Origin of the sequence: Kribbella sp. NPDC050281 (genome assembly GCF_040655855.1) — a bacterium.
Classification (GTDB): Bacteria; Actinomycetota; Actinomycetes; order Propionibacteriales; family Kribbellaceae; genus Kribbella.
Map to the genome: position 1 here is coordinate 1 of NZ_JBFAKS010000014.1, position 55,480 is coordinate 55,480.

The 55,480-nt window shown below is 68.3% G+C and carries 58 protein-coding genes (1 of these 58 cut by a window edge); 26 read left to right on the plus strand and 32 right to left on the minus strand.

Annotation, left to right across the window (positions count from 1 at the left end):
- Positions 1–92: 92 nt before the first annotated feature.
- Complete coding sequence (gene ppk2, locus AB0I34_RS16910; RefSeq protein WP_360445904.1) at positions 93–1,001, minus strand: polyphosphate kinase 2; 909 nt, start codon at positions 999–1,001, stop codon at positions 93–95.
- Positions 1,002–1,143: 142 nt separating this feature from the next.
- Between ppk2 and AB0I34_RS16915 the strand changes: the two genes are divergently transcribed.
- The gene (locus AB0I34_RS16915) at positions 1,144–1,962 is read left to right on the plus strand and encodes a phosphotransferase (RefSeq protein WP_360445906.1); all 819 of its coding nucleotides are present in this window, start codon (positions 1,144–1,146) and stop codon (positions 1,960–1,962) included.
- Positions 1,963–1,977: 15 nt separating this feature from the next.
- On the opposite strand, the gene AB0I34_RS16920 is transcribed toward AB0I34_RS16915, so the two are convergent.
- Positions 1,978–3,480: an MFS transporter gene (locus AB0I34_RS16920; RefSeq protein WP_360445908.1), complete on the minus strand. Its 1,503-nt coding sequence runs from the start codon at positions 3,478–3,480 to the stop codon at positions 1,978–1,980.
- A gap of 134 nt (positions 3,481–3,614) precedes the next feature.
- Between AB0I34_RS16920 and AB0I34_RS16925 the strand changes: the two genes are divergently transcribed.
- Positions 3,615–4,346, plus strand: a complete 732-nt coding sequence (locus AB0I34_RS16925; RefSeq protein WP_360445910.1) for a TetR/AcrR family transcriptional regulator C-terminal domain-containing protein — start codon at positions 3,615–3,617, stop codon at positions 4,344–4,346.
- Between the two features lie 12 nt (positions 4,347–4,358).
- On the opposite strand, the gene AB0I34_RS16930 is transcribed toward AB0I34_RS16925, so the two are convergent.
- The 10 genes from AB0I34_RS16930 to AB0I34_RS16975 all read right to left on the minus strand — a co-directional run bounded on the left by AB0I34_RS16930 (position 4,359) and on the right by AB0I34_RS16975 (position 13,823).
- Positions 4,359–5,414 (minus strand): Gfo/Idh/MocA family oxidoreductase, encoded by a 1,056-nt coding sequence (locus tag AB0I34_RS16930; protein WP_360445912.1) that lies wholly within the window; start codon positions 5,412–5,414, stop codon positions 4,359–4,361.
- Between the two features lies 1 nt (position 5,415).
- Positions 5,416–6,258: a TIM barrel protein gene (locus AB0I34_RS16935; protein WP_360445914.1), complete on the minus strand. Its 843-nt coding sequence runs from the start codon at positions 6,256–6,258 to the stop codon at positions 5,416–5,418.
- The gene (locus tag AB0I34_RS16940) at positions 6,255–7,415 is read right to left on the minus strand and encodes an ROK family transcriptional regulator (protein ID WP_360445916.1); all 1,161 of its coding nucleotides are present in this window, start codon (positions 7,413–7,415) and stop codon (positions 6,255–6,257) included. The genes AB0I34_RS16935 and AB0I34_RS16940 overlap by 4 nt, the downstream gene beginning before the upstream one ends.
- Positions 7,416–7,504: 89 nt before the next feature.
- Positions 7,505–8,182, minus strand: a complete 678-nt coding sequence (gene yidC, locus AB0I34_RS16945) for a membrane protein insertase YidC (protein WP_360445918.1) — start codon at positions 8,180–8,182, stop codon at positions 7,505–7,507.
- Between the two features lie 46 nt (positions 8,183–8,228).
- The gene (locus AB0I34_RS16950) at positions 8,229–8,489 is read right to left on the minus strand and encodes a DUF6412 domain-containing protein (RefSeq protein ID WP_360445920.1); all 261 of its coding nucleotides are present in this window, start codon (positions 8,487–8,489) and stop codon (positions 8,229–8,231) included.
- A 5-nt stretch (positions 8,490–8,494) separates the two neighbouring features.
- Entirely contained in the window at positions 8,495–9,766 is a 1,272-nt protein-coding gene (locus AB0I34_RS16955) for an RNA polymerase sigma factor (RefSeq protein ID WP_360446268.1), read from the minus strand.
- Between the two features lie 321 nt (positions 9,767–10,087).
- The gene (locus AB0I34_RS16960) at positions 10,088–10,708 is read right to left on the minus strand and encodes an HhH-GPD-type base excision DNA repair protein (protein ID WP_360445922.1); all 621 of its coding nucleotides are present in this window, start codon (positions 10,706–10,708) and stop codon (positions 10,088–10,090) included.
- Position 10,709: 1 nt separating this feature from the next.
- Complete coding sequence (locus tag AB0I34_RS16965) at positions 10,710–11,123, minus strand: universal stress protein (protein WP_131515653.1); 414 nt, start codon at positions 11,121–11,123, stop codon at positions 10,710–10,712.
- A gap of 379 nt (positions 11,124–11,502) precedes the next feature.
- Positions 11,503–12,981, minus strand: a complete 1,479-nt coding sequence (locus tag AB0I34_RS16970) for a glutamate--cysteine ligase (protein ID WP_360445924.1) — start codon at positions 12,979–12,981, stop codon at positions 11,503–11,505.
- Between the two features lie 80 nt (positions 12,982–13,061).
- Positions 13,062–13,823 carry an MBL fold metallo-hydrolase gene (locus tag AB0I34_RS16975; RefSeq protein ID WP_360445926.1) on the minus strand — a complete coding sequence of 254 codons (762 nt, stop codon included), beginning with the start codon at positions 13,821–13,823 and terminating at the stop codon, positions 13,062–13,064.
- A 36-nt stretch (positions 13,824–13,859) separates the two neighbouring features.
- Between AB0I34_RS16975 and AB0I34_RS16980 the strand changes: the two genes are divergently transcribed.
- Positions 13,860–15,215: a DNA polymerase IV gene (locus AB0I34_RS16980; protein ID WP_360445928.1), complete on the plus strand. Its 1,356-nt coding sequence runs from the start codon at positions 13,860–13,862 to the stop codon at positions 15,213–15,215.
- A gap of 19 nt (positions 15,216–15,234) precedes the next feature.
- On the opposite strand, the gene ddaH is transcribed toward AB0I34_RS16980, so the two are convergent.
- Positions 15,235–15,996, minus strand: a complete 762-nt coding sequence (ddaH, locus tag AB0I34_RS16985) for a dimethylargininase (protein WP_360445930.1) — start codon at positions 15,994–15,996, stop codon at positions 15,235–15,237.
- A 69-nt stretch (positions 15,997–16,065) separates the two neighbouring features.
- Here ddaH and AB0I34_RS16990 point away from each other — a divergent pair, with 69 nt between their 5' ends.
- Complete coding sequence (locus AB0I34_RS16990) at positions 16,066–16,575, plus strand: hemerythrin domain-containing protein (RefSeq protein ID WP_360445932.1); 510 nt, start codon at positions 16,066–16,068, stop codon at positions 16,573–16,575.
- Positions 16,576–16,578: 3 nt separating this feature from the next.
- Here AB0I34_RS16990 and AB0I34_RS16995 read toward each other — a convergent pair whose 3' ends face one another.
- From AB0I34_RS16995 to AB0I34_RS17010, 4 genes are all read right to left on the minus strand, one after another.
- Positions 16,579–17,241 carry an MBL fold metallo-hydrolase gene (locus AB0I34_RS16995; RefSeq protein ID WP_360445934.1) on the minus strand — a complete coding sequence of 221 codons (663 nt, stop codon included), beginning with the start codon at positions 17,239–17,241 and terminating at the stop codon, positions 16,579–16,581.
- 65 nt (positions 17,242–17,306) lie between these two features.
- The gene (locus AB0I34_RS17000; RefSeq protein WP_360445936.1) at positions 17,307–17,699 is read right to left on the minus strand and encodes a YccF domain-containing protein; all 393 of its coding nucleotides are present in this window, start codon (positions 17,697–17,699) and stop codon (positions 17,307–17,309) included.
- A gap of 93 nt (positions 17,700–17,792) precedes the next feature.
- Positions 17,793–18,929 carry a saccharopine dehydrogenase NADP-binding domain-containing protein gene (locus AB0I34_RS17005; RefSeq protein WP_360445938.1) on the minus strand — a complete coding sequence of 379 codons (1,137 nt, stop codon included), beginning with the start codon at positions 18,927–18,929 and terminating at the stop codon, positions 17,793–17,795.
- Complete coding sequence (locus AB0I34_RS17010; protein ID WP_360445940.1) at positions 18,926–19,810, minus strand: SDR family oxidoreductase; 885 nt, start codon at positions 19,808–19,810, stop codon at positions 18,926–18,928. The genes AB0I34_RS17005 and AB0I34_RS17010 overlap by 4 nt, the downstream gene beginning before the upstream one ends.
- Before the next feature lie 73 nt (positions 19,811–19,883).
- On the opposite strand from AB0I34_RS17010, the gene AB0I34_RS17015 reads away from it, so the two are divergent.
- The 4 genes from AB0I34_RS17015 (at position 19,884) to AB0I34_RS17030 (ending at position 24,789) form a co-directional block, all read left to right on the plus strand.
- On the plus strand, positions 19,884–20,474 hold the full coding sequence (locus tag AB0I34_RS17015) for a TetR/AcrR family transcriptional regulator (protein WP_360445942.1): 591 nt from the start codon (positions 19,884–19,886) through the stop codon (positions 20,472–20,474).
- Between the two features lie 9 nt (positions 20,475–20,483).
- Positions 20,484–21,287, plus strand: coding sequence for an exodeoxyribonuclease III (xth, locus tag AB0I34_RS17020; RefSeq protein WP_360445944.1), 804 nt, complete (start codon positions 20,484–20,486; stop codon positions 21,285–21,287).
- A gap of 57 nt (positions 21,288–21,344) precedes the next feature.
- Entirely contained in the window at positions 21,345–23,438 is a 2,094-nt protein-coding gene (locus AB0I34_RS17025) for a S9 family peptidase (RefSeq protein ID WP_360445946.1), read from the plus strand.
- 391 nt (positions 23,439–23,829) lie between these two features.
- A complete protein-coding gene (locus AB0I34_RS17030) occupies positions 23,830–24,789 on the plus strand; it encodes a sigma-70 family RNA polymerase sigma factor (RefSeq protein ID WP_360445948.1) in 960 nt (319 codons plus the stop codon).
- A 168-nt stretch (positions 24,790–24,957) separates the two neighbouring features.
- On the opposite strand, the gene AB0I34_RS17035 is transcribed toward AB0I34_RS17030, so the two are convergent.
- On the minus strand, positions 24,958–25,674 hold the full coding sequence (locus AB0I34_RS17035; RefSeq protein WP_360445950.1) for an HAD family hydrolase: 717 nt from the start codon (positions 25,672–25,674) through the stop codon (positions 24,958–24,960).
- Between the two features lie 45 nt (positions 25,675–25,719).
- Positions 25,720–26,964 (minus strand): CPBP family glutamic-type intramembrane protease, encoded by a 1,245-nt coding sequence (locus AB0I34_RS17040; protein ID WP_360445952.1) that lies wholly within the window; start codon positions 26,962–26,964, stop codon positions 25,720–25,722.
- 48 nt (positions 26,965–27,012) lie between these two features.
- Here AB0I34_RS17040 and AB0I34_RS17045 point away from each other — a divergent pair, with 48 nt between their 5' ends.
- The 3 genes from AB0I34_RS17045 to AB0I34_RS17055 are packed head-to-tail and all read left to right on the plus strand — an operon-like array spanning position 27,013 to position 30,270.
- Entirely contained in the window at positions 27,013–27,978 is a 966-nt protein-coding gene (locus AB0I34_RS17045; protein WP_360445954.1) for a Dyp-type peroxidase, read from the plus strand.
- Positions 27,979–28,013: 35 nt separating this feature from the next.
- On the plus strand, positions 28,014–29,594 hold the full coding sequence (locus AB0I34_RS17050; protein WP_360445956.1) for an ATP-dependent DNA ligase: 1,581 nt from the start codon (positions 28,014–28,016) through the stop codon (positions 29,592–29,594).
- Entirely contained in the window at positions 29,587–30,270 is a 684-nt protein-coding gene (locus AB0I34_RS17055) for a class I SAM-dependent methyltransferase (protein WP_360445958.1), read from the plus strand. The genes AB0I34_RS17050 and AB0I34_RS17055 overlap by 8 nt, the downstream gene beginning before the upstream one ends.
- On the opposite strand, the gene AB0I34_RS17060 is transcribed toward AB0I34_RS17055, so the two are convergent.
- Positions 30,161–31,450, minus strand: coding sequence for an MFS transporter (locus tag AB0I34_RS17060; RefSeq protein ID WP_360445960.1), 1,290 nt, complete (start codon positions 31,448–31,450; stop codon positions 30,161–30,163). The genes AB0I34_RS17055 and AB0I34_RS17060 overlap by 110 nt on opposite strands.
- A gap of 43 nt (positions 31,451–31,493) precedes the next feature.
- Between AB0I34_RS17060 and AB0I34_RS17065 the strand changes: the two genes are divergently transcribed.
- The 4 genes from AB0I34_RS17065 (at position 31,494) to AB0I34_RS17080 (ending at position 34,448) form a co-directional block, all read left to right on the plus strand.
- The gene (locus AB0I34_RS17065; protein ID WP_360445962.1) at positions 31,494–32,066 is read left to right on the plus strand and encodes a helix-turn-helix domain-containing protein; all 573 of its coding nucleotides are present in this window, start codon (positions 31,494–31,496) and stop codon (positions 32,064–32,066) included.
- Positions 32,067–32,939, plus strand: a complete 873-nt coding sequence (locus tag AB0I34_RS17070) for a phosphotransferase (RefSeq protein WP_360445964.1) — start codon at positions 32,067–32,069, stop codon at positions 32,937–32,939.
- 83 nt (positions 32,940–33,022) lie between these two features.
- Positions 33,023–33,511 carry a GNAT family N-acetyltransferase gene (locus AB0I34_RS17075; protein ID WP_360445966.1) on the plus strand — a complete coding sequence of 163 codons (489 nt, stop codon included), beginning with the start codon at positions 33,023–33,025 and terminating at the stop codon, positions 33,509–33,511.
- Positions 33,512–33,575: 64 nt separating this feature from the next.
- A complete protein-coding gene (locus tag AB0I34_RS17080) occupies positions 33,576–34,448 on the plus strand; it encodes a helix-turn-helix transcriptional regulator (RefSeq protein WP_360445968.1) in 873 nt (290 codons plus the stop codon).
- Here AB0I34_RS17080 and ctaD read toward each other — a convergent pair whose 3' ends face one another.
- The 3 genes from ctaD to AB0I34_RS17095 all read right to left on the minus strand — a co-directional run bounded on the left by ctaD (position 34,449) and on the right by AB0I34_RS17095 (position 37,915).
- A complete protein-coding gene (gene ctaD, locus AB0I34_RS17085) occupies positions 34,449–36,203 on the minus strand; it encodes a cytochrome c oxidase subunit I (RefSeq protein WP_360445970.1) in 1,755 nt (584 codons plus the stop codon).
- A gap of 87 nt (positions 36,204–36,290) precedes the next feature.
- The gene (locus tag AB0I34_RS17090) at positions 36,291–37,085 is read right to left on the minus strand and encodes an LLM class flavin-dependent oxidoreductase (protein ID WP_360445972.1); all 795 of its coding nucleotides are present in this window, start codon (positions 37,083–37,085) and stop codon (positions 36,291–36,293) included.
- Positions 37,085–37,915, minus strand: a complete 831-nt coding sequence (locus AB0I34_RS17095) for an alpha/beta hydrolase (protein WP_360445974.1) — start codon at positions 37,913–37,915, stop codon at positions 37,085–37,087. The genes AB0I34_RS17090 and AB0I34_RS17095 overlap by 1 nt, the downstream gene beginning before the upstream one ends.
- A 186-nt stretch (positions 37,916–38,101) precedes the next feature.
- Between AB0I34_RS17095 and AB0I34_RS17100 the strand changes: the two genes are divergently transcribed.
- Together AB0I34_RS17100 and AB0I34_RS17105 are read left to right on the plus strand one after the other, a co-directional pair.
- Positions 38,102–38,671, plus strand: a complete 570-nt coding sequence (locus tag AB0I34_RS17100) for a TetR/AcrR family transcriptional regulator (protein WP_360445976.1) — start codon at positions 38,102–38,104, stop codon at positions 38,669–38,671.
- 66 nt (positions 38,672–38,737) lie between these two features.
- A complete protein-coding gene (locus tag AB0I34_RS17105) occupies positions 38,738–39,931 on the plus strand; it encodes a Cmx/CmrA family chloramphenicol efflux MFS transporter (protein ID WP_360445978.1) in 1,194 nt (397 codons plus the stop codon).
- Here the strand turns inward: AB0I34_RS17105 and AB0I34_RS17110 are convergent.
- Positions 39,902–41,110, minus strand: a complete 1,209-nt coding sequence (locus AB0I34_RS17110) for an MFS transporter (RefSeq protein WP_360445979.1) — start codon at positions 41,108–41,110, stop codon at positions 39,902–39,904. The two genes, AB0I34_RS17105 and AB0I34_RS17110, sit on opposite strands and share 30 nt — an antisense overlap.
- Before the next feature lie 128 nt (positions 41,111–41,238).
- Here AB0I34_RS17110 and lexA point away from each other — a divergent pair, with 128 nt between their 5' ends.
- A complete protein-coding gene (gene lexA, locus AB0I34_RS17115) occupies positions 41,239–41,892 on the plus strand; it encodes a transcriptional repressor LexA (protein ID WP_360445981.1) in 654 nt (217 codons plus the stop codon).
- A gap of 4 nt (positions 41,893–41,896) precedes the next feature.
- Here lexA and AB0I34_RS17120 read toward each other — a convergent pair whose 3' ends face one another.
- The 4 genes from AB0I34_RS17120 to AB0I34_RS17135 all read right to left on the minus strand — a co-directional run bounded on the left by AB0I34_RS17120 (position 41,897) and on the right by AB0I34_RS17135 (position 45,203).
- Positions 41,897–42,757 carry an alkylmercury lyase family protein gene (locus AB0I34_RS17120; RefSeq protein ID WP_360445982.1) on the minus strand — a complete coding sequence of 287 codons (861 nt, stop codon included), beginning with the start codon at positions 42,755–42,757 and terminating at the stop codon, positions 41,897–41,899.
- Positions 42,754–43,155, minus strand: coding sequence for a MerR family transcriptional regulator (locus AB0I34_RS17125; protein ID WP_360445984.1), 402 nt, complete (start codon positions 43,153–43,155; stop codon positions 42,754–42,756). The genes AB0I34_RS17120 and AB0I34_RS17125 overlap by 4 nt, the downstream gene beginning before the upstream one ends.
- Before the next feature lie 34 nt (positions 43,156–43,189).
- On the minus strand, positions 43,190–44,362 hold the full coding sequence (locus AB0I34_RS17130; protein WP_360445986.1) for an acyltransferase family protein: 1,173 nt from the start codon (positions 44,360–44,362) through the stop codon (positions 43,190–43,192).
- Between the two features lie 184 nt (positions 44,363–44,546).
- Entirely contained in the window at positions 44,547–45,203 is a 657-nt protein-coding gene (locus tag AB0I34_RS17135; protein ID WP_360445988.1) for a response regulator transcription factor, read from the minus strand.
- Between the two features lie 68 nt (positions 45,204–45,271).
- Between AB0I34_RS17135 and AB0I34_RS17140 the strand changes: the two genes are divergently transcribed.
- The 3 genes from AB0I34_RS17140 to AB0I34_RS17150 all read left to right on the plus strand — a co-directional run bounded on the left by AB0I34_RS17140 (position 45,272) and on the right by AB0I34_RS17150 (position 48,486).
- Positions 45,272–45,670 (plus strand): pyridoxamine 5'-phosphate oxidase family protein, encoded by a 399-nt coding sequence (locus AB0I34_RS17140; protein WP_360445990.1) that lies wholly within the window; start codon positions 45,272–45,274, stop codon positions 45,668–45,670.
- 29 nt (positions 45,671–45,699) lie between these two features.
- Positions 45,700–47,130, plus strand: a complete 1,431-nt coding sequence (locus tag AB0I34_RS17145) for a histidine kinase (RefSeq protein ID WP_360445992.1) — start codon at positions 45,700–45,702, stop codon at positions 47,128–47,130.
- 453 nt (positions 47,131–47,583) lie between these two features.
- Complete coding sequence (locus tag AB0I34_RS17150; protein ID WP_360445994.1) at positions 47,584–48,486, plus strand: carbamate kinase; 903 nt, start codon at positions 47,584–47,586, stop codon at positions 48,484–48,486.
- Positions 48,487–48,491: 5 nt separating this feature from the next.
- Here AB0I34_RS17150 and wrbA read toward each other — a convergent pair whose 3' ends face one another.
- Positions 48,492–49,100 carry an NAD(P)H:quinone oxidoreductase gene (gene wrbA / locus AB0I34_RS17155; RefSeq protein ID WP_360445996.1) on the minus strand — a complete coding sequence of 203 codons (609 nt, stop codon included), beginning with the start codon at positions 49,098–49,100 and terminating at the stop codon, positions 48,492–48,494.
- Positions 49,101–49,131: 31 nt separating this feature from the next.
- Positions 49,132–49,572 carry a nuclear transport factor 2 family protein gene (locus AB0I34_RS17160; RefSeq protein WP_360445998.1) on the minus strand — a complete coding sequence of 147 codons (441 nt, stop codon included), beginning with the start codon at positions 49,570–49,572 and terminating at the stop codon, positions 49,132–49,134.
- A 110-nt stretch (positions 49,573–49,682) separates the two neighbouring features.
- Between AB0I34_RS17160 and sigJ the strand changes: the two genes are divergently transcribed.
- Positions 49,683–50,582, plus strand: a complete 900-nt coding sequence (sigJ, locus tag AB0I34_RS17165; RefSeq protein WP_360446000.1) for an RNA polymerase sigma factor SigJ — start codon at positions 49,683–49,685, stop codon at positions 50,580–50,582.
- Positions 50,583–50,596: 14 nt separating this feature from the next.
- Here sigJ and AB0I34_RS17170 read toward each other — a convergent pair whose 3' ends face one another.
- Positions 50,597–51,733, minus strand: coding sequence for a cation transporter (locus tag AB0I34_RS17170; RefSeq protein ID WP_360446002.1), 1,137 nt, complete (start codon positions 51,731–51,733; stop codon positions 50,597–50,599).
- A 280-nt stretch (positions 51,734–52,013) separates the two neighbouring features.
- On the opposite strand from AB0I34_RS17170, the gene AB0I34_RS17175 reads away from it, so the two are divergent.
- From AB0I34_RS17175 to AB0I34_RS17190, 4 genes are all read left to right on the plus strand, one after another.
- Positions 52,014–52,760: a class I SAM-dependent methyltransferase gene (locus AB0I34_RS17175; RefSeq protein ID WP_360446003.1), complete on the plus strand. Its 747-nt coding sequence runs from the start codon at positions 52,014–52,016 to the stop codon at positions 52,758–52,760.
- Positions 52,761–52,837: 77 nt separating this feature from the next.
- Entirely contained in the window at positions 52,838–53,236 is a 399-nt protein-coding gene (locus AB0I34_RS17180) for a VOC family protein (RefSeq protein ID WP_360446005.1), read from the plus strand.
- A gap of 37 nt (positions 53,237–53,273) precedes the next feature.
- Entirely contained in the window at positions 53,274–53,618 is a 345-nt protein-coding gene (locus AB0I34_RS17185; RefSeq protein ID WP_360446007.1) for a YciI family protein, read from the plus strand.
- A 118-nt stretch (positions 53,619–53,736) separates the two neighbouring features.
- Positions 53,737–54,936: a sigma-70 family RNA polymerase sigma factor gene (locus AB0I34_RS17190; protein ID WP_360446009.1), complete on the plus strand. Its 1,200-nt coding sequence runs from the start codon at positions 53,737–53,739 to the stop codon at positions 54,934–54,936.
- 10 nt (positions 54,937–54,946) lie between these two features.
- On the opposite strand, the gene AB0I34_RS17195 is transcribed toward AB0I34_RS17190, so the two are convergent.
- Positions 54,947–55,480, minus strand: the 3' portion of a protein-coding gene (locus tag AB0I34_RS17195; RefSeq protein WP_360446011.1) for a hypothetical protein. The gene runs 174 nt beyond the window's last position; only the last 534 of its 708 coding nucleotides appear in the window; its start codon lies beyond the right edge, outside the window — the gene reads right to left on this strand; the stop codon is at positions 54,947–54,949.

Consider the following 55,480-nt stretch of genomic DNA (forward strand, 5'->3'; position numbering starts at 1 on the left):
CCCGCCTGAAGGGTTGACCCACCGGCGGGAGGGTTGGCGAGCGGTGTGCGCGTGGCCGACCCACCGTCTGGTGGGTCAACCCACCAGACGGGCTAGAGCACGGGGAAGGCGCGGGTGGCGGATTCGCCGTGTTCGAGGACCTCGGCGGCTGGGCCGAGGATCTTCGGGTCCGGGCGGCCGACGAGTTCGACGTCCTTGTCGGCGTAGTCGTACAGGCTCAGCACGTGCCGCATGGCCTCGAGCCGGGCGCGCTTCTTGTCGTTGCTCTTGACTACGGTCCACGGCGCGTGGTCGGTGTCGGTGTAGTGGAACATCGCTTCCTTGGCCTCGGTGTAGGCGCCCCACTTGTCCAGCGACGCGAGGTCGGTCGGCGAGAGCTTCCACTGCCGGACCGGGTCGATCTGGCGGATCGTGAACCGGGTCTGCTGTTCGGCCTGCGACACCGAGAACCACAGCTTCACCAGCAGGATGCCCGAGCGGACCAGCATCCGCTCGAACTCCGGCGCCTGCCGCATGAACTCCTCGTACTCGTCCTGCGCGCAGAACCCCATCAGCCGCTCGACGCAGGCGCGGTTGTACCAGGACCGGTCGAACAGCACCATCTCGCCGGCCGACGGGAGATGCTCGACGTACCGCTGGAAGTACCACTGGGTCTTCTCGCGCTCGGTCGGCTTCTCCAGGGCCACGATCCGTGCGCCGCGCGGTTTCAGGTGCTCCATGAACCGCTTGATCGTGCCGCCCTTGCCGGCCGCGTCGCGTCCCTCGAACACGATCACCAGCTTCTGGTGCGACCGCTTCACCCAGTACTGCAGCTTGAGCAGCTCGATCTGCAGCAGCCGCTTGTCCCGGTCGTAGACCTCCCGCGCGAGCCGTTCGCCGTACGGGTAGCCCTCGCGCCAGGTGTCGACCGGCGTACCGTCCGCGCGCAACAGCACGGGGTCGTCGTCCTCCTCGTCGAGGACACGGAAGCCGAGCTCGTTGACCAGGTTCAGGGTGCTCATGAACACCAAGGTTCGGGTCTTCTGATGACATCCAGGTGAACGGCGTCAGCGAAAGTCCGGTGAACGCCAGGCCGAGGATCGGGTAGCGTGTCCGGCTGGCTCCGGGTGGAGCCTTCACAGGGGACTACGAACTGGGGGCGCCATGCAGACGTGGACGGACGACGGCGAAGAGATCCCACTGACCGGTGGTGATGTGACCGAGGGGCTCGTCCGCGTCGGCGACACCGTACGGCGTCCGCCCGGTGAGCGGCCCGAAATGGTCCGGGACCTGCTGCGGCACCTGGAGTCGGTCGGGTTCGACGGCGCCCCGCGCTTCCTTGGGATCGATTCCGCCGGCCGCGAGGTGCTCAGCTACATCGACGGTGAGGTCGCCGGCCGTCCGCAGCCCGGCTGGATGGCCGACGAGGAGCGCATGACCTCGGTCGCTCGACTGGTCCGCGCGTACCACGACGCGGTCGAGGGATTCGGGATCCCTACCGACCTGCCGGCGCCGATCGAGCCGCCCGGCCTGCCCGCGCTGGATGATCCGCTGGAGCTGGTCGGTCATCAGGACATCACTCCGGACAACGTCGTGTTCCGCGACGGCCGCGCGTACGCACTGATCGACTTCGACTTCGCCCGCCCGGTCAGCCGGGCCCGTGAGCTGGTCAACCTCATGTTGTGGTGGGCACCGTTCGGCGACGATGCTGACCTCGACCCGGCCCAGCGAGGGCTCGATCGCCCGCGCCGGTGCCGGCTGATCGCCGACGCGTACGGGCTGTCGTTGCCGGACCGCCACCGCCTGATGGATCTCTCGTCCGCACTCAACGAGCGGGGCTGGCACAACATGAAGTACCGCGCGGAGACGCTGGGCGGCGGCTGGCAGCGGATGTGGAGCGAAGGCGTCGGCGACTCGATCAAGCGCCGCCAGGTCTGGCTGGACGACAACGCCGACTCCATCACTGCGGCCCTGCTCAGTTAAAGCAGAGCCGCAGGATCAGTGCACAACCGCCGAGGTCTCCTCGGCGGCGCCGGCCTCGGGGTCGGCGTCGGCCTTCTTGTCGCGGAGGAGGGCGAAGGCGAGCACCGCGGACCCGAGAACGGCGATCGCGCTGACGACGAAGGTCCCGGACATCGCGTGGGCGAACGTCGTCTTGGCGACTCGAGCAAGGGCGTTGTCCCCTGTGCTCGCGGCGACGGCCAGCGCCTCACCGATAGAGCCACGCGCCTTGGCCGGCGTGGACTCCGGCATCTTCGCGGTGAAGTTGTGGGCCAGCGCGCTGCCCAGGATCGCGATCCCGAGCGCCGCGCCCGCCTGCTGAACGGTGTCGTTCAGCGCCGAGCCGACACCGGCGTGCTCGTGCGGCACCGCACCCATCAGCGCGGCAGTCGCAGCCGGCTGCGCCAATCCGGCACCGACGCCGAACACCACCAGCGCGACCGTCACCATGCCGAAGCCGTCATCGGCCGAGAGCGTCGACATGACCCAGAAGCCGACGGCCAGTCCGACCAGTCCGGCCACCGTCATCGGCCGGTTGCCGATCTTCTGGCCGAGCGTGGCCCCGGCACCGTTGACGACGATCACGCCTACCGCCATCGGGATCATCGCCAGGCCGGCCTTGGTCGGCGAGAAGCCGAGCACGAACTGCATGTACTGCGTCAGCGCCAGGATCAACCCGCCGTTCGCGACCTGGAGCAGCACCAGCGACAGGCTGCCCCCGCTGAAGTTGCGGCTCCGGAACAGCTCGAGCGGAACCATCGGCACCGGCGTACGCAGCTCCCAGGCGACGAAGGCGGTCAGGCTGACGACGGCGATCGCGAGCATCGGCCAGGACACACCGTGCTCTGGCAGCTCGATGATGACCCAGACCAGTGAGACCAGACCCACCATGGACAGCAGCGCCCCGAGCGGGTCGGGCCTGCGCCACGGGCTCTTCGACTCCGGCATCAGGATGACCGCGGCCGCGATCGCCAGTACGACGACGGGCACGTTGATCAGGAAGACCGAACCCCACCAGAACTTGGCGATCAGCGCACCGCCCAGCACCGGGCCACCGATCAGGCCGACCATCAGCACCGAACTCCAGATCGACATCGCCTTGCGGCGTTCGTCGTCGTCGAAGACCGTGATCAGCACCGAGAGCGTGCTCGGCATCACGATCGCACCGCCGATCCCCATCAGCACCCGACCGGTGATCAGCGTCTCCGGACTTCCGGCGTACGTCGCGACCAGTGAGGCGGCACCGAAGATCGCGAGGCCGGTGATCATCACCTTCTTCCGGCCGTACCGGTCGGACAGGCTGCCGGCGGTGAGCAGCAGGCCCGCGAAGACCAGGATGTAGCTGGCCACGATCCACTGGATCTCCTGGGCGGTCGCCCCCAGGTCCTCGGTCAGCACCGGGATGGCCACGTTGAGCACACCGTTGTCCAGCACCAGGACGAGTGTGCTCAGGCAGAGCACGATCAGAATCAGCCACCGACGCGGATGACGAGCGGTCATCACGCACCTCCTCAGATCCTCAATTGAACAGCGTGCAATTGGCCTGAACAGTGTGCAATCTGAATTGAACACTGGTCAAGTCCTGCACATCGTTCAGTCCCCGGCTACAGTGGAGGCCGACGAGGAGGATGAGGATGGCGACCGAGGAGTACACGTCCGTCTGGACCCGGCCGAAGCGCGGCCGGCGGCGGGAGCAGCCCGCGCTCACCCAGGACCAGATCGTCGCGGAGGCGATCAAGCTCCTGGACGCCGACGGCCTGGAGGCGCTCACCATGCGCAAGCTCGGCGCCGCCCTCGGCGCTGTCGCCACCGCCGTCTATTGGCACGTCGCCAACAAGGAGGAGCTGCTCGAGCTCGTCGTCGACGAGGTGCACGGCGAGATCGAGGTCCACGAGGTGGCCGACGCATCGCGGTGGCGCGCGGCGGCAGAGGCGTCCGCGCGCAGCCTGCGGTCGATGATCGTGCGCCACCCATGGGTCGCGCCGACCCTGGCCGACGTCGGTATGAACTACCTGGGTCCGAACCTGATGCGCGTCTCCGACGAGATGCTCGGCATCTACCTGACCGCCGGATTCGGACTGCTCGAGGCGGACCAGGCCTCCAAGACCGTGCTCGGCTACGTCATCGGGATCGCCTCGGTCGAGGCGGCGACGATCAGCAAACTGCACCGCAGCGGCAAGGACATGGCCGAATGGCAGGCGGCAGTCTGGCCGGCGGCGGTGCGAGCAGCCGAGCCGTACTCGCGGATGCGCGCCCTGTACGCCGCCTACGGCGGTGCCGACCTCCAGGCGGGCGCCGAAGACGGCTTCAGCTACGGCCTCAACCGGATCCTCGACGGTCTCGAGGCCCGGTTGGGTCGTAGCTGAAGCCGGTCCCGCTCAGCGGGTGATGGCTACCTCGGACCCGTTCCGCGCGGACTCGTAGATCGCGGTCAGGATGCGGGCCATCTCGAGACCCTGCTCCGCCGTGGCGTCGGCCGGAATCTCCCGGCGGCAGATCTGCAGGAAATGGTCGATCTGGTTGGCGAACCCGACCGTGAAGTCGAACCCGAGCGAATCGATCTGCGGCTGGATGTGCAACAGGGTGTCGTGCCGCTCGGTGATCATCAGCAGCTCGGGCTCGATCTCCGCGCCGCCCTTGTCGCCGTGGATCTTCACACTCGTCGAGTTCCGCGCGTGCAGCGAGTACGACGTGTCCACGTCGAGAACCGCCCCGTTCTCGAACCGGACCTGCGCGGTCGCGTAGTCCTCGACGTTGTTCACCCGGGTCTCCGACGCGGCCCGGTACCGGGTCAGATGCTTGATGTTGTCCCGGGCACCCAGCGGCGAGAAGGTCGCACCCGAAACCGACACCGGAGCGGGCATCCCCATCAGGTACCAGCACAGGTCGATGATGTGGACACCCAGGTCGATCAGCGGGCCACCGCCCGAGACCGTCGCGTCACCGAACCAGCCGCCGGGGTTGCCGGCGGCACGAATGATCGTCGCCCGCGCGGCGTAGATGTCGCCGAACTCGCCCTCGTCCAGGAACCGCTTGGTGACCAGGGCGTTCGGAGCGAAGCGGCGTACGTAGCCGATCTGCAGCGCCTGACCGGTCTCCTTGGTCGCCTGGACCAGGGCCTCGGCCTCGGCGACGTTCACGGACATCGGCTTCTCGACCAGCACGTCCTTGCCGGCCCGCAGCGCCGCCTCGGCGAACTTGGCGTGCAGGAAGTTCGGCACGCAGATGCTCACCGCGTCGACCTCGGGATCGGACAGGATCTCGTCGACGACATCCGTCGCCTTCGGTACGCCGAACTTGTCGGCCTGTGCCTTGGCGCGGGTCCGGTCGATGTCGCACACGGCGACCAGCTCGGCCTGCGGATTCTTCTGGTACGAGATCAGGTGCTGGGTGGCGATGGAGCCCACCCCGATCACAGCAATGCGAGTCGTCATGTCAGGCAGCTCCAGCCAGTCCGAGGATGTTGTTGAGCGAGCGCTCGATGGCGTTGGGAGTCGACTCCAGGCCCTCGAACTCGAGGCTCACATGCAGTTCGGGCCTGGTCCCGACCAGCGCGAGCAGGCCCGCCAGGTCCAGGTCGCCGTGCCCCGCGATCGTGCCGAGCAGGTAGTCGCCGGCCAGCGTCTTCAGCCAGCCATCGCCCGCCGATCGGCGGATGTGGAAGTCCTTCACGCCCACGATGGCCGCGATGTCGATCAGTCCGGCGGCGGTCTTGCCGGGCACCTCACCGACGCAGAGTCCGTTGCCGAGGTCCAGCGTGACCCGGAAGTTCGGGCGATCCACGGCGTGCACCAGCCGGGCCAGCCGGTCGCTGCCGTTCATGAAGAAGCCGTGGTTCTCGATCGTCGACACGATGCCCAGCTCGGCGGCGTGGTCGGCGACCGCACGGCAGCCTTCGACGACCCTCTCGAACGTCGACTCGAACTCCCCCGGGTCCTGCTCACGCCACGACCACGGGGCGACGTCGTGACGGAAGATGCGAGCTCCGAACCGGTGCGCGACATCCAGCTGCCGGCGAAGGCGGTCGATCTCCTTGTCCTCCGCCGTCCGCAGGTCGCCGCTGACCAGGTAGTTCACGATCGGTACGCCGATGTCGCCGGCGTGCGCGGCCGCGTCACGGACCACACCGTCGTTCTCCAGGTAGTACTCGCCGTCCATGGCGGCGATCTCCAGATGCCCTGCGGGTGACGACGCGACCCAATCCAGGACTGCGATCAGGTCCATCTCGCCGCTGGCCATGAGGCTGCGAAAGCAGTACGAGCTGACTCCTAGCTTCACTTGCTGGTCCTCTCCAGGTCGTGAGTGATCCGGCGCCACGGACTCGGGTAGTCGTGAACGCCGTAGATGCGTGTACTGAACTGGTCGAACGCTGTGCCGACCGCCCCGAGCACCACGGCCTCGCGGCCGAGGGCCGAGGCGACGAACGGTGGGCGCTCGGGGAAGAGCAACTCCCTCTCGACCGCGGCCTCGAGCGAACGAAGCAGCACGGCACTGTCCTGCGCGGGTCCACCCCGCACGACCACGATCTCGGGATCGACGACCAGCAAGACCGTGGCGATGCGTCCGGCGATCTGCGCACAGAAGTCGTCGATCTCGGCCTGGGCGTCCGCGTCGCCGGCAGCCGCCGCGCTCAGCACGGCCTCACCGGTCGGATGTGACGTCCAGATCAGCTGTCCTCGGTCCGCGTTGCGCGTCCAGCGCATGCCTCGCTGCGCTCCGAGCTCGCCGGCCAGGCGGTGGCGCCCTTGCCGAATGACGCCGTTCAGGACGATCGACACGGACAGCCGATGGCCGATCTGGAGGTAGACGACATCGGAGTACCCGCGTCCCGCGCCACCGCGCTGCTCGGCGAGTGCGGCCAGCTTGATGTCGTTGTCGATGGCAACCGGACGGCCGAGGTGTTGCGACACGGTCTCCGCGATCGGCAGGCCGACCAGTTCGGGGAGCGCGAGACTGGCGCGCAGGTGACCGTTCGCCTCGACCACACCGGGGAGAGCGAGTCCGACCGCACGAAGGCGTCCGAGATCGAGCGCGCTCTCGTCGGCCGCGGCGTGAATCGCGCTCTGAATCGACGAGATCTCAGCGGGCCGGTCCCGCTTCAGCTCGGTGTAGCCCAGTCGGCGGCCGGACAGGTCGCAGATGATGGCTCGCACCCCGCGCGGGCCGAGGTCCACTCCGGCAACGAGACCCGCCTCCCGGGCGAACCGGAAGGCACGCGCGGGCCGCCCCGGCCCCACGATCGACGGATCGGTGGGCACGACCAGACCAGCCTCGACGAGATCGTCGAGCACGGCGTGCACCGTGGGTCGCGACAGTCCGGTCTCCGCGCTGATGACGCCGACGGTTTGCGCGTCGTCGGCGTCGGCCAGCGCGCGCAGACAGGCGACCTGATTGGCCGATCGCTCCGCCTGAGCGGCTCCTCGTGCAGTGTCCATCGACCCCAACTTATTATGCAACCGGCTTTATTAAAGACGGTATCAGAATCAGCCGACCGGTGGCAACCAGTTGTTGCTCACGGCAACAGTCAACGCTGCAGGATCGTGCGCTCGACGACGGTCCAGGTCGTCGTGGTGAGCAGGTAGAGCCACGCGGCGAGCGGGAGGAAGGCGGCACTCAGCAGCGTGCCGAAGGGCAGGATCCGGGCGAGCCGGCGGGACAGGGGCGTCGCGGTCTCGTCGAGTTGGCGAAGCTGCAAGCGGGCCGAGAACCAGCCGACGACTCCCAGCAGTACGGCGAGCACGACGAAGGCCGGCGTGCCGGTGAGGACCGGCCAGTGCAGGCCGAGTGGTGCGCCGAGGAGGCTGCCGCTGATCAGTTGGTTCGACTCCCCCGCCACCATCGCCCGGGAGAACAGCGTGTACATCAGCCAGAAGAAGGGCAGCTGCGCGAGCGTCGGCAGCAGACCGGCGAAGACCGACGTACCGGACTCTGCTTGCAGCTTAGCGAGCTCGCGTTGGAGACGCTCGGGATCACCGCGGTGACGATCGCTGAGCTTCTTCAGCTGAGGCATTAGTTCGGCGCGAGCACGCAACCCGCGATGCGCCCGCACGCTGAGTGGAACCAGACACAGCCGTACGACGAGGGTGCAGACGACGATCGCGATCACAGCGGCAGAGCTGCCGGCGAGCGGTTCGATAGCGGTGACGAGGGACGTGAGCAAGTGATAGGCACCGGCGACCGGTGCCTCCAGGAAGGAAGGCACAGCACAACTCCACGAGTGAGAAGGAAACGGGTAGCGAGGAAGAGCGCTACCGTCCCGGTGCTCGTGGACGTGGCCGACCGGTCGCGTCGGGATCGCGGAGAGACAGATAAGCAGTACGCCGGGCGTTGGCCCGGGTGGCGCTGACGCGCGCCGGCAGCGGCGAGGCAACCGCGCCCCGCGCCGACGAGCGCGCCACCAGGAGCAGAGTGAACAGCAAGGCCGCCGCCGTGAAGACGGCGGCGGCCAGAGTTGCCGTGTCGAGGACAGGCATCACCAGCGCGAGTACGCCGGCGAGTGCCTGACCCATCGTCATCAGTCCAGGTAGTCCCGCAGGACCTGCGAGCGGGACGGGTGGCGCAGCTTCGACATCGTCTTGGACTCGATCTGCCGGATCCGCTCGCGGGTGACGCCGTACACCTTGCCGATCTCGTCCAGCGTCTTCGGCTGGCCGTCGGTCAGGCCGAAGCGCATCGAGACCACACCGGCCTCGCGCTCGGACAGGGTGTCCAGCACCGCGTGCAGCTGCTCCTGGAGCAAGGTGAACGAGACGGCCTCGGCCGGCACGATCGCCTCGGAGTCCTCGATCAGGTCGCCGAACTCGGAGTCGCCGTCCTCACCCAGTGGCGTGTGCAGCGAGATCGGCTCACGGCCGTACTTCTGCACCTCGATGACCTTCTCCGGGGTCATGTCGAGCTCCTTGGCGAGCTCTTCCGGAGTGGGTTCGCGACCGAGGTCCTGCAGCATCTGCCGCTGCACTCGGGCCAGCTTGTTGATCACCTCGACCATGTGCACCGGGATACGGATCGTCCGCGCCTGGTCGGCCATCGCGCGGGTGATCGCCTGCCGGATCCACCAGGTGGCGTAGGTAGAGAACTTGTAGCCCTTGGTGTAGTCGAACTTCTCGACCGCGCGGATCAGACCGAGGTTGCCCTCCTGGATCAGGTCCAGGAAGAGCATGCCGCGGCCGGTGTAGCGCTTGGCCAGCGACACCACCAGGCGCAGGTTGGCCTCGAGCAGGTGGTTCTTGGCCCGGCGGCCGTCCTCGGAGATCCAGTCGTACTCGTCGCGGACCTTCTCCTTCAGCTTGGCGGCCTCGTCGCCCAGCTGCTCCTCGGCGAACAGGCCAGCCTCGATCCGCTTGGCGAGCTCGACCTCCTGCTCGGCGTTCAGCAGCGGGACCTTGCCGATCTGCTTCAGGTAGTCCTTGACCGGGTCGGCGGTCGCCCCGGCCACCATCACCTGCTGCTCGGGCTCGTCGGTCTCGTCGGCCTCGGAGACGACGAAGCCCTCGTCCTCGGTCAGCTCCTTCTCCAGCGGCTTGACCGCGTCCGGGCTGAAGTCGGCCTCATCGACATCGTCCAGCGAGCGCGGCTTGCCGGTCTTGGGGTCGATCGCCAGACCAGCTTCGGAGACGGCCTTCTTCGCCGGCGCTTTCTTCGCGGCGGCCTTCTTCGCGGGGATACCGTCCTCCTTGGTGCCGGCGGCAGGCTTGGCCGCGGCCTTCTTCACTGCCGCCTTCTTGGCTGCAGGCTCGGTCACTCGGGCGCTGGTCCTCGGAGCCGTGCTGCGGGCAGTGGCGGCCACGGCCCGGGCTGACTCGGCGGGAAGATTCTCGGACGAGCTGGACGACACGAATTACCTCTCGTCTGACGCAGGGTTTGTACGGCGGTACGACGTTGTGTTGGTGCTGGTGGTGCCAGGTATTCAGGATGTTCTTGGGTATGACTGTGTGCGGCTGCTCGCTGGTCAGGCGGCGGCAACACTACATTGTAATCCGCGAACCAAGCCCGGGCGCGCCACGACCCCCCGATCGGCGCGCTCAGGCCCCCGCCGGGCGGGTGTCCCCGCTCCGGTGGAGGCCTGGCCGGTATCGCCGTCGAACAGTGCGTTTGCGGTCGTCCGTTCTCAGCCGTTCCGGGTCTGCCGCAGTGGACGGGCCACCACGCGTTGCCGGACCAACTGCTGCTCCTGCTTGAACTGTCTCACCTTCACCAAAGACGCCACGTCGATCACGTCCGCGACGGACTTGTACGCGCCGTCCTCGCCGTACGGCTCGGATGCCTCGCGCCAGCCCCGCGGCCGGACCTTGAGTTGCTTGCCGAGCAGCGCGACGAAGATCTTCGCCTTCTGCGCGCCGAAGCCCGGCAGGGCCGACAACCTGGCCAGCAGGTCGTCCCCTGACTTCACATCGGACCAGAGGCCCGAAGCGTTACCGCCGTACTCCTCGTCCAGGTGCTTGGCCAGCGTCTGGATCCGGGCCGCCATCGCGGTCGGGAACCGATGCACGGCCGGCGGACCGGCCACCACCTCGACGAACGCGTCCGGGTCGTAGTGCGCCACTGTGGACGGATCGAAGGGGCCATCCATCCGCTTGGCGATCGCGACCGGTCCCGCGAACGCGCGCTCCATCGGAATCTGCTGGTCCAGCAACATGCCCACCAGCAGGGCGAAAGGATCTCTGCTCAGCATCTCGTCGGCGTCGGGCTGCTGTGCGAGGCACAGCTTCTTGCTGCGTGTCGAAGTCACCTCAGTCCTCCCCTTCGTCGGCCTTTACGGCCAGCACCGGACACGGAGCGTCGAGCAGCACCCGCTGGGCATTGCTGCCGAGAATGAGCTTGCCGACCGGGGACCGGCGCCGAAGCCCGATCACGATGAACTCGGCATGCACCTGCTCGGCGACGGCCACCAGGTCCTCCGCCGGGTCGAGTCCACGCACCAGTTGCCGCACCTCGTAAGGCACACCGGTCGGGTCGAGTTGCTCACGTACCTCCGTCAACGCGGCATCGCTCGCCGCGGCCTCATCGCTGTCGAAACTGCGCCCACCCCGGTGTGAGTTGACCACCACCAGCTTGGCGTCGCGAAGCGTCGCCTCTTCGGCCGCTCGCCGCAGGGCCGCACGGCCCTCAGCCTTCGGCACGTAACCCACGACGATGGTCGTCATCGCCCTGCCTCACCTCCGGGTGTCGTGTCGACCCGTCTCGAACGATACTGCTCCCGACCGTGGTCGGCATCCGCTGGATTTACACCAGCTGTGTCGCGGCCGTGACGGACGGCTGATCGTCGCGCGGGTAGTACTCCACCACCGCCCCGGCCGCCGATGTGGCAGCCGCGCCGGTGCCCGAGTACTACCCGCGAGAAGACTGTCTAACCTTCCGGTGGCCACACCCTTGCAGGGGTGTCACCCGACGCGCCACCCCTGTAGTCCGGGTCGTTATCGAACTCGTCCACCCAGTTGCCTTGGGCAAGGTCGCAGCGGTTCCGCCGGAGGGACCTCAGTTCCGCCCACACTGTCCGACGTTGTCGGAAAACAACTAACCGGTTCAGTCCACCGGCCACTCGTGCACAGGCATGTTCTCGTGCATGTGATCGCGGTAGCGATGGAGCATTCCGCGCAGCGCGTCACGCCGTCCGTGCGATCCCTTTGTATACAGTCGGTGAAACTCATCGGCCTGCCACGACGCACCGTTGCGGTTGGTCAGGCACCGCTGCTCGATGATTCCCAGCAGCCGATCACGCACCGCGGCGTCGACGCCCCAGGCGTCGAGACCGCGAGAAGCCAACGGGAGCAGGCGTCTGAGCACAAGCTCGGTCGCCCGGACGGTCCCGATGCCCGGCCAGAACACCTCCGCGTCGATGCCGTGCCGCGCCGCTGCGTGGAAGTTCTCCTCTGCCGCGCTGAACGACATCTGTGACCAGATCGGCCGTTCGCCGTCGGCCAGTGCGCGGACCAGGCCGAAGTAAAACGCCCCGTTCGCGATCGTGTCGACCACGGTCGGGCCGGCCGGCAGTACGCGGTTCTCCACCCGCAGATGCGGCTTCTCCCGGACAACGTCGTACACGGGCCGGTTCCAGCGATAGATCGTCCCGTTGTGCAGCCGCAACTCCGAAAGAGCTGGGGTGTCGCCGCGATCGAGAACGGCGATCGGATCCTCGTCGGAGGTGACCGGCAGCAGCGCCGGGTAGTAGCGGGAGTTCTCCTCGAACAGGTCGAAGATCGAGGTGATCCATCGTTCACCGAACCACACCCGCGGCCGGACGCCCTGCGTCTTCAACTCGTGGGTGCGGGTATCGGCGGCCTGCTCGAACAATGCGATCCGCGTTTCCCGCAATAGCTCCTTACCGAACAGGAACGGCGAGTTCGCACCCACGGCCAGCTGGACGCCGGAGATCGCCTGGGCCGCGTTCCAGTACCGCGGGAACGCCTCCGGTGTCACCTGCAGATGGAACTGCGTCGACGTACACGCGGCCTCGGGCACGATGCTGTCCGCGGTCACCTGCAACCGCTCGATGCCGTCGATCCTGATCTGCACGTCCTCGCCGCGGGCGGCGAAGATCTGGTCGTTGAGCAAGGCGTAGCGCGGGTTCGTGCTCAGCGCCTCGCGATGGATGTGCTCGGTCAGCAGCGTCGGCAGGATCCCGACCACCACCATCGACGAGCCGGTCCGGGCCGCCTTCTCCTCGGCCGCGTTCAGGCTGTCGCGGATGTTCGACTCCATCGTGTCCAGGCCGATGCCGTCGATCTGCCCGGGCGGAACGTTGATCTCGATGTTGAACTGGCCGAGTTCGGTCTGGAACGCGTCGTCCTCGATCGCGCTCAGCACCTCGGAGTTCTTGAACGCCGGATCGCACTTCTCGTCGACCAGGTTCAACTCGATCTCGATCCCCGTCATCGGCCGCTCCGGCGCGAACCGGGCCTCGCGCAGCATCCGCGCGAAGGCGTCGAGATTGCGATGGACCTGGTTGCGGAACGCCGTCCGATCCGCCCGGGTGAATTCGACCCGGTCGACTTCCTCGCCCATCTGCGCCTCCCCTGGTGGCTACATGGCCTTAGTGTGCCTGAAGGGTGCCCACCTGTGTGAGACGCAATCGCGTGATGGAGTCAGACCGGATAGACGATGAAGTGATCGCGCACGATCCGGACCGGCTCCGGGCCGGCCTCGTCGAGGACCTGGGCCAGCTCGGTCAGTACGCCGGGATCGAGCGGCAACTCGTGCTCATCCGGATGCTTGTCGGCGCCCATCTCGAAGTCGCGGCCGGGCTCCTGGGTCAGCTCGATGTGCGCGCCCAGGATCTGCTCGACCGGATTGCCCGCGGCAACGAACCCGTCCAGCCGGGCCACACTCGCCCGGAACGCGGGCCAGTCGAAGACGTACAGCCTGCCCGGGTACAGCGAGTCGCCGCTGAACAGCACCTTCGACGTCCGGTCGTAGACGGCGATGTGCGACGCGTGGTGCCCCGGGATCGGGATGATGTCGAGCACCCGGTCGCCGAGGTCGAGCTGGACCACCTCGTTCGGCCAGTCAGCGATCCCGAAGTACGCCGCCACGTCCTCGGCCGTCCTGCCGACGACCTGGTCGAACTCGGCGTCGCCACCGACATGGTCGCCGTGGCTGTGGGTGTGCGCGACGATCAGCTCCTGACCGGACAGCAGGCTCTCCACCACCGGGCGCAGCTTGGCGTCACCGGTACCCGTGTCGAGCAGCAGGGCCCGTTCGGTACCGAGCAGCAGGTAGATGAACGGTCCTTCGAAACTGGTCCGAAGCGACTGGCGGATGATCGCCGTGCGTTGGTCGTACCAGTGGATCTGGTGTTCTGGGCTGGCCGGGTCGGTGCCGTCGTCCCAGTGCGCGGGGAATGTCATTCCAGAATTGTCGGTCATGCCAGGGAGACTGGTGCCGTGCGAGGGGATCCGTCGGTGCTGCATGTCGACCTGGACGCGTTCTACGCGGCAGTCGAGCAGCGCGACAAGCCGTCGTTGCGGGGCAAGCCGGTCGTGGTCGGTGGCGTCGGCGTCCGCGGTGTCGTCTCGACCGCGTCGTACGAGGCCCGCAAGTACGGCGTGCGCTCCGCGATGTCGACCGCGGAGGCACGATCACGCTGTCCGCACGCGGCGTATCTCGGTCCACGCTTCGAGGTGTACCGACGGAGCAGCCAGGCGGTGATGGCCGAGATGCGGGCCTTGTCGCCGCTGGTCGAGCCGTTGTCGCTCGACGAGGCGTTCGTCGATCTGTCCGCGTCCGGGCTGACCGGGCTCACCGTCGAGGACGTGCAGGCGATCGCCCTGGATCTCAAGGCCGCGATCCGGAAGGCGAGCGGCGGCCTGACCGCGTCGGTCGGCGCCGGTACGTCGAAGCTGATCGCGAAGATCGCCAGTGACCTGGACAAGCCTGACGGAGTGGTTGTCGTGCCGGCCGGGACAGAGGCGGAGTTCCTCGCGCCGATGCAGGTCACCGTGATCCCCGGTGTCGGGCCGGCGACGGCGCAGCGGCTCAGTATGGCCGGAGTGCGGACCGTCGCCGACCTCCAGCAACTCGAAGAGGACGAGTTGATCCGTCAGGTCGGCTCCGCGCATGGCAGCAGCCTCTACCGGCTGGCGATCGCGGCCGACGACCGTCCGGTGGTGAGCGACCGGGAGACCAAGTCGGTCAGCGTCGAGGACACCTTCGAGACCGACATCATCGACCGCTCGCTGCTGGCCGCGATCGGCGACCGGATGGCGCACCGCGTCTCCGAGCGGCTGCAGAAGGCGCAGCTCTCCGGCCGAACCGTCACGGTCAAGACGCGGATGCACGACTTCACCACGCACACGCGATCGTCGACGCTGGCCGGGCCGACCGACGATGCCCGGGTGATCGCGCGAGTGGCGCGACGGCTGCTCGACGACAGCGAGATCGGCGGCGGGATCCGCCTGCTCGGTGTGGGCGTCTCCTCGCTCGCGGACTGGATCCAGGACGACCTCTTCACCGACAGCGAGTACGCCGACGCCCCGGTCGAGGTGGTCGAGTTGCCGGAGCGGCCGCGCGACCAGATCGGGTTCTACCCGGGTCAGGACGTCGCTCATCCCGACTATGGGCGCGGATGGGTCTGGGGCTCGGGCCGCGGCCGCGTGACCGTGCGGTTCGAGACTGCGGACACGCCGCCAGGTCCGGTCCGGACCTTCGCGGTCGACGACCCGGCCTTGACAAAAGTTGTCACCGGCTCAGCGGAAGAAGACGACGAACCCGAAGCGGGTCAGAACGGGTCGAATGAATGAGGAACGGCGAGGCCGCTGCTCACCGCCGGAGACGCACCGACAGGCACGTGACACAGCCTTCGAGCTTCTCGAACTCGCTGATGTCGACGACGACCGGGGTGTAGCCGAGCTGCTCGAGCAGCTTCGCGGACTCCGGCGCCGAGGCAGCCATCAGCAGGCGCCCCTCCCCCAGCAGTACGACGTGCGACCCGGCTTCCTCAGGCATCGGACGGAACGACTCGAACGCCTGTGGGGCGTCGACGAGCGGCTCATAGCCGATCACGGTCCCGTCCGGTAGCGCGGTGACCGCGGACTTCAGGTGCAACACCTTCCGCACCGGCACGGCGCGGACTTCGGCTCCCAGTGGCGCGAAGGCCTCACGGAGTTGCCGGATGCCCTCGTCGTTCGTGCGGCCGCCTTGGCCGGCGTACACGGTCGAACCGATCTTGAGGATGTCGCCGCCGTCGAGCGTGCCGGGGTCGGTGATGTGGGTGATGCGGTAGCCCTGCGCCGCGACGATGCGCTCGGCTTCGGCTGCCTCGGGTCGTCGCTCGTCCGCTCCTGATCGCGCGATCACCGCGAGGTCGCCGTACACGACCATCGTGTCCTCGACGAACACGCCGTCGGGGCACTCGTCGACCGCCGGCACCTCGACCGTGGTCCAGCCGTGCGCCTCGAGGGCGTCGACGTACCGCTGCCACTGGCGTACGGCGAGGTCCGCGTCGATCGGGGTGCGTCGGATGTGGGTGACCAGTCCCTCGGCGAGGCGCGGGCTGGGGCGTCGGACCAGGGCAGACGGCACTCGTGCAGGTTAGCCGGTGCCGGCCTGGGTACCGGCCGGGCGGACGCTTCTAGATGTGGAGGGCAACCGATGCCGAAGATCCTGCCGGCGACCGGCGGCGACGTGGTCGAGATCATCCTGGCGGACCACCGGTGGTTCGAGGAGGCGCTGCGTGAACTGCGGGACGTGCGCAGCGATCGGTCCGCCGTACTGGCTGACCTGGCGACGGTGCTGATCGCGCACGCGGAGGCGGAGGAGTCGAAGGTCTACCCGACGCTGCGGCGCAAGGATGCGATCGACGCCGACGAGGTCGAGCACTCCGAACGCGAGCACGACGAAGGCAACGCGGCGCTGCTCGCTCTGATGGAGGTCGACGACACCGGCAGCAAGAAGTTCAGCGAGCACCTGCACGAGTTGTCCGAGGCGCTCACGCACCACCTGGACGAGGAGGAGCGCGACGTTCTCAACCCCGCGCGCACCGACGTGTCCGAGGAAACCCGGCGCAACCTCGGCGACGCTTTCGCCGAAGAACGCGCCCGCCTGATCGAGTCCGGCTGCGGCCACATCACCAACGTCCGCAAGATCGTCGAGAGTGCCTGAGGCTCACAGCGGGATTGTGAGGCCTTCCTCGGCCGCGATCACCTCGCCGTCGAACTCCCGCTGTGCCTCGGCGACCGAGATCGACCGGTCGGAGCCCGGCCAGAAATGCGTCAGCAGCAAGCGCTTCGCACCGCGCGCATGCCGACCAGCCTCGGTCGCCGTCATCAGATAGCGCGGCGTCGTGTCCGGTGACGGCCCCTGATGGGTCGCGTCCGAGATCAACAGCTCCGTTCCCTCGGCCAGCTTCCGCAGGTCGGGTGACGGGCCGCTGTCCCCGGTGTAGGCGACGGACACCCCGGGCGCACTCAGTCGGACTCCGAAGTTGGTCTTGTAGTGCGGCAGTTCCACGGTCTCGACCGCGAACGGACCGAGCCGTGTGGTCGCCGCGAGGTCGTGTACGTCGAAGACGGTCGCCGGATCCGGGTCCGGCTCGAGCGCCCGCAGTACGTCGACCACCCCCGGCGGACAGTGCAGCGGGACCGGCGGTGCGTCCGGTGCTTCGTAGAAGCGAACGCGCGCGAGACCGCTCACGTCGACGCAGTGGTCGGGGTGCTGGTGCGTGACGACGACCGCGTCGACCTCACCCTTGGGCCGATGCTCCAGCAGTCGCGGCAGAGCGCCGTACCCGAGATCAAGCACGACGCTGAAACCGTCGTACTCGAGCAAGAAACCGGCGCACGCTCGTCCGGCCTCCGGCCAGGCGCCGCACGAGCCGAGGATGGTGAGCGCCCTCAACGGACGGCGAACGGCTGGTCGGTCGGCACGATCTCCTTGCCCAGCGGCAGCAGCGAGATCGGGATCAGCTTGAAGTTGGCAAGGCCGAGCGGGATCCCGATGATCGTCACGCAGAGCGCGATCCCGGTGGCCAGGTGCCCGAGCGCCAGCCACCAGCCGGCGAACACGACCCAGATGATGTTGCCCAGTACGGCGCCCGCCCCGGCACTCGGCTTGTCGACCATGGTCCGGCCGAACGGCCACAGGGTGAACCCAGCGATCCGGAACGACGCGATGCCGAACGGGATGGTCACGATCAGCACGCAGCAGATCACACCGGCGATCGCGTAGCCGACCGCCAGCCAGAACCCGGCCAGCACCAGCCAGATCAGGTTGAGAAGTGTCCTCATGCTCTCAGCCTGCCACCCCATGGGGTGCTCCAGAACGCTCCGCGCCACAAGCCCGGGATCATTCCGGGGGACCCTGACCCGGGAGCAGACGTACTAGTACTCGTCGGTGCTCAGAGTGGCAAACGTCATCCCGGCGTTCACCAGGCGCTGCCGCAGTGCCGGTCCCATTGCGGCGGCGGTGGTGGTCTGGCCGGCTGTCGTGGGGAGGTCGTCGAGACAGAGGCAGAGGGCGCTCTCGGCCAGCATCTTGGCGGTTTCGTCGTACCCGGGATCGCCGCCGGCAACCTCGGTGATCACCTGCTTGCCGCCACCACGGCCGACGAAGCGGACGTTGAACCAGGACCTCGCCCGGCGCTCCGGGCTCGGGCCGTCGCCTGGCTGCAGCCGCTTGAGCAAGGCGTTCCGGGCCGGCGGGATCTGGGCGGCCGCCATCAGCAGGGCGGTCCCACCGATGCCTCCGGCAACCATCGGGAGGCGCTTGAGCGCGGCGTAGTGCGAGTACCGGAAGTCCGGGCCGTACTCCTCGAGCAGCCGGGCGGAGTACCCGACGACCTGTGGGTCGATGGTCGGCAACGGAACCGCCCAGAAGCCTTGCTGCCGGTGGATCCTGCCGGAGACCGCCCTGGCATTCCGATCGTCCGGCCCTGGCTCGGCGCGGCGCCGCGCCCGGTGTGCTTCGAGGTGCTGCTTCGGCCGGGAGAACGCCGTGATCGCGGTATGGAAGGTGCCCCCGGACGGACGGCCGCCGCCCCGCAGCAGACCGTCGACCTGGATCGGGACGCGCCGCGGCAACTGCTCGACGGTGAACTGGACACCGAGGTCGTACGGGATCGAGTCGAAGCCACAGGCGTGCACGATCCGGGCACCGGTCTGAACGGCCCGTTCGTGATGGCGCACGTACATGCGATCGACGAACTCGGCCTCACCGGTCAGATCGACGTAGTCGGTCCCTGCGTCCGCACATGCTGCCACCACTGGCTCGCCGTACTGGATGTAGGGACCGACGGTGGTGGCTACGACCTTGGCCGACTCGGCAAGGGCCTGCAGAGATCGGGGATCCGTGACATCCGCGTGCAGGACGTCCTTGCCGAAGGCTTCGAGCTTGCCTTGGTTGCGTCCGGCAACGGCCCACTTGAGGTCCGGCGGCGCGTTCTTGGTCAGGTACTCCGCGGTCAGGGCTCCGGTGAAGCCACTCGCGCCGAGCAGGACGACGTCGTACTCGCGGCTCATTGGCCGGCAGCCTTCTCGGCGTCGGCGCGGCCGCCGGCGCCGGTTGCACGCGAGGAGGCCGCGGCGCCGCGCGCCTGGACGTCGGCGAGTGCGGCCCGATCGGCCTTCGGCACGCTGAACCGCGAGCCCGCCTCGATGACGTGGGGGATCACCCAGCGGAACACCTTCATCGCCCCGATCCAGCCCGGCACGTGCACGGTCCGACGGCGCTTCCTGATCCCGTCGACGAACTTGTCCACCGCGAAGTCCAGCGGGTACACCTTGCTCGCCAGCGGGATACCGGTGCGCATCTTGCCGAACACCGGGTGCTCGTCGGCGCCACGCACCATGTCGGTGTCGACGAAGGTCATGTGTGCAACTCCGACCCGCACGCCCAGGTGCTTGAGTTCGGGCCGCAGCGTGTCCCCCATCGCCTCCACACCGGCCTTCGCCACGTTGTACGCCGCCAGCCCCGGGATATGGACGATCGCCGCAAGCGACGAGACCAGCAGCAGGTAGCCCTTGCTCTCCAGCAGATACGGCAGCGTCAGGTGAACAGTCCGCCAGACGCCGAACAGGTCGACGTCCACGACGCGCTCCCACATCTTCGGGTCCATGCTCCGGCTGAACCCGGGCGCGGCGATGCCGGCGTTCGCCATCACCACGTCGATCCGGCCGTATCGCTCGGCCACTGCCTCGACCGCAACCCGCAGCGACTCGGTGTCGGTGACGTCGGCCTCCCACCACCCCGCGTCCGGCCCGCAGTCCTCGGCGACCTTCTTCAGCTCGTCCGGCTCCAGACCGATCAGTGCCAGCGTGGCGCCGTCCCGCGCCAGCTTCCGGGCAACCGCGGCGCCGATTCCGCGGGACGCACCGGTGATGAGGACGACCTGACCACGCATCTGGACCTCCAGCTTGTTGAGTGGATACTCAACAGTAAGTGCTTGTTGACCGATTACTCAATAGACTGGCCGTATGACCCAGACCTCGTCCGCCCGGCTGCGTCCCGGCGAACGTCGCAACCAGATCCTCGCGGCTGCCCGCCGCGTCCTGGTCGCCGACCCGCACCGCGAACTCACGGTCGAACTCGTCGCCGCCGAGGCCAAGGTCTCCCCCGCACTGCTGTTCCACTACTTCGGCTCGAAGAAGAAGTTCCAGTACGCCGTGATCGAGGAAGCGGCCGCCGAAGTCATGCTGCGCACCGCGCCCGACCCGTCCCTGCCGCCGGACGAGCAACTCCGGTCCGGCATCCGCGCCTTCGTCCGTGCGGTCCTCGAAGCGCCTCAGCTCTACCGCGCCACCCTGCTGATGTCAGCCGCCGGCGACCCCGACGTACGCGCACTGCACTCCGAGATCCGACGGGTCTTCAGCACGTGGGTCGTCAGCGCGGTGGCCCAGAGCGGCATCGAGATCACCCCCACGGTCGAGCTGGCCTGCCACGGCTGGCAGGGGTACGTCGAGCAGACTCTGCTCACCTGGATCGACAATCCCAGCATCTCCCCCGAGGCCCTCGAACACCTCTGCGAACAATCCCTCGACGCCATCCTCACGACCACCGAGGGTTAGGGTTCACGGGTGCTGAAGGTTGCCACGGTGAATGTGAACGGTGTCAGGGCCGCGTTCCGGCGCGGGATGGGTCCGTGGCTGCAACAGACCGATCCGGATCTGTTGCTGATGCAGGAAGTTCGCGCGACGGACGACGTACTGCGCGAGCTGCTCGGCGGGGACTGGAACATCGCGCACGCGGAGCCGTCGATCGACGGGCACAAGGGGCGTGCGGGAGTCGCGGTGGCGAGCCGGCGGCCGACCAAGGACGAGCGGGGAGAGATCGGACCGGAGCGGTTCGCCGGGTGTGGCCGGTGGGTCGAGGCGGACGTCGTACTGGACGACGGTTCGACGCTGACGGCGGTGAGCACGTATGTCTTCACGGGTGAGTTCGAGACGCCGCCGCGGCAGGAGGAGAAGTACGCGTTCCTGGACGCGATCACCGCCCGGCTGACCGAGCTGCGCGCCGACGGGCGGCACGTGCTGATGTGCGGCGACCTGAACATCGCGCACCGCGAGGTCGACCTGAAGGCCTGGAAGGCGAACCGGAAGAAGAGCGGCTTCCTCCCCGACGAGCGCGCCTGGATGGATCGTTTGTTCGACTCCGGCTGGGTCGATCTCGGACGGCGCTTCGGCGGCGAAGGCCCCGGCCCGTACTCCTGGTGGTCCTGGCGCGGCAAGGCGTTCGACAACGACGCCGGCTGGCGCATCGACTACCAGATCGCCTCGCCCGAACTCGCCGGATCCGCCACCGGTTGCGTCGTCCACCGCGCCCCGACCTACGCCGAACGCTGGAGCGACCACGCTCCCGTCGTAGCGACGTACGACGTCTGACCGGACGGCCACGGAAACCGGCAGCCACGTCCGGTCTCCGGCGGGTAGTCTCGCGGCATGTCCGACTTGAACCCCTCCGCAGACAACACCGCCGCGAAGCCCCCGGTCGCCGCCCGGAAGCCGATCGAACGCAGTCATCACGGCGATGTGTTCGTCGACGACTACGAGTGGTTGCGGGACAAGACCGACGACGAGGTGCTGGACCACCTGCGCGCCGAGAACAGCTACACCGAGGCCCGCACGGCCCACCTCGAATCGTTGCGTGAGGCAATCTTCAAGGAGATCTCGGACCGCACCCTGCAGACCGACCTGAGCGTGCCGGCCCGGCGCGGCGGGTACTGGTACTACGCCCGCACGATCGAGGGCAAGCAGTACGGCATCCACTGCCGGGTGAAGGTGGACGGCGACCAGCCTCCGGCCACCGACGGCGAGATCGCCGGCGAAGAGGTGATGCTGGACGGCAACGAGGTGGCCGGCGACTCGGAGTTCTTCTCCCTCGGCACCGTCGACGTCTCCCCCGACGGCCGGCTGCTCGCATACTCCGTCGACCTCAAGGGCGACGAGCGGTTCACCCTGCGGATCAAGGACCTCGCCACCGGCGAGCTGCTGCCGGACGAGCTGCCCGAGGTGCACTACGGCTCGGCCTGGTCCGCGGACGGGTCGACGATCTTCTACACCAAGGTCGACGACGCCTGGCGGCCGTACCAGGTCTGGCGGCACACCCTCGGCGCGACCGAGGACGTGCTGGTCAAGGAGGAGCCGGACGAGCGGTTCTGGGTCGGCGTCGACCTGACCCGCAACGAGCAGGCGATCCAGATCGTGCTCGGCAGCAAGATCACCAGCGAGGTCTGGCTGCTCGACGCCAACGACCCCACCGGTGAGCCGATCGTCGTCGTACCCCGCCGTAACGGCGTCGAGTACGACGTCGAGCATGCAGGAGACCAACTACTGATCACGCACAACGCGGACGCGGTGAACTTCTCCCTCGCGACCGCGCCCCTGGACTCCCCCGGCACCTGGACCACGCTGATCGAGGGCGACGAGTCGAGCCGGCTCCTCGGCGTCGACGCGTTCGCCGACCACGTCATCCTGCACCGCCGTCGTGACGCCCTCACCGAGCTCGCGATCATGCGCCGTTCCGAAGGAAGTTTCGGGGAGCCCGAGGTGCTGGAGTTCGAGGAGCCGATCCACACCGTGTCCCCCGGCCGCAACGACGAGTGGCACGAGACCCGCTACCGGTTCGGCTACGCGTCTCTCGTCACGCCGGGGTCGACGTACGACGTGGACGTGGCGACCGGTGAGCGCCGGCTGCTCAAGCGACAGCCCGTGCTCGGCGGGGTCGACCTCGGCGCGTACACGCAGTACCGCGAGTGGGCGACGGCGAGCGACGGGACGAAGGTGCCGATCTCGCTGGTCGCACGCAAGGACGTCGCGAAGGACGGCAACGCGCCGGTCGTGCTGTACGGCTACGGCTCCTACGAGAGCTCGATGGACCCGTGGTTCTCGATCCCGCGGCTGTCGCTGCTGGACCGCGGCGTCGTGTTCGCGATCGCCCACGTGCGCGGCGGCGGCGAGCTCGGCCGGCACTGGTACGACGACGGCAAGATGCTCGCCAAGCGGAACACGTTCACCGACTTCATCGCCGCGGCCGAGCACCTGGTGAAGGAGGGCTGGACCCGGCCGGAGCGGATCGTGGCGCAGGGCGGCAGCGCCGGCGGCCTGCTGATGGGCGCGGTGGCGAACCTGGCGCCGGAGGCGTTCGGCGGAATCGTCGCCGAGGTGCCGTTCGTGGACGCGCTGACCACGATCCTGGATCCGTCGCTGCCGTTGACGGTGATCGAGTGGGAGGAATGGGGTAATCCGCTCGAAGACGCAGACGTGTACGAGTACATGAAGTCCTACTCGCCGTACGAAAACGTCACCGCCCAGCGGTATCCGCGGATCCTTGCGATCACCAGCCTGAACGACACCCGGGTGTTCTTCGTCGAACCCGCGAAGTGGGTGGCCAAACTCCGCGCGATCGCGGACGCCGACGTACTGCTGAAAACCGAAATGGACGCCGGCCACGGCGGCCGCAGCGGACGGTACGACGCATGGCACGAGATGGCCTTCAGCCTGGCCTGGGAACTCGACACCCTCGGTCTGGCCTGATCCCTCGTTTCGGGCGGGAACACGGCGGGTACCGGCGGCGTTGCTGCTGGTTGGAGAGGTTGGAGGCAAGGTTCCCCCGGCACCACGCACGGCGTGTGTTGTGCACCACACAAGACACCGGAGGCGGTGGTGATTCTGGACAGATTCTCAGGTTTCTTCCGCGGGGTGCCGCCAGGCACCGGAGGCGAATTCCCGCGCAAAGCAAAGGGAATTCGGACGCCCGGACGCAAAGGCGGCCGGGAAGCGGACACGAGCGGCTCCTGGACATCGGTTTCCAGGGCGCGATCGTGCCAGGAACTCTCAGGGAACCTTCAGGGTGTTTACACACTCGTCGTGGAATCTTGAACCTCACTCGAGCGTTGCTCTCCATGTAACGACGAAGGGAGTTTCGGTGGCTCGCATGGCTCGTGTCCGCTCGGCGGACGACGGTATCGACGGCAAGGACAGCGTCGGTCTCTATCTCGAGGAGATCGCGCGGACACCTTTGCTGACGGCTGAGGAAGAGGTCGAGCTCGCTGAGACGGTCGAGGCAGGACTCCTGGCGGAGCAACTGCTGGCCGAGGGGCGGGTTGGACGCAAGAAGGGCGGAGCGCCCAAATATGCCACGGAGGAAGAGCTGGAGTGGCTGGTCGAAGAGGGCCAGCGCGCGCAGCAGCGGTTCGTGACCGCGAACCTCCGCCTGGTGGTGTCGATCGCACGCCGGTACGGACGATCCCAGATGCCGCTGCTGGACCTGGTCCAGGAGGGCAACACGGGTCTGATCCGGGCGGTGGAGAAGTTCGACTACCGGAAGGGATTCAAGTTCTCGACGTACGCGACCTGGTGGGTGCGGCAGGCCATCACCCGCGGTATCGCGCAGCAGGCCCGGGTGGTCCGGCTGCCGGTGCACGTGGTGGAGCAGCTGAACCAGATCGGGTCGGCCCGGCGGACGCTGGAGCGCAAGCTCGGACGTGAGCCGGAGATGGACGAGATCGCGGCGGAGCTGGACCTGGACGTGGAGCGGGTCACCGAGTTGATCCGGATCGGCCGGGACCACATCAGCCTGGACAACCCGATCGACGACGAGGGCGAGACCTCGCTGGGCGACCTGATCGCGGCCGAGACCGCACCGGGTCCGGACCAGCTGGTCGCCGACGCGTCGGACCGCTCGGGCCTGTTCAGCCTGGTCGACCAGCTCGACCCGAGGTCGGCCGACGTGATCCGGCGGCGGTACGGCCTGCACGACGGCCGGCAGGCCAAACTCGCCGACATCGGCGCCGTGCACGGCATCTCCGCCGAGCGCGTCCGCCAGATCGAGCGCGAGGCCCTTGGCCGGCTCCGCCTGCTGGCAGACCCGACCCTCGCCGCGTAACCCCCACCCCGAAACCCCTCGAAGGACCCCCAGCCACACCGGCTGGGGGTCCTTCACTTCTCAGCCCACCTGGATCCACGACTCCACCGGCCTCCCACTCCCGCAAGTGCGGTGAAGACTCGATGTCCGGCCAATAGCCGTAGCGCGTCGAACACATGACGTGACCGGTCAGGCGACGGCCTTGTTCCAGGTGTCGATGAGCGCGGGGAGCTCGGACAGCCGCTGGACGGTCGCGTCCGGCTCGCCCTCGGTGTGGCCGATCTGCTCCACCGGGATCGCGCTGTGCGGGATGTGCGCCGCCCGCATCCCGACGTTCTGCGCGCCCCATACGTCGTCGAACAGCCGGTCGCCCACGAACAGGCACCGCGACGGCTCCGACTCCCCCACCGCCCGCATGGCCGACAGGAACGCCTCTGGATGCGGCTTCGTGTACGGGATCTCGCTGGTGTAGACCGCCCCGTCCAGCAGCTCCAGTACGCCGTCCCGCTCGAAGATCTCCTCGTGGCGGCTACGCGACCAGATCGTGTTCGACAGCACCCCGACCTTGAGCCCGCGGGCCCGGAGATCGCGCAGAGTGTCGATCGCGTCGGCCTCGAGCTCGGTGTGCGGGTGCCACTGCCGCTCGTACTCGACCTGGGCCGCCGGGGTCATCGCCACGTCGGCCAGCAGGCAGACCTCCTCGAGCGTGCTGCTCAGGTGCTGGTCGCGCGACCGGGCCCAGACCGAGGCCTCCGCCTCGAACAGCCGGGCCGCGAGCTCGTCCGCCCGGGCCTCGTCGATCACCGCCGCCACCGTCCGCCAGACGGCGTACAGATCGATGGTGTGCCAGGTCGCCAGTGTGCCGCCCCAGTCGAACAGGACGGCCTCGATCCTCGTGTTCGTCACGCGCCTACCCTGGCAGACGGCCCGGACAATTCTCGCCCGGTTTTCTCAGCTCACCCGGGCGATCCGGTTCCGCTTCGACAACCACACCACGGCGGCTGCGTAGAACGCGAGGCACGGGATGTCCAGCGCCAGCAGCGTCCACGGGGCGCCGCCCTGCTGGTCCCAGCCGTCCAGCTGTCCAGTTGCTGCAGGCAACAAAAACGCGAACAGGTTGTTCATCGCGTGCAGCGCGATGCCGGCTTCCAGCCCACCGGTCCGCACCGTCAGCCACGCGATGGTGACCGCGAACAGGAAGATGTCCGCCATCGCCCACCCGGTGTACCCGTGGGCCGACACGAACGCGAGGCTGCTGATCACGATGCCCGGCCAGGGCGTGCGGAACAGCACCCGGAGCCAGCGCGCGCGCCCCTCCGGCCGGTCCGGGCCGTAGGCGCCGACCGCCTGCAGCAGCCAGCCGCGGAACACGAACTCCTCGGCCGCGGACTGGAACGGCACCAGCAGCAGGATCACCACCGCGGGCACGATGAACGCACTGAAGCCGACCCACGAGCCGTCATCGGTCGCCGTCGCGTCACTGCTCGGGAAGATCGCGTCGGCGACGATACCCAGCCCGTAGGACAGCGCCAGGTAGCCGAGGCCGGGCAGGCAGCACATCAGCAGCCAGCGCCAGCGGATCCGGTTCAGGACGGACGCCACGCTCCAGGCCGGCCGACGCTGGACAAGCCAGGCGGTCAGCACGACGAACGGCGTGAGGACTGCGAGCATGACCAGCGTGACGGCCAGGTTCTCGGTGTCGCTCGGGAAGATGTCATTGCCCTGCGGCTGGACGAACTCGCCTGCGATCAGCGTGTGGACGATCTCCCAGCCGACGAGTACCGCCGCGGTGAGGAAGAAGGCGCCGGAGGCGAGGAACAGTGTCCCGACGATCGGCCGCCACCATCTGTACTTCGGCGTCCGCCCGAGCCGGTGGTACGGCGTACCCGCGGGAGCCGGGATGATGCGCGGCTCGCGGTAGGCGTACTGGCCCGGGTACGGCGGCGGTGCGCCGTACTGCTGCTGTTGGTGCAGCCCGGGCCACTGCGGCTGGTACGGGCCAGGCTGCTGGTAGGGGCCAGGCTGCTGGTACGGGCCGGGCTGTTGGTAGGGACCCGGTTGGGGGTAGGGCGGGGGCGGCGGGTACTGACCGGGCTGCGAGGATGGGCCAGGTTGGTACGGCGGGACCCACGGGTTCGGTTGGTTGCCGGGGGGCGGCGAGTCCTGTGGGCGCGGTTCGCCCGATTGCGGGTCCATGAATGGACTCTAGAAGATCGGGCCAAGGAGCTGGAGGAGAACACAGTGGTGACTGATCCGACCCTTGGTGCAGCAGCCACGACGCGGGCCTTGCCGCAGTCGGTGCTGATGCCGTTGACCGGTTCGGCGATCTTCCTCGTGGTCCGGATCGAGCCGGGAGGCGAGGAGACCACCCGGGATCTGCTCGAGCGGGTCAGCGGTCTGATCCGGTCCGTCGGCTTCCGGGTACCAGCCGGGAATCTGTCGTGCGTCACCAGCATCGGTTCGGACGTCTGGGACCGGCTCTTCAGCGGGCCGCGGCCTGCCCACCTGCACCCGTTCATCGAACTCGACGGCGCCAAGCATCGGGCCGTCTCCACTCCCGGCGACCTGCTCTTCCACATCCGCGCCGCGCACCTGGACCAGTGCTTCGAGCTGGCCGGTCAGATCATGAAGGCACTCGACGGCGCTGCCACCGTCGTCGACGAGGTCCACGGCTTCAAGTACTTCGAGATGCGCGACCTGCTGGGCTTCGTCGACGGCACCGAGAACCCGGCCGGTTCAGAGGCGGAGGACGCCGTACTGATCGGGGCCGAGGATCCCGACTTCGCCGGCGGCAGCTATGTGATCGTGCAGAAGTACCTGCACGATCTGAAGGCCTGGAACGCACTGAGCGTCGAGCAGCAAGAGCTGGCGATCGGCCGGACCAAGCTCGACGACATCGAGCTGTCCGACGATGACAAACCGAGCAACGCGCACATCGCGCTGAACGTCATCGAGGACGAGGACGGGAACGAGCTGCAGATCCTGCGCGACAACATGCCGTTCGGGACGATCGGGATGCAGGAGTTCGGCACCTACTTCATCGGCTACGCCAAGACCCCGTCGGTCACCGAGCTGATGTTGCGGCGGATGTTCATCGGCGAGCCCGAGGGCAACTACGACCGCATCCTCGACTTCTCCACCGCGGTCACCGGATCGCTGTTCTTCACCCCGACCGCCGAGTTCCTCGACGATCTCCCGCCCGCGCCCTGACCCTCGGAATTCGGGTGCGCCGGACTGTCGGTGGGATGGGTGAGACTGGGGTCATGTTGCTCACCGAGGTGGTCGAGACCTCGACCGCGCTGACCGGGACGCGGTCGCGGCTGAAGAAGGCGGAATTCATCGCCGGGCTGCTGTCGCGGGCGACCGAGCCGGCGGAGACCGAGATCGTGGTGACGTACCTGTCCGGTGAGCTGCGCCAGCGACGGACGGGCGTCGGGTGGCGGACGTTGATGGACGCGCCGACGCCTGCCGAGAGCCCGTCGCTGACGGTCGAGGAGGTCGACCGCGCGTTCGCCGAGCTGGCCGAGATGTCCGGGGCCGGTTCACAGGCCCGCCGACGGGAGGCGATCGACGCGTTGTTCGGCCGTGCGACCGAGGACGAGCAGCGGTTCCTGCGGCTGCTGGTCGGCGGTGAGTTGCGGCAGGGCGCACTGGACGGCGTGATGGCCGATGCGGTCGCCCGAGCGACCGGGATCCCGCTGGAGAAGATTCGGGCGGCGACGATGTTGCGTGGCGCGGCCGCGCCGGTTGCGGTGGCCGTACTGACCGAGGGCGAGGCGGGGCTGGCGCAGTTCGGGCTGGAGGTCGGGCGCGGCGTGCAGCCGATGCTCGCCCAGTCCGCGACGAGTGTCGCGGAAGCTCTGACCAAGACCGGTACGCCGGCCGCCCTCGAGTGGAAGCTGGACGGGATCCGGATCCAGGCGCATCGCGACGGCGACAACGTGGTGGTCTACACCCGCACGCTCGACGACATCACCAAGCGGGTGCCCGAGGTCGTCAGCGCCGTACTCGCGCTCGACGCGCAGCAGGTCGTGCTCGACGGTGAGCTGATCGCTCTGCGGCGGGACGGTCGGCCGGAGGCCTTCCAGGTCACCGGGTCGCGGACGGCGACCCGGGCGGCGACCGGGCCGGAGTCGGTCCCGTTGACGCCGTACTTCTTCGACATCCTGCATCAGGACGGGCAGGACCTGATCGGTCTCGACGGCGCCGCGCGGCACGAGTGGCTGAGCAAGCTGATCCCCGAGCAACAACGGATCCCGCGGCTGGTGACCGACGACGCGGACGCCGGGCAGGCGTTCTTCCTCGACGCGGTGAAGCGCGGCCACGAGGGCGTGATGGTGAAGTCCCTGACCGTTCCCTATGAGGCGGGTCGGCGCGGATCCGGTTGGGTCAAGGTCAAGCAGACCCACACGCTCGACCTGCTCGTGCTCGCGGCCGAGTGGGGCCACGGGCGTCGTACTGGCTGGCTGTCGAACCTGCATCTGGGTGCGCGGGACGAGGCGACCGGCGAGTTCGTCATGCTCGGCAAGACGTTCAAGGGCCTCACCGACGAGCTGCTGCGGTGGCAGACCGAGCGATTCCAGGAGCTCGAGGAGCGCCGCGACGAGTACACCGTCTACCTCCGGCCGGAGGTGGTGGTGGAGATCGCCTTCGACGGCGTTCAGACCTCGCCGCGCTACCCCGCGGGCATGGCGCTGCGGTTCGCCCGGGTACTGCGCTATCGGGACGACAAGAGACCTGATCAGGTTGATACCGTCCAGACGGTGCGAGCCATACACGAAGGTCTCGAAGCCGACGCGAAGCGGGAAGGTGGCGCGGATGTCTGAGCCACAGGAGGATCCGGACGTCGTGTCGCGCCGGATCGCCCACGAGTCGCTGTCCCAGGACGATCCGACCGGCTGGTTCGATCGGCTCTACTCCGCTGCCGAGGACGGCGCCGCCGTCGTCCCGTGGGACCGGGGTACGGCGCACCCGATGCTGGCCGAGTGGGTCGACGAGTCCCACCCCGACGGGACCGGGAAGACGGCGCTGATCGTGGGAGCCGGCACCGGATGGGACGCGGAGCTCATCGCGGACCTGGGGTACGAGACCACCGCGTTCGACATCTCCCCCACAGCTGTCCAAGCCGCGCACCGCAACCATCCCGGCTCCAAGGCGCAGTACGTCACCGCCGACCTGCTGGCCCCGCCGGCCGTGTGGCACCGCGCCTTCGACCTGGTCGTCGAGATCTACACCGTGCAGGCGCTGCCGATCGATCTCCAGCCTGCCGCGATCAAACAGGTCGGCGAGCAGGTGGCTCCCGACGGGACCCTGCTCGTCATCGCAGCCTCTCGACCGGACGACGTTCCGGACTCCGCGGTCGACGGTCCGCCATGGCCGCTGACCCGGTCGGCTATCCAGTCGTTCGCGACGCCGGACCTGCGGCTGATTCAACTCGACCAGTCTCCGAGTCCGGCCGATCCCACGATCCTTCGCTGGCGGGCGGAGTACCTCCGCGACTAGCCAGGACCGCGCCGCGGACGTAGAGGGAGCAGCTCACACCCATCAGGATCGCGGCGACGGTGAAGAGTGCCTCGGCCGAGGTGTGGTCGAGCGCCGGTCCGGCCGCGGCGCTACCGACAGCACCTCCGCTCATGATGATCGTCGCGGCGGCGGTGAGCGCGTTGCCGCGATGGCGTTCGCCCAGTCGCGGGATCATCACCGCAGATGACGGGCCGTTCGTCAGGCCGTTGGCGATGCCGAGTGCCGCGATCAGGGCGACCGCACCCCACAGCGGTACGGCGAGGATCAGGCCCACGAACGTCAACGCCTGCAGGAACTTCCCGGCCAGCGCCAGCCGAACAGACCGGACGCGGGAGGCCAACCCCATCGCGGCGAAGCTTCCGACGACAGCGCCGCCGCCGAAGGCTCCGGTGAGTACACCGGCTGCCGCGGCGGTCGCGTCGTACCGATGAACCGTGAGGATCGGGATCGCCACGAACAGCGCCTGATACGCGGCCTCGCTGAACGTGCTGGCCGAGATCCAGGAACTCACCAGCCGGTCGCGCCGGAGTTCGCGCAGCCCGTCGAGAAGCCGCGGCCGAGCGGCCGTCACCTGCCGAGTCTCCCGTGGTACGGCGAGCCGCAGGATCGCGATCACCACGATCAGGGTCGCGATCGTCACGAGCAGCGTCGGCGCCGCTCCCATCGCGGCCACAAGTACGCCGGCGATCGGCGGACCGAGCAGCAATGAGGTGCGGTTCGCACCCTGAAGAATGCTGGTCGCCCGCGCCAGCAGACTCTCCCGGTCGCCGACCAGCTTGGACAGAAGCTCCTGCTGGCTTCCCATGTACGGCGTCCGCAGCGACCCGAGGAGGAAGACGAGCGCGGCCAACGCCCACAACGGCAGGGCAGCTGCCTCGGCGAGCGTCACGATGGCGGCCACCAACGCCACGCTGACCACGTCGGATCCGATCATCCAGCGGCGCGCCCCGACCCGCTCGACCAGCCCACCGAGCGGGATCCCGAGCACGATCGCCGGCGCCAGCCCCGCGGTCATCACGACACCGACGTCCGTCGCGCTGCCGCCGTTGGTCAGCACCAGCCACGGAATCGCCATCGCCTGCACGGCCAGCGCGAACGACGATGCGATCTCGGCGACGAGTAACGGCCGGAGACCACGCTGCGCACTCAGGGTGTCCACTCAGCTAAAATAAAGCGCGCGCTCGGTTTTGTAAACTAGGCCCATGCCGCGCGTTTCGGACACCCACAAGGCCGCTCGACGGACCCTTATCCTCGACGCCGCCCGCACCTGCTTCGCCCGGAAGGGCTACCAACTGACGACCATCCGCGAACTCGAGACCGAGTCCGGGCTGTCGAGCGGGGCGATCTTCAACTACTACCCCACCAAGCTCGACATCTTCATCGCTCTCGCCGAGGAGGACTCCGCCCACGGCGCGCAGCGGTGGCGCGAAGGCGGTCTGCGTGCGGTCGTCGACGACTACGCGCAGACCGGACTCCGGTACACCGCGAGCTATCTCGAGATCGGGCGGCAACTGCTGACGGATCCGGACTTCCGCCGGCGCTGGGAGCAGCGGGGACAGGTTGTCGTGGAGGCGGTCCGCGACCGGCTGCAGACCCTGCGGGACGTAGGATCCGTGCGTACCGATGTCCCGCTGGACCACCTGGTGACGTATTCGCTCATCACGCTCGACGGCACGCTGCTCCAACTTCGTCTGAGCACTCCCCTCGAGCAGGTCCACGGCGCGGTCGACCTGTACGAGCAGACTCTGCGACCCCCACAGGAGGCGACTCGCTAGATGACTTCTTCCGCCTGGTCACCGGTCGAACGGCTTGATGCGGCACAGATCGCCGCCGAGTTGGAGGAACAGACCGGCGTTCCGCTGGTTGTCGAGGGGCTTGGCTCCGGCGGCAACGTCGGTGCCGCTGTCGTGCGGTGGCAGGACGGGCATCGCTCGATCCTGAAGTGGCGCCCGGGCGTGCGACTGCCGGACCTCGAAGCCGGCCCGCTGGCAGTCACCGAGGCGGCACGAGTGGCGGGCGTGCCGGCGCCGCGCACGGAGCTCGCCGTCCAGCTCGGTACGGCGATCGCCACCGTCCAAGAACTGTTGCCCGGAGCACCTATCAGGCGACTCGACGACCACGGGCTGACGCAGGCGCTGGACTTCAACTCGCTGCACGCCGGGCTGCTCCGGGATCGATCGGATGTGCCGGCGCAGGACCTGTTCCTGGACCACGATGGACCGGGCTTCTGCTTGCACGGTCCGCTGCGCGCGCACAACCGTCGTACCGCACGGATCGAGGACTGGGTACGGGAGGTCGGAGCGGCGTACCCACCGCTGCTGGAGGGGGTCGACGCGGTTCACTTCGACTATCACCCGGGCAACCTCCTCGCCGTCGACGGAACCGTCACCGGGATCATCGATTGGGATGGCGCTGCGCGTGGCGACCGTCGATTCGACCTGGTCACATTGCGGTTCGGCGTACATTCCGAGCCGCCGCTCGGACGGGTGACTCCGCGCCTCGACGCCATCCTCGACGCGCTGCCGGCCGACGTACTCCGCCCGCTGTGGGCCGTGATGAGTCTCCGGATGGTCGACTGGGCGATCCGCCACTACACGCCCGCGGCGGTCGAGCACTGGGCAGATCTCGCTGAGCAGCGGATCGACTAGCGGACCAGCCGACTGAGCTGCTGGTCCGCGGGGCTGTCATTAGTCGGTTGAGGATGGACCATCGTGCTGGTTGAGTGCTCGCCATGGATACCCGCACCGCACGGCTGAGTCTGCATCCGATCGATGAGCTGGAGGCGCGGCGTATTCGCGATCGTGCGCCCGACACCGACGACACCTGGGCGGCCGACTACCCGTTCGACGGAGACCTGGCCGCCATCGGCGGCTTCCTGCGCGCTACCGAGCAGAACGGTGACCAGCGTCCGTTCGGCTACTACCAGATCAGGCGTCAGTCCGACGGGCTGGCTGTTGGTGGCATCGGCTTCAAAGGGCGCCCCGACGGTGACGTCGTCGAGGTCGGCTACGGACTGGCGCCGTCCGCGCGAGGAAACGGCTACGCGACGGAAGCACTCGTGACCGTCATGCAGATCGCCGCCGCGCATGGCGTGACGACCATCCGCGCAGACACCGATCTCGGCAACGTCGCGTCACAGCGGACCCTCGCAAAGGCAGGCTTCGCCCAGGTCGGAGCCGACTCCGAGCTGTACTACTTCGAGGCCCGGATCGCACGGTAGCCGGCTCGCTCACCGCGTCGGATCCCATGGGAACATATGTTCGATAATGCTGTAGACTCGTCCGATGGCGGGGCAAGGTGTTGTTGGGCCGACGGCGTTACGGATGATGCTGGGCAGTCATCTGCGGCGTCTGCGAGAGCGGGCTGGGGTGAGCCGGTCCGATGCCGGGTGGACGATCCGGGCGTCGGAGTCGAAGATCAGCCGGCTCGAGCTCGGCCGCGTCGGGTTCAAGGAGCGCGACGTCGAGGACCTGCTCAGCCTGTACGGCGTCACCGAGGCGCGCGAGCGGGAGCGGCTCCTGGAGCTGGCGCGGGAGGCGAACAACCGCGGCTGGTGGCACCGGTACGGCGACGTCACGCCGGACTGGTTCGACGCGTATCTCGGCCTCGAGGCGGCGGCGGAACTGATCAGGACCTATGAGATCCAGTTCGTCCCCGGGTTGCTCCAGACAGCCGACTACGCCCGCGCCGTCGCTCGTCTGACGCCCGGCAACGCGCGGGCGGACGAGGAGATCGAGCGGATCGTCGCTCTTCGCACCCGGCGCCAGCGTGTCCTGGACCGTGAGCCACCGTTGAAGCTCTGGGCCGTCATCGAGGAGTCGGTCCTGCTCCGCCCGATCGGTGGTCGCGATGTCCTCCGCGACCAGCTCGACTCCCTCCGCGAGGCATCGCGTCGGCCCAACGTCACGCTCCAGATCGTCCCGCTCCGCAGTCCCGGCCACGCGGCAACCGGTGGCGCGTTTACCCTGCTGCGTTTCCCCCAGCACGACCTGCCCGACATCGTCTACCTGGAGCACCTCACCAGCGCGCTCTACCTGGACAAACGCGACGACGTCGAGACCTACACCCAGACCCTGGACCTGCTGGCCGCGACCAACCCCGCACCCCAGCAGACCGAGCAACTCCTCACCGAGCTGCTCGATCGGATGGCCGGCTGATCAGTCGGGCTCGCGCTCGGAGTCGGTCTCAGGGTCGGTCTCGGTCTCAGGCTCTGTCCCGGCCTTGGTGAGCAGGTTGGACTGCGGCTCGCCCTGGGAGAACTCAGGGTGGTGGAAGTCGAAGGCGGGGCTGTCCGAGCGGATGCGTGGCAGCCGCTCGAAGTTGTGCCGCGGCGGCGGAGAACTGGTCGCCCACTCCAGCGAACGTCCCCAACCCCACGGGTCGTCGACACCGACCAGAGGTGTGCGGCGGGACCGATAGACGTTGTAGAGGAACGGCAACGTCGAGGCGCCAAGGAGGAACGCACCGACACTGGAGACCTGGTTCAGCGTGGTGAAGCCCTCGTTCGCGCCGTACGTCGCGTAGCGGCGCGCCATGCCTTCCACACCGAGCCAGTGCTGGACCAGGAAGGTCGTGTGGAAACCGATGAACAGCAACCAGAAGTGCAGCTTCCCGAGCCGCTCGTTCAGCATCCGGCCGGTCATCTTCGGCCACCAGAAGTAGAACCCGGCGAACATCGCGAACACCACGGTCCCGAACACCACGTAGTGGAAGTGCGCCACCACGAAGTAGCTGTCGTTGAGCTGATAGTCCAGCGGCGGCGAGGCCAGGATGATCCCGGTCAGACCGCCGAACAGGAACGTCACCAGGAAGCCGACGCTCCACAGCATCGGCGTGTCGAACGACACCGACCCGCCCCAGATCGTGCCTATCCAGTTGAAGAACTTCACCCCGGTAGGCACCGCGATCAAGAACGTCATGAACGAGAAGAACGGCAGATTCACGCCACCGGTCACGAACATGTGGTGGGCCCACACCGCGATCGACAGCGCGCCGATCGCCATCGTCGCCGCGACCAGACCGATGTAGCCGAAGACCGGCTTGCGGCTGAACACCGGCAGGATCTCGGTGATGATGCCGAAGAACGGCAACGCGATGATGTACACCTCTGGATGCCCGAAGAACCAGAACAGGTGCTGCCACAGCAGCGCACCGCCGTTCCCGGCGTCGTACACATGGGCTCCGAGTAGTCGATCCGCCTCCAGCATCAGCAACGCGGCGGCCAGGATCGGGAACGCGATCAGCACGAGGATCGACGTGACCAGGATGTTCCAGCAGAAGATCGGCATCCGGAACATCGTCATCCCCGGTGCCCGCATGGTGATGATCGTGGTGACGAAGTTGACGCCACCCAGGATCGTGCCGAGGCCGGCCATCCACAGGCCCATCACCCACAGGTCACCGCCGACACCGGGCGAACGAACGCCGTTCGAGAGCGGCGCGTACGCCGTCCAGCCGAAGTCGGCCGCGCCACCGGGAGTCGCGAACGCGCCAAGTGTGATCAGGCCGCCGAACAGGAACAGCCAGTAGCTGAACATGTTCAGCCGCGGGAACGCGACGTCGGGAGCACCGATCTGCACCGGCATGATCACGTTGGCGAAGCCGACGAAGAGTGGTGTCGCGAACAGCAGCAGCATGATCGTGCCGTGCATGGTGAAGAGCTGGTTGTAGACCTCTTCGTCCACGATCTGCAGGCCCGGCTCGGCCAGCTCGGCGCGGATGATCATCGCCATCAGCCCGGCGATCAGGAAGAACGCGAACGAGGTGACCAGATACAACTGACCGATCACTTTGTGATCGGTCGTCGACAGCAGCCGTCCGATCACCTGCCCCAAAGGCCGCCGCGCCGGCGCCACTCCCACCGACGGGCCAGTACGTTCAGTGATGCCGGTCTGTTCGCTGACGCTCGCCATTCGACCTCCCGTGACGCCCACCACGCCACCCACTGTCCGTTCGATTAGACACCCGCTCGGGCCCAGGGCGACAGAGGCGGGCCCACCTCAGCGTGGCGGGCCCGCCGTCAGGACGGCGCGTACGTCGGCCAAGCGCAGGGTGGACGGGTCGAAGTCGGTGAGGCACCAGGTGGCAGCGGCGTACGGCGCAGGGTCGGTCCTGGGAGGTAGCGAGATGACGATGTCGTAGTCCGTGAGGTCGCCACAGATGGACTCGAGGAGCGCGACGGACTCGGCCAGTTGGTCCGGCGAGGTCAGGTTGACCGGGAAGTATCCGTCGTAGCGTGCGGCCCGGCGGAGCGGTCTGAGTTTGCCCGGGAATCCGCCGACCCAGAGGGGGATGCGGCCCGCGGTCGGGCGAGGCAGGAAGCTGACCGAGTCGACGGTGTAGTGCGTGCCGTGATGCGACACCGGGTCACCGGTCCACCCGGCGGTCAGGATCTCCAAGGCCTCGTCGAGTTGCTCGGCGCGGATCCGGTCGTCGACCTCGTCACCCGACCGGGAGAACTCCCCCGCGAACCGGTCACTGCCGAGTCCGACGCCGAGCGTGAGCCGCCCACCCGACAGTACGTCGAGCGTGGTTGCCTCCCGCAATAGTTTCACCGGTCGCCTGCGCGCGACCGGTGTCACCATCGGTCCGAGCCGCAGCCGGTCGGTCACGGCAGCCATCGCGGCCATCGTGATCCACGGATCCGCCACCGACGACACCGGTGCCCGCCACCACAGCTGGTCCCAGACGAACATCCCGTCCCAGCCGGCCTCCTCCGCCTCGACCGCCAGGCGCGCCACCACGCGCGGGTCGGCGAGTTCGTCGAAGAGCGGAACCCACAACGCGAAGCGCATCATCGGCTCCCGGTGTGAGACGCGACCGCGTCGACGAACTCGTCCCACCGCGGCGCCGGTACTCCGTGGCCGACGTCCGGCAGAACCACCAGCCGGCCGTTGGGAACGGCGTCCCGGATGGCTTCGCCGTGTGCCAACGGGAACACGGGATCCAGCCCGCCGTGCACCACGAGCACCGGCATCGTCAGGTCGCCGAACCCACCGTTCACCGGACCGTCGAACGACATCGCGTAGTGGTTGGTCAGCGAAGCCTCGAAGTCCCGCGCCCGCGCCATGTCCCGCCGTACCAGGTCCCGGGCCGCGGCCTCGTCGAAGTGCCCGAGGTACTCCGCCTCCATCGACCGTACGACGTACTCCTCGACCGAGGCCGGGTCGGTGAAGTCGGGTGGATCGAGGTGCGGCATCGACCCGGACGGGGGCGGCAGGTCGTCGGCTCCCGTGGACGTGGACACGAACGTCAGCGATGCCACCCTCGACGGATGGTCGACGCCGATCACGAGCGCCGTGCCGCCGGACATCGACTGCCCGACCACGTGCGCCTGATCGATACCCAAGGCCTCCAACAGCCCGGCTGCGTCGGCGGCGAGGTCGCGCATCGAGTACCCGGGCCGGCCGACCGGGTACGACGTCGACAGGCCGGTGTCACGCTGGTCGTAGCGGATCACGTACCGCCCACGGTCGGCGAGCTTCCTGCACAGTCCGCTCTCCCACCAGAGCATGGACGCGGATCCCCCATGGATCAGCAACACCGCCGGGTCGGCCGGATCACCGAAGGTCTCCGCACACAGTTCGACACCGTTGACCGGGTACAGCTTCTCCGAGGTACTCATGTCCCCGACCGTAAGTCGCGGTCGACCATCCCGAAAAACGATTCTTCTCGATCAAACCGATCGCCGCCGCCGATAGACCCGGGCCTGCCGCCAGAGCGCGGCGGCCCGGTTCGCTATCGCCGCAGGCCGCGTGCCGATATCAGCAGTTTTGGATCGCTCGATACATAACGTGCTATCTTTGACGCCATGGCCAGGCCGAGGACGTTCGACGAGGAGCGCGCTGTCGATGCCGCGATGAAGGTGTTCTGGATCTTCGGGTACGACGGCACCTCGACCCAGGACCTGTGCGAGGCGACCGGGCTCGGCCGGAGCAGCATCTACAACACCTTTCACAGCAAGCGCGATCTCTTCGACCGGGCGCTCCGGCACTACATGGAGGACCGGACCGGCGGTCAGCTCGAGGTTATCGAGAGTGACCTGCCGATCAGAGAGCGCGTTCGCCGCATTCTCTGGGACGCGGTCGAGCCGGATCCCACCGATCCGGCCGGTTGCCTGGTCGTGAACACACTGGTCGACCTTGCGCCCAACGATCCCGAGATTGCCGCAGCACTTGAGCGCGACCACGCCACCCGGCTGGCTGCGCTGACCACGGCGATCCGTAGCACGCAGGCGGCGGGCGAGATCGCCGGCCAGGATGCCGCTGGTCTCGCGGAGTACGTGTTCGTCGTGCTCAGCGGGCTGCGAGTCGCCGCCCGCGGTGGCGCGACACGCGATGCCCAGGAAGCAGTCGTCGCGGCCGCACTCCGCGCCTTCTGAACAACCTCCGTCCGCGGTCACCGCTGCCCGCGTTTTGCACTGCTTGATCCAATACGAGAGGAATCCATGCCGCTCGCGGTCTATGTGCTCGGTCTGGCGATCTTCGCCCAGGGCACGTCCGAACTCATGCTTGCTGGTCTCCTGCCTGAGATCGCCGGCGACCTGAACGTGTCCATCCCGGCTGCCGGCCTGCTGATCTCGGCCTTCGCTGTCGGCATGCTGGTCGGCGCACCGATCCTGGCCGTCGTCACCTTGCGGTGGACACGGCGTACTGCGCTGCTGGCCTTCCTGGCTGTCTTCGCCCTCACTCACGTCGTCGGCGCACTGGCGCCGAGCTACGGCATGCTCGTCGCCACACGCATCGTCGGTGCCTTCGTGTACGCCGGTTTCTGGGCGGTCGCCGCGGTGACAGCCATCGGCCTGGCCGGGCCGGAGGCGCGCGGCAGGGCGATGAGCATTGTCGCCGGCGGACTCACGATCGCCACCATCGTCGGCCTGCCCGCAGGTACCGTCATCGGCCAGCACCTCGGCTGGCGAGGCGCGTTCTGGACCGTCGCCGTTCTGTCCGCGCTGGCCATGATCGGCGTCGTCGCCACCGTTCCGGGCGGGCGCTCCGCCACTACCCCTGATCTTCGCGCCGAACTGCGCGCGATGATCAACCCCAAGCTATGGCTCGCCTATGGCACGACGGCGATGTCCACGGCGGCGTACCTGGTGATCTTCAGCTACCTCGCTCCCCTGCTCACCGAGTCCACCGGCCTCACCGAAGGCTGGGTCCCGGTCGTGCTCGCGTTGTACGGCGTTGGTGCGCTGGCCGGCATCACCATCGGCGGCCGGACGGCGGATGCACGACCCTTCACGACTCTGCATGTCGGCATCGGTGGCGGGATCGCGGCATCCATCGTCCTTGCCCTCGGCACCGGTACGCCGTGGATCGCGGTCGTGGCGATCGTGCTCGTCGGGGCCTTCGGCTTCGCGAACAACCCCGCGATCAACACCCGGGTCTTCGGCCTGGCCGGGTCGGCGCCGACGCTGGCGGCCGCCTTCAACATCTCGGCGTTCAATGTCGGCATCACCATCGGACCATGGCTCGGCGGCCTGGCCATCGACGCCAACGCCGGCTACCCCTCCGTCGCCTGGATCGGCGCGATCCTGGGTCTCGTTGCCCTGGGCACCGTTCTGCCGGCCGCCGTACGTACTCGTCCAGGACGAGATCGCGCGGAGGTGTGGTCACCCGCCCGATCCTGGGTACGCGACTAGCTGCGCGTCTGCTTCTTTGTTCCCGGATCCTTGGCGCGTCAGCAGACGGCTGTTGACAGCGACGCCGGCCAGCAACGGCAGCAGGCCCGTGAAGGTCCAGATCAGGCCGGCAGCAGCCGCGATCCAGCCCACGACCGCCGGCCCGATGAGGACTCCGGCGTAGGTGAAGGTGGTCAGTCGCGACACCGCGGTCGCGGCGGCAGTCCCGCCCTCGCGACCGACAGCGCTGAAGATCAGCGGTAGCAGGACCGATCCACCGAGACCGACCAGTCCGAATCCGGCGATCGACATCCACCACAGGGGTACGGCGACCACCACGGCCAATCCGATCACGGCCACCGATGCGGCGATCCGGAACACGGCTGCGGCGCCGTACCGCTCGGTCAGACGGTCACCGATCAGGCGGCCCGCGGCCTGGCATGCCGTGTACGCCGTGAAGGCGAGGCCGGCGGTGGCCAGGTCGGCACCGCGTGATTCGTGCAGCAGCACTCCACTCCAACTGATCACGGCTGCCTCGCCGATCATCACGACAAAGCCCATCGCGCCGAGGATCAGCACCGGGCGGGTCCATCCCGACTTCCAGCCGGTCCGCTGCTCGCCGTTCGACGTACCCGATCGGTCTGCCTCGGACGGAAGGAGATTGCGGGTCGCCAGTTGACCGGCGATCAGCAGTACGGCGGCGACCACGAGAAACTGTGCACCGATGCCGACACCGGCGCGGGTGACCGCGGCGCTGACGAGGGACGCGAGTACGGCGCTCACGCTCCAAGCGGCGTGACAACCGTTCAGGATCGGCTTCTCGCGAAGGCGCTCGACCGCAACCGCATGAGCGTTCATCGAGACGTCGACCGCGCCATGCACGAGACCCATGAGCAGTACGGCGATGCCGAGCTGCACCGGGTTACGGGCCAGACCGACGCCTGCCAGCAGGATGGGGAGTGCGGCCAGGCCGACCTGGATCAGCCGGCGGCTACCGGAGCGCGCGACCAGGCTCCCCACGAACTGCATCGAGACCAGCGCGGCCGCGCCGAAGAGCGTCAGGATGATGCCCAACTGGCTCTCGCTGAGCTGGTGCTCGACCTTGATCGACGGGATCCGGGCCAGATAGCTCGACACCAGACATCCGTTCACGAAGAACACTGCGGTCACCGACCAGCGGGCTCGATCTGTCGCGTTCATGACGACCTCCTCGAGCGCGCCCGATGCGCGCTCTCGGACCGGACGTCGGAGCAGGTCGGAGGATGTTGCCGCTTCGGTGCGGCGGGTCGGATGCAGGCCGGGACAGTGCCGCGCTCTAGGATCTCGTGGTGACTGATCTTGATCTGTTCGGGGACCTGGACACGGCGGCGCTACCGGAGCGGCAACAGCGGATCCTGGTGGTGATCCGGGACTGGGTGATGCGGCACGGGTACTCCCCCAGCACCCGCCAGATCGGTGACGCGGTCGGCCTGCGCTCCACCTCCTCGGTGTCGAAGCACCTGGGCGCTCTCGAGGACAAGGGGTTCCTGCGCCGCAGCCCGTCGGTCTCCCGGCCGATCGACGTACGGATGTTCCTGCAGGACTCGCCGTCGCGGCAGTCGGGCGAGGACTCGGTGCCGGTGCCGGTGGTCGGTGACATCGCCGCCGGTACGCCGATCGCCGCGGTCGAGCACGTGGACGACGTACTGCAGTTGCCGCGCGGACTCACCGGCCGCGGGAACGTGTTCGGCCTGCGGGTCCGCGGCGAGTCGATGATCGACGCCGCGATCTGCGACGGCGACATCGTGGTCGTCCGGCAGCAGTCCGAGGCGCACTCGGGCCAGATCGTCGCCGCGATGATCGACGAGGAGGCGACCGTGAAGGTCTATCGCCGCCGCAACGGCCACGTCTACCTCGAGCCGCGCAACCCGGCGTACGAGGTCATCGACGGCGACAACGCGGTCGTCCTCGGCATCGTGGTCTCGGTCCTGCGCAGCGTCTGAGGCGTCACTCGTCCAGCAACTGGCCGAACAGGCGGACGGCCAGGTCCTCGGCTTCCCGCTGGTTGATGATCTGCCCGGGAACCCGCGGATGCGCGGTCGTCCAGGCCTCGGCCGCGGCGCGGGTCGCGAAGAAGTTGAGGTAGTCGCAACAGCAGTCGGCGGACGGGCCACCGCCGGGATCGGCGCCGATGAAGACGACTGCGCCGGCGGGATCCCAGTGGGCGGAGTCCGCTCGGCGGACGACCGTGATGTCACTCCCATCGGTGGGGTCGGTGGAGTGGATCACGGTGTCCTGGCCCAGCATCGGCGCGATGCCGAGGGCGTCGACCGCGCACATCGCGTACACGTCGACCTGGTCGGCGATCCGGACGCGATGCCTCGTCGGGGTGGCCGAGAACGGGTAGGCGACGGCGATCTCCCCGTCCGATGTCAGCCGGATCGCATCGAGCTCATGCAGCGCCCTGAGGACCTCCGTCGTACCACCCAAAGGCGGAGCACCGGTGGTCGCGAAGGCGCGAAGAACCTCGCGGCGTGTTGCTCGCGTGACAGCATCCAGAGGTACGGCGCGCCGCCGCCACGTGCTGAGGATCTCGGTGGCGGGCGCGCCGGACGAGCTGATTGCCTCGCGCAACTGCTTGGTCGACGGGACGGAGAGACGGCAGGCCAGGCTTGGCGTTGCTCCCATCGCGAACGGGTTCTGACCGTCGATGAGTAGCGTCGGTGAGCCTGCCATACCGGAGCGCTCCGCGTCCGCGGGCGACTCGATCATCCGGGTGCTGATCGGAAGGTCGGTGACCTGCGCGAGACGCTCGAGCAGCGGCAGCAGGTTCGGGCAGTCCGGGACGTGCAGGACCTCCAGCCTCACCGCTCCGCCTCTGGTCCGAGCGCCTCCAGCAACAGACAGCTGCGGTCAGCCCGTGGCAGGTCGCAGGTCGCGATCAGTGCCGCGAGCGAATCGTGCATCCGCTGGAGATCCCGGATCCGGGCCGCCAGATCCTCGCGCCGGTGCTCGGCCAGCGCTCGCGCCGCGTCACACCCGACCGGGCCGCCGGCGTCCAGGTCGAGCAATTCCTCCACCTCGTCGAGGCTGAAGCCGAGTTCCTGGGCGCGCTTCACGAACCTCAGCAGCTCCAGCGCCGAGGTTGGGTAGTCACGGTAACCACCAGCCGTCCGCGGTGGCTTGTCGAGTAGCCCACGCCGTTCGTAGTACCGCAGCGTCTCGACGTTCACCCCGACCTGGCCGGCCAGCTCTCCTGTCCGCATGCTTCCATCCTGAACCCTGGACCCAGGTCCGAGGTCAACCTCGCTCCGTCGAGCTGATGCTCGCCCGGGCTTGACGCTTCACCCCGAACAGCACCGACACCCCAGGTAGGACCGACAGCGCCCACGCGAGTGCGGCGGCCAGCACAAATGCGGTTGGCAGCAGTACGGCGTACTTCGTCCACAGGTTCGCGTTCCAGCCGACGACGTAGTACGCGACCGCGAGAATGATCGGCTGGTGAACGATGAAGAACGGCATCGCCGCCCGTGCGACCGGTGCCGGCAGCGGCCGCTGGAACGCGGGCGCCCGCATGCCGAAGCCGAGCACCGCCGACAGCCAGCCCCACACCGCGAAGGTGATCAGCGTCGAGTACCAGACGTAGACCCACGAATAGCTCGGGTCCTCCCACCAGCCGTCGAGGAAGTCGATGATCCCGGTCGCCACCCCGAGCAGGAACGCTCCGAGTCCGAGCACCAGCGCGGGTACGGCGTCTCGTCGTACGGCGGACATCAGCCGGTCGTCCGACATCACCAGACACCCGACCACGAAGAAGTCGAAGAAGAACACGAACTCGCCCCAGCCGTGCTCCGGCCCGGGGGCGGCGAGCAGCACGAGATGCACCGGCACCAGCGGAGCGGCCAGCAGCAGGATCCGTCCGCGCCGCTCGCACCGCCGCGCGATCCAGTCGACCATCCGCCGGCCCTGCGCGCCACGCAACCAGAGGAACACCGGCAGACCGAGCAGCGCGAACTGCAGCAGGTAGATCAGGAACCACAGGTGATAGGTGTCCCGCAGCCACAACGGTGCGTGCCCACTCAGGTCGCTGAAGAAAGTCTTCACATCCCCGAAGAACCACGCATCGGACCGACCCTTGTGGTGCTCCTCGATGAAGTACTGCGGTGGCGACAACAGCACGTACGCAACCACGAACGGCACCAGCAACCGCAGCACTCGCTCACGCAGGTAGCCGGCCGCGGTCCGCCACCGCAGGGCGAGCCACGCACCCGCGCCGGACAGCATGAAGAAGAACGCCAGCCCCCACAGCCCCAGGAACGCGATCGCGATCGAGATCCCCTCGCTCGTCTCGGCGTTCTTCACGTGCCAGTCGGCGTCGTCGAACGGCCGCAGCGTGTGGAACACGAACACCCCGAACACGGCCAGCACCCGTAACCAGTCCAGGAAGTGCAGCCGCCCACCCTCGTCACCCATGCGCAAAGAATGGTGCCTGGACCGGGCGGCCGCCACTCGAATGTGGGCCCTCGGTCCCGAAGTCGCGGGCCTTCCGACCCTGCCGCCTGGGGTAGAGCGGCGGCTTCGATGGGAACACTGCTGGGAGGGGAGTCCGATGACAGTCGACCGCGGCCCTGCGACGGCGACCGGACTCGCCGGGCGGTCAGGTCTTCGGCCGCCGCTTGGCGCGTTCGACGGCGTACACGGCGGCCTCGATCCGGCGCTCCATGCCGAGCTTGCGGAGCAGCCCGGACACGTAGTTCTTGACCGTCTTCTCGGCCAGGAGCATGCTCTGCGCGATCTGCCGGTTGGTCTTGCCTTCCGCGATCTCGTCGAGGATGCGGCGCTCCTGATCGGTCAGCGACTGGTACCGCGGGTCGTCCTGCTCGTGCTCGGGATTGCGCAGCCGTTCCAGCACAGCCCTGGTCATCGCGGGATCGAGCAGCGACTCCCCCGCGGCCAGGCGTCGTACCGCTCCGACCAGGTCCGTGCCACTCACCTGCTTGAGCAGGTAGCCGGCGGCACCGGCCATGATCGCGGTGAAGAGGGCCTCGTCGTCGGAGAACGACGTCAGCATCAGGCAGGCCGGTGGTTCCGCCATCGACGAACGGATCTCGCGGCACACGGTGATCCCGTCGCCGTCGGCAAGCCGCACGTCCAGTACGGCGACGTCCGGCTGCAGTGCCGGGATCCGAACGGTCGCCTGGGCCGCCGTCGCCGCCTCCCCGACCACCTCGATATCCGGCTCGTTCTCCAGCAACTGGCGCAGACCCAGCCGGACGACCTCGTGGTCGTCAAGCAGGAACACCGTGATCGCCATCGCACCTCGATCCCCCCAGGCCCGACCGTTCCGCTCAGAGTAGCGCCGCACCACCCCCGGAGGCCGTGATGCAAACCGTACGGCGTTTCGGCCCGGCCGGACGCGCTCTCCTCGAGGACCGCGAATGCCTGCGCCTGCTTCGGACAGTCCCGGTCGGCCGGGTCGTCTTCACTCGCGGCGGTCTGCCGGCGGTGCGGGTGGTGGGGTTCCGGGTCGATGAGGACACCATCGTCTTCGTCGCGGACGACGAGGGAGAGGGAATCCGGGCCGCGCTGCGAGGCGACGTGGTGGCCTTCGAAGCGGATGACCTCGATGCCGACCAGCACGGGGGATGGACCGTGACAGCGGTCGGGCACCTGTCCGTCGTACCTCCGGAAGAGGCACTCGTCCTGGCGCCGTCCGAGCCCGGCCGGCAGCTGATCCGGCTCGGCGTGGAATCACTGAGCGGTCACCGGCTCCTCGTCTAGAGCGGCGTGCCGCCCTTACCGTGGTGGCCGTGGGTCGGAAACCGAGTGGGGCCTGGGACGACGGTGCACTGGACCGGATTCTCGCTGCGGCGTGCGCGCTGGCCGGGGCCGGCCACGGCGTGCTGAGCGTGTTCGGCCAGGACGGCACCGGGATCGTCCATCGCAGCGTCCTGGGCGACGCCGCGCCGGCATGGCGCTCCATCGACGTACCCATCCATGGCCGGGACGGAATCGTGGGCAGCCTCTCGTTGAGCGGCGGGACCGAATTCAGCTCAGACGACGAGCGGGCCGTGAAGACGAGCGCTCTCGCTGCCGGCGTGGTGATCGACAACGTCTGGTGGCATGCCGACACCGAGCGGCGGCGCCGCTGGTACGAGGTGACGGCCGAGATCACCCAGCTGATGCTCGGCGCCTTCGAGCCGCAGGAGGCGCTCCAGCTCATCGCCCGCCGGGCCCGCGAGGTCTCCGGCTCCCGGGTCGGGGTGGTGATTCTGTCCGCCGAGGACGAGTTGATCATCGAGGCGGTCGACGGCCCGGACGAGTTCCAGCGGTACGTCGGCCGGCCGGTCGTCCTCCCCATCCTCTACGAGGTGATGCGTGGCGATCGCCAGGTGCTGATCGACGACATCGTCGACGTCGCGAAGCAGAGCGGGCGGATCGACGAGATCCCCGAGGTCCGATCACTGGGACGGACCGTCATGGCACCGCTGCCGGCCGGCACACATGTGACCGGTGGACTGCTGCTGGTGGCCGCCGAGCGGGGCGCCGTACTCGAGGTCAGCGAAGGGACCGACCTGGTCCGGATGTTCGCCAGTCAGGCCACCCTCGCCCTCGACCGGGCGCAGGCTCAGCGCGATCAGTCGATGATCGCAGTCCTGTCGGACCGCGACCGGATCGCCCGGGACCTGCACGATCTGGTCATCCAACGTTTGTTTGCCACCGGCCTGCAGTTGCAGGGCATGCAGTCGATGGTGCAGCCCGAGGGACGGGAACGGATCAAGCGAGCGGTCGAGGACATCGATGCGACCATCCGGGACCTGCGGGCCGCGATCTTCGAGCTTCATCACCAGCCGCGCCGGCGGTCGCTGCAGGCCGACGTTCAAACGCTTGTCGCGGAGTACGCCGGTCCGCTCGGATTCCGGCCGGTGCTGACGTGTTCCGGACCGCTCGACCTCGCCGTACCGGCGGCCGCCCGCCCACAGATCCTGGCCGCGATCCGCGAGTCGTTGTCGAACGTCGTCCGGCATGCGCAGGCGTCGGCCGTGTCGGTCGAAGTGACGGTGGCCGAAGGCGAGGTGGTGACGCGGGTCAGCGACGACGGTGTCGGGTTCACGCCCGGGGAGCAGCAGAGCGGACTGCGCAATCTGCGCGAACGAGCCGAGGCCCTGGGTGGTGCCGTACGGCTCGAGAGGAGACAGCCGCACGGCACCATCCTCGAACTCCGCGCCCCTCTTGGCTGAGTTCGATCGGCCGGTGCCGTGCGGCCGATGAGGTCAGGCCGCACGGCAACCGATGCTGGGGACACGCTCCTCCACGCAGCCCCAGCGATTCGGGAATCGACCCCTGACGACTCCCCCGAAACCCAGTCGTCCCGCCGAGCGATTCCCTCTTCCTTCGCCCCCCGGGAGAGAAGCCGTCCCCACCTATCGGCTCCTACCCCGGCGGACCAGGGGCCTCCCTCACTGGCTCCTGCTCCGGTATGGCGCGAATGGAAGGAGGCCGGGACTCGCGATGCAGTGCCCGCGGTGGCTGTTCTGGATCGGCCGGACACCGCATTCGCCGGCCTCCCTCGCCCCTCTATTCCAGCCCTCGGCCACTGTCTGGATCAGGGCCAAAGGTCCCAAATCCCCCGCCACACGGCCCGCAGGATCCCGGCGTACGACGATCCGCGGGCCTGCGTGGGACGCTGAGACATGCGGATCGTGATCGCGCTCGGGGGGAATGCGTTGCTGCGGCGGGGCGAACGGCCCGATGCGGACATCCAGATCGCCCGGCTGGCCGCCACAGCTCCGTCGCTGGCCGCGATCGCGGCCGAACACGACGTGCTCATTGTCCATGGCAACGGCCCGCAGGTCGGCCTGCTGGCGTTGGAGAGTACGGCGGACACCGAACTGTCGAGGCCGTACCCACTCAGCGATCTCGTCGCCGAGACACAGGGCGTGATCGGGTACTGGATCCAGCAAGCGCTGAGCAACGCCGGGCTCACCCGCCCGGCCGTCACGCTCGTCACCCAGACCGTCATCGACGCGGACGATCCGGCCTTCGGCATCCCGACGAAGTACGTCGGCAGCGGCTACCCCGAGGACGACGCGCGCAAGCTTGCCCTCACCAACGGATGGTCGGTCCGGCCGGACGGCGCGCAGTGGCGCCGCGTGGTCCCGTCGCCGGTGCCGCGGCGAGTGGTGGAACTCGACGCCGCCGAACTCCTGCTGCGCAGTGGTGTCACCGTGATCCTCGGAGGCGGTGGCGGTGTACCGGTGGTCGAGGACGGCGGCCGTCTTCGCGGAGTCGAGGCTGTCGTCGACAAGGACCTCACCGCGGCCCTCATCGCGACCGAGTTGCGGGCGGACCTGCTCGTGATGCTCACCGACGTGGACGCTGTCTACCTCGACTACGGCACACCGGCTCAACGACCGTTGCGCGACGTCAGCACCGCGGACCTCGCGGCCGTCACGTTCTCCGCCGGGTCGATGGGCCCCAAGGTCACGGCCGCCCGGCGCTTCGCGGAGGGGACGAAGGGCCGGGCGGCCATCGGGTCACTCGACGACGCCACTGCCGTGATCGCGGGCACCGCCGGGACCCAGATCGCGCTCTGACCGGATCAGGCCGCGCGACCGGCCTTGAGTGCCGCCGCCGTCTCGACGGCGCGGCGCGCCTGGTACCGCGCCGCTTCGAGGTGGACATCGTCGACCGGTCCGTCTCCGGTCACGTGCGACGTGCCGTAGGGGTTGCCGGTCTTGTACTGGATCTCGTCGGTGTAGCCAGGCGGCACGATGATCCCGCCCCAGTGGTAGAAGACGTTCGACAGCGAGAGGATCGTCGACTCCTGCCCGCCGTGCTTGGTGCCGCTCGCGGTGAACGCGGTGTACACCTTGTCGGCCAGCTGATTGGTAGCCCACAACGGACCGGTGCTGTCGATGAACGCCTTGAGCTGCGCGGACGGCGTACCGAAGCGGGTCGGCGTGCCGAACAGCACCACGTCAGCCCAGGCGATGTCGTCCAGCACGGCCTCGGGTACGTCGGCGGTGGCGTCCAGGTGCTCACGCCACTCCGGTCTGGAGTTGACCGCCTCGAACGGCGCGTTCTCTCTGACCTTGCGGAACCGGATCACGGCGCCGGCCTTCTCCGCGCCTTCGAACGCGGCCTGGGCGAGCGTGTGCACAGTGCCGGTGGCGCTGTAGTAGATGATCGCGGCCTTCACGGGTTCCATCAGAAACGGGGTCCTTCCAGTGCTCAGGGGGTCAGGGTTGGAGGTCCAGCAGGGCTTTGCCGGTCGGGAAGTCGACCGGCACCGACACCTGGTCGTGCACGATCAGCCAGGCGCCGTCGAGCTTGCGGAAACAGGCCGTCCAGCGGACCCAGTAGTCGGTCGGAGCGCCGCTGCGCAACGTGCCGCTGATGTGGTTCAGGCTGTACACGACGGCCAGATCGCCGCTGACCAGCACGGTCAGGTCCCGCACCTCGTAGCTGGGTGGCTCCTGGTACGCCGCGAAGACGTTCACCCAGTTCTGCGACTTCTTCTCGGCGCCCAGGTGCCGCAGCGGCGGTTCGATGTCGAACGAGACGAGATTCGGCGCGAACATCGTCTTGAGTCCGTCGAGGTCACCTGCCTGGACCGACGCGACCAACGTGTCGATCCGTTGCCGGATGTCTACCTCGTCTACCGCGTTCTGTGTGGTCATGATCGGTACGACGAGACAGCCCGGCGAAGTGTGAGCTCACACTTCGCCTGCCTGCCTCGTCGGACCCAGTGAAGGGCACAGTGAAGGCAGCAGACGTCGAAGGGAGCACCATGACCGGGTCGGATCCGAGCCTGAGCGCGATCATGAGCGAGCGGCGGCAGCTGATCAACCTCGCCTACCGGCTGCTGGGCTCACTGGCCGACGCCGAGGACGTCGTCCAGGACACCTATGCCCGGTGGTACGCGATGTCCCGCGAGGAGCAGGACGCGATCGACAACCCGGCCGCCTGGCTGACCAAGGTCGCCAGCCGCATCTGCCTCGACCTGCTCCGATCGGCCCGCGCCCGGCGCGAGCGGTACGTCGGCGAGTGGGTCCCGGAGCCGGTGCCCGACCAGGCCGAGTGGCTCGGCGCTCAGCCGGGCGGCGACCCGGCCGATCGCGTCACACTGGACGAATCCGTCAACATGGCGTTCCTGGTCCTGCTGGACTCGATGACCCCGGCCGAGCGGGTGGCGTTCATCCTGCACGACGTCTTCCGCTATCCGTTCCCCGAGGTGGCCGAGATCGTCGGCCGGACGCCGGCGGCCTGCCGGCAGCTGGCCTCATCGGCACGCAGGCGGATCAGTACGGCGCAGAGCCCGACGGCACCCACCAAGCAACAGGCCGAGATCGTCCGCGACTTCAAGGCAGCCTGGGCGGCCAAGGACATCCAGACGCTGATCACGCTGCTCGATCCCGACGTGGTCGCGATCGGCGACGGTGGCGGCGTGGTCACGGCCGCTCCGCACCCCGTTCACGGTGGCACGCAGGTCGCGCAGTACTTCGCCGATCTGGTCGACCGCGCGCACGGGCTGGTCGTTCTGGAGCGGACCGTCAACGGCCAGCCGGGGCTGGTCATCCAGCGCGAGGGCGTCACCGAGACCGTCATCGCGTTCGACATCGCCGACGACCGCATCAAGCACATCTGGGCGGTCCGCAACCCGGAGAAGCTCCGCCCCTGGACAACCTGAACGACGGCGGTCGGCTACCGAGGCACAGGTACGACGGTGTAGCCGCAGGCCCGGATCGCGGCGAAGCTCTGTGCCCGGGCCTCGGCCGAGCCGAAGCTCGCCACCACCCGCTTGGTCTCCAGGTCGAACTCCGGCGGCGCGACCCCGAACTCGCCGACCGCCTTGGTGATGGTCCGGATGCAGTGCTGACACGTCATGTCCGGCACCTCGAACACCTCGCCCTGGCCGTCCACGCTGCCGGTCTCCTCCGAGTCCTCGACGGCGACCGTCACGACCTTCAGCAGGCGCGTGAACACGTCGACGAACGAGTTGGCGACCTGGGTCACCAGACTGACGCGGCGCCCGTCGACGGAATGTGCGGCGTGCGCGAGGCATCGCGGTTGCTCACCGGATCCGAGTGCGACGTACTGCGCTGCGCTCGGATCGCTGTCGTCGGAGGCGCGGGCGGCCTCGATGCGGGCTTCCTTCATCTCCCGCAGCGCCGCGACCGTGTCGGCCGAGTAGGTCATGCGGCCACCGAAGCAGACCAACTGCACCGGGATCAGACCGCGCCGATACGTCGACGCCTGGAGACCCCAGTGCCAGGTCCCGGCCACGGTGTTGAAGATCCCGCTGTCCCGCAGCGCCTCCGCGAACCCGGCCGGCTCGTCGTACGGCGTCGTACCCGCGAGATAGGCGTGCTGGGTGAGGACCCGCGCGGCGGCGTCGACTCCTGTCCGCAGGATCTCGGCCGGCACCTTGTCCGTGGTGATGGCAGCCAGCAGGTCCGCCTGCACCGAGTCGATGGCCTCGGCACGCTCCGTCACCCGAGCGTCCGCCCGCAACCTCGCCCACAAGGCCAACGTTGCTTCCCGCGCAACGATCGGGACTACCGGACCGAGTGATCCACAGTGGGCGACGTTCGTCACGCCCTCACTGTCGACCCAGGTCACCCGATGTGAGGCACTCGTGACCAGCTTCGGCGGGCACGGCCACAACCTGCTCCGGACGAACTCGGCCTGGTCGGTGCTGGAGGCAACCGACTCCACCGTGCAGGTGAGCCGCAACGGTGCCGTCGTGACGGGCACTGGTTCGTCGAAGACGTCGTACGCGAGTTCCGTCAGCAACCGCGCGACGCCACTGCGTGCGGCAAGGGCAGGTTCATCGATCACCACAGAGCTCCTCGCCTCGGCGGCACGGGCTCTTCCGATGCTAGGAACCAGTCACGCTCCGGCGTCGTCGCCGACGGCGTGTCGCCGCACGATCCACGACCGTCTGCGACGACCGGATTACCCAGCAAGCGGCTGATCCCCTTGAAAACAAGGCGTTTCGGGGCACAGGGCGACAGGCACAGCGCGGGCAGTGATAGTTGCCCACTTTCCTTGGTTCCTGGTCGGGCCGTAGGCATGATGGGCCGGGCGGTGGCTTCGCTACTTGTCATGGGGGAAATACATGTCTGTTCGTCACACCATCAATGCCGCGGTCAACAAGTCTCTTCGGCCCACGGGATTCCAACTCGTCCGGGGCCACAGCGCCGATCCGGCGATCAGTGCGTTCCTGCCCGCCAAGCGCATCGTCAAACAGGCCGACCGGGCCGGCCAGTCGGTCGGCGACTTCCTCGACAGCTACAGCGCGGAGCCCGGCGCCACCGCGGAGACGGTCGAGGCCATGCTCGAACTCAGTGGTCTCACGACCGCGGAGCGCGTCTGCGAGATCGGGCCTGGCTCGGGCCGCTACTCGACCAGAATCCTGTCGGCCCTCCGGCCGAGCTCGTACGAGGTGTACGAGACCGCACCGGACTGGATCGCCTACCTTCGCCGGGAACTGCCTGATCTCGTCTTCAAGCCGGCGGACGGCAAAACCCTGGGGTCGACACCTTCGGCCTCGGTCGACCTCGTGCACACACACAAACTGCTCAGCTACATCCCGTTCGCGACCGCACTCGGCTACCTCGACGAGATGGCGCGGGTGGTCCGCTCCGGCGGCACGGTCGCGTTCGACATGGTCACCGACGACTGCCTGGACGACTCGACCACCAAGGTCTGGCTGACCGAACCGGACCGGATGACCATCTACTCGGTCGCCCCGCGAACCTGGCTGGCCGGCTTCCTGGCCCAGCGCGACCTCACCCTGGTCGGCAGCCGCTTCGTCCCGCTCAGCGGCGGCCGCACCGAACTCCTGGTCTTCCGCCGCAACTGACCGATCCGCGGGTGTCGTAAACCGGTCGGTGCCGATCGTCTCCTGAGTGAAACCCACTCACAACCAGGGAGACGACCATGCAACCGACCGTGAACATCCTGGACATCGCGGTGTCCGATCTCGGCGCGGCCATCGAGTTCTACAAGCGGCTCGGGCTCGACTTCGTCCGGGACCACTACATGCCCGACGACCACGCCGGCTGCGACCTGCCCAACGGCGTACACCTGATGCTCGACACCGACGAGATGCGCGCCAAGATCACCGCGCGCTGGACGCCGCCGAGCCAGGGGCGGATGTTCCTCGCGTTCGAGTTCGAGACGGCGGCCGAGGTCGATGCGGCGTACGCCGAGTTGACCGCCGACGGAGTCACCGGGCTGCAGGAGCCGTACGACGCACCGTGGGGCATGCGGTACGCCACGGTCACCGACCCGTCCGGGAACGGCATCGACCTGTACGCCAACCTCCCGGCGAGCTGACCCGCGACCGGCCAGACTGATCCCAGGAGGTGGTGCAGTGAAGTACGTTCTCATGTTCGTCGACACCCCGGAGTTCACCAAGGAGGTCGAGGCGATGAGCGCGGCCGAACTGGAGGCGGCGTACGGGCGGGTGAACCAGTGGTTCATCGACAACGCGGACCGGATCAGTGCCCGGACCGGCAAGCTGCAGGGTGCGGCAACGGCGACCACGGTCCGGCTGGACGGGCCGGAGCCGGTGACGACCGACGGGCCGTTCATCGAGGGCAAGGAAGTGATCTCGGGGGTGATCGAGATCGATGTCGCGGACCTGGACGAGGCGCTGCGGATGGTGAAGACCTGGCCGGCCTGCCCGGTGATCGAGATCCGCCCCGTGGAGTCATGACTCTGCTTTTGGCCGGGCCTCCGGCGCCGGCAGGGTCATGGGGCCTTGGCTCCCGGTCTTCCCTCGTCACTCCGGTCGCTTCGCTCTCTACGCTCCTCAGTCCAGACCGGGAGGCCCCATGACCGGCGACCCGACTGCCGACGAGTTGGCCCGGGTGGTGCGTGAGCACGCGGGCCGGCTCGCGGCGTCGCTGATGTCGCTGCTGGGCGACTTCTCCGCCGCCGAGGATCTCGTCCAGGATGCTGTCGAGAGTGCGCTGCGGCGGTGGCCCGAGGAGGGCATCCCGGACCGGCCCGACGGGTGGCTGTTCACCGTGGCCCGGCGCCGCGGCCTCGACGTACTGCGGCGGCAGGAGAACTATCGGACCAAGCTGGCGCAGCTGCAGTGGCCGGTGCGGCCTGAGCCGGATGACCGGCTGCGGCTCATCTTCACGTGCTGCCACCCCGCGCTGGCCAGGGAGGCTCAGATTGCGCTGACTCTCCGAGTCGTCTGTGGTCTGACGACGGCGCAGATCGCCGCTGCGTTCGTCGTACCGGAAACCACCGTGGCGCAGCGGATCACCCGGGCGAAGCGGAAGATCGCGGACGCCGGGATCCCGTACCGCATTCCCCGTGACGACGAGCTCGGCGAACGGTTGAGCGAAGTACTGACCGTCATCTATCTGCTCTTCAACGAGGGCTATCTGTCCAGCACCGCCGAGCAGGCGCATTCGCGTGACCTCGTCGACGACGCGGAGTGGCTGACCGCACTACTGGCCGGGCTCCTGCCGAACGAGCCTGAGGTGACGGGCCTGCTCGTACTGATCCGGCTCCACCGTGCTCGGGTCGCCGCCCGTTTCACTGCTGACGGTCAGATTGTCCTACTCCAAGACCAGGATCGGTCGCGGTGGGACCATGCCGCGATCGCCGACGCGACCGCCCTGCTGATGCGGACCGCGCGCAGGCACCACTCCCCCGGGCCGTATCAACTCCAGGCGGCCATCGCCGCCTGCCACTGCGAGGCGGCCACGTGGGCCGAGACGGACTGGGAGCAGATCCTCGTTCTCTACAACATGCTGCTTCGCCTGCAGCCGAACGCCGTCACCCGTCTGCATCGCTCAGTCGCCGTGCGGTACGTCGAGGGCGTGGAGCCGGCCTTGGCGGAGCTCGAGGAACTGGAGGGCGCACTCGGGAAGTACGCGCTGTTCCACGCCACCCGCGCCGAACTGCTTCGCGCGGCGGGACGCCCGTCCGAGGCTCATGACGCCGACCAGCAGGCGGTGGTGTTCACCGCCAACCCGGCGCAACTGAACCTCCTCCACGACCGTCTGAGCTCCTGACGGCCTGTCGTCAGTCCGCGTCGCTCCGCCGGACGATGGTCGGGTCGCGCCGCCCTCGGCCGACATCGATGCCCTTGTTCTGCATCCGCAGCCCGATCGACAGCGCCCGTACGCCGGTCGCGCCGAAGAAGCCGAGTTTGTACGACTCCCCCGGCGCCCCGGCTTCCCAGTACGGAACGTTCAGTTCGCCGTACTTGATGTAGTAGACCTCCGGCTCCGCGCCGGCCGCGATCCGCGCCGCGTCCTGAGCACAGGCCGGCACCTTCCGCGTGCCACGCCCCGGCGGCGTCCACAGGACATCGCCGGTCGACGGTCCGTGCCGCGGATCGAAGAAGCACGGGACCCGCCGCTCAGGAACCGGCTGCCCGGCGAGCCTGGCCTCCACACACGCCAGCGCATAGCGCCCGTCGGTCAAGGTATCGACGATCGCGCTGATCCCTTCCGGAGCAGCAATCCGCGGCGCCGCGGTCTTGGCCTTCTCGTAGGCGTCGAGCGCGGTCTGGTAGTCGTGGTGCGTCGCGTCGTCCAGCTTGGTGCCGTCGAG

What these genes read in the sequence shown, in the direction of transcription:
- ppk2 (WP_360445904.1), bottom strand. Translation starts at nt 1,001, where the DNA reads ATGAGCACCCTGAACCTGGTCAACGAGCTCGGCTTCCGTGTCCTCGAC.
- AB0I34_RS16915 (WP_360445906.1), top strand. Translation starts at nt 1,144, where the DNA reads ATGCAGACGTGGACGGACGACGGCGAAGAGATCCCACTGACCGGTGGT.
- AB0I34_RS16920 (WP_360445908.1), bottom strand. Translation starts at nt 3,480, where the DNA reads ATGACCGCTCGTCATCCGCGTCGGTGGCTGATTCTGATCGTGCTCTGC.
- AB0I34_RS16925 (WP_360445910.1), top strand. Translation starts at nt 3,615, where the DNA reads ATGGCGACCGAGGAGTACACGTCCGTCTGGACCCGGCCGAAGCGCGGC.
- AB0I34_RS16930 (WP_360445912.1), bottom strand. Translation starts at nt 5,414, where the DNA reads ATGACGACTCGCATTGCTGTGATCGGGGTGGGCTCCATCGCCACCCAG.
- AB0I34_RS16940 (WP_360445916.1), bottom strand. Translation starts at nt 7,415, where the DNA reads ATGGACACTGCACGAGGAGCCGCTCAGGCGGAGCGATCGGCCAATCAG.
- AB0I34_RS16950 (WP_360445920.1), bottom strand. Translation starts at nt 8,489, where the DNA reads ATGGGTCAGGCACTCGCCGGCGTACTCGCGCTGGTGATGCCTGTCCTC.
- AB0I34_RS16965 (WP_131515653.1), bottom strand. Translation starts at nt 11,123, where the DNA reads ATGACGACCATCGTCGTGGGTTACGTGCCGAAGGCTGAGGGCCGTGCG.
- AB0I34_RS16970 (WP_360445924.1), bottom strand. Translation starts at nt 12,981, where the DNA reads ATGGGCGAGGAAGTCGACCGGGTCGAATTCACCCGGGCGGATCGGACG.
- AB0I34_RS16975 (WP_360445926.1), bottom strand. Translation starts at nt 13,823, where the DNA reads ATGACATTCCCCGCGCACTGGGACGACGGCACCGACCCGGCCAGCCCA.
- AB0I34_RS16990 (WP_360445932.1), top strand. Translation starts at nt 16,066, where the DNA reads ATGCCGAAGATCCTGCCGGCGACCGGCGGCGACGTGGTCGAGATCATC.
- AB0I34_RS17000 (WP_360445936.1), bottom strand. Translation starts at nt 17,699, where the DNA reads ATGAGGACACTTCTCAACCTGATCTGGCTGGTGCTGGCCGGGTTCTGG.
- AB0I34_RS17005 (WP_360445938.1), bottom strand. Translation starts at nt 18,929, where the DNA reads ATGAGCCGCGAGTACGACGTCGTCCTGCTCGGCGCGAGTGGCTTCACC.
- AB0I34_RS17010 (WP_360445940.1), bottom strand. Translation starts at nt 19,810, where the DNA reads ATGCGTGGTCAGGTCGTCCTCATCACCGGTGCGTCCCGCGGAATCGGC.
- AB0I34_RS17015 (WP_360445942.1), top strand. Translation starts at nt 19,884, where the DNA reads ATGACCCAGACCTCGTCCGCCCGGCTGCGTCCCGGCGAACGTCGCAAC.
- AB0I34_RS17025 (WP_360445946.1), top strand. Translation starts at nt 21,345, where the DNA reads ATGTCCGACTTGAACCCCTCCGCAGACAACACCGCCGCGAAGCCCCCG.
- AB0I34_RS17040 (WP_360445952.1), bottom strand. Translation starts at nt 26,964, where the DNA reads ATGGACCCGCAATCGGGCGAACCGCGCCCACAGGACTCGCCGCCCCCC.
- AB0I34_RS17050 (WP_360445956.1), top strand. Translation starts at nt 28,014, where the DNA reads ATGGGTGAGACTGGGGTCATGTTGCTCACCGAGGTGGTCGAGACCTCG.
- AB0I34_RS17055 (WP_360445958.1), top strand. Translation starts at nt 29,587, where the DNA reads ATGTCTGAGCCACAGGAGGATCCGGACGTCGTGTCGCGCCGGATCGCC.
- AB0I34_RS17065 (WP_360445962.1), top strand. Translation starts at nt 31,494, where the DNA reads ATGCCGCGCGTTTCGGACACCCACAAGGCCGCTCGACGGACCCTTATC.
- AB0I34_RS17070 (WP_360445964.1), top strand. Translation starts at nt 32,067, where the DNA reads ATGACTTCTTCCGCCTGGTCACCGGTCGAACGGCTTGATGCGGCACAG.
- AB0I34_RS17075 (WP_360445966.1), top strand. Translation starts at nt 33,023, where the DNA reads ATGGATACCCGCACCGCACGGCTGAGTCTGCATCCGATCGATGAGCTG.
- AB0I34_RS17080 (WP_360445968.1), top strand. Translation starts at nt 33,576, where the DNA reads ATGGCGGGGCAAGGTGTTGTTGGGCCGACGGCGTTACGGATGATGCTG.
- ctaD (WP_360445970.1), bottom strand. Translation starts at nt 36,203, where the DNA reads ATGGCGAGCGTCAGCGAACAGACCGGCATCACTGAACGTACTGGCCCG.
- AB0I34_RS17090 (WP_360445972.1), bottom strand. Translation starts at nt 37,085, where the DNA reads ATGCGCTTCGCGTTGTGGGTTCCGCTCTTCGACGAACTCGCCGACCCG.
- AB0I34_RS17095 (WP_360445974.1), bottom strand. Translation starts at nt 37,915, where the DNA reads ATGAGTACCTCGGAGAAGCTGTACCCGGTCAACGGTGTCGAACTGTGT.
- AB0I34_RS17100 (WP_360445976.1), top strand. Translation starts at nt 38,102, where the DNA reads ATGGCCAGGCCGAGGACGTTCGACGAGGAGCGCGCTGTCGATGCCGCG.
- AB0I34_RS17105 (WP_360445978.1), top strand. Translation starts at nt 38,738, where the DNA reads ATGCCGCTCGCGGTCTATGTGCTCGGTCTGGCGATCTTCGCCCAGGGC.
- AB0I34_RS17110 (WP_360445979.1), bottom strand. Translation starts at nt 41,110, where the DNA reads ATGAACGCGACAGATCGAGCCCGCTGGTCGGTGACCGCAGTGTTCTTC.
- AB0I34_RS17125 (WP_360445984.1), bottom strand. Translation starts at nt 43,155, where the DNA reads ATGCGGACAGGAGAGCTGGCCGGCCAGGTCGGGGTGAACGTCGAGACG.
- AB0I34_RS17130 (WP_360445986.1), bottom strand. Translation starts at nt 44,362, where the DNA reads ATGGGTGACGAGGGTGGGCGGCTGCACTTCCTGGACTGGTTACGGGTG.
- AB0I34_RS17135 (WP_360445988.1), bottom strand. Translation starts at nt 45,203, where the DNA reads ATGGCGATCACGGTGTTCCTGCTTGACGACCACGAGGTCGTCCGGCTG.
- AB0I34_RS17140 (WP_360445990.1), top strand. Translation starts at nt 45,272, where the DNA reads ATGCAAACCGTACGGCGTTTCGGCCCGGCCGGACGCGCTCTCCTCGAG.
- AB0I34_RS17150 (WP_360445994.1), top strand. Translation starts at nt 47,584, where the DNA reads ATGCGGATCGTGATCGCGCTCGGGGGGAATGCGTTGCTGCGGCGGGGC.
- wrbA (WP_360445996.1), bottom strand. Translation starts at nt 49,100, where the DNA reads ATGGAACCCGTGAAGGCCGCGATCATCTACTACAGCGCCACCGGCACT.
- AB0I34_RS17160 (WP_360445998.1), bottom strand. Translation starts at nt 49,572, where the DNA reads ATGACCACACAGAACGCGGTAGACGAGGTAGACATCCGGCAACGGATC.
- sigJ (WP_360446000.1), top strand. Translation starts at nt 49,683, where the DNA reads ATGACCGGGTCGGATCCGAGCCTGAGCGCGATCATGAGCGAGCGGCGG.
- AB0I34_RS17175 (WP_360446003.1), top strand. Translation starts at nt 52,014, where the DNA reads ATGTCTGTTCGTCACACCATCAATGCCGCGGTCAACAAGTCTCTTCGG.
- AB0I34_RS17180 (WP_360446005.1), top strand. Translation starts at nt 52,838, where the DNA reads ATGCAACCGACCGTGAACATCCTGGACATCGCGGTGTCCGATCTCGGC.
- AB0I34_RS17190 (WP_360446009.1), top strand. Translation starts at nt 53,737, where the DNA reads ATGACCGGCGACCCGACTGCCGACGAGTTGGCCCGGGTGGTGCGTGAG.